The sequence below is a fragment of the Alteromonas sp. KUL150 genome, assembly GCF_009811475.1.
In the GTDB taxonomy this organism is placed as follows: domain Bacteria; phylum Pseudomonadota; class Gammaproteobacteria; order Enterobacterales; family Alteromonadaceae; genus Alteromonas; species Alteromonas gracilis.
Genome location: NZ_BLIJ01000006.1, coordinates 1 through 54,825, shown reverse-complemented (window position 1 = coordinate 54,825; position 54,825 = coordinate 1). Strand labels below are relative to the sequence as shown.

The window sequence follows — 54,825 nt, the reverse complement described above, 5'->3', positions numbered from 1 at the left end:
CCAGAAAATATCTGTTGAAAGCGTTTCGTTTAATGCCTCGCTTCAACGTGGTGCGTATTATACATAGGGACTTACTCAACACAAGTGCTTAGCACCGAAATATTTCATTTTTCTGACTGTTCGCAGCTTAATTGACCAATATGCGCAAAGTTAATACGAAAAAGCGCGTATTCAACCCTACGCCCCCGGTTTTCCCAGCCGACCTATTGAAATTTTTCCATTTTTTCAGCAAGAGAAAAGTCGAGTTCTGTCAATCCATCGGCATCGTGCGTTGTAAGTGTTACCTCAACCCTGTTATAAACATTAAACCATTCTGGATGATGCTTTAACTTCTCGGCCCAAATAGCAATTTGAGACATCCAGCCAAATGCTCTGATAAAACTTTTAAACGTGAATGTTTTTTTGATGCAATCACCACTTCGCTCCCAATGCGTGCCGTCTGTAACTAAATCATTAAGTGCAGCCAATTTAGTGGCAATAGTATCGTCCGCTAGCTTTGTCGGCATTCTAATCTCCCAGTAGGTTTCTATAAGCCTTTTACTTACTTTAAATAATGAGAGTTAGATTAGAAAAGGGATATGCATAAAACTTGAAAAAATGTGTGGAGCTTTTAGTTTACAAAAAGCCGGCTTTGGAAGCCGGCTCTATCTTTCAGCAATTTTCAGCAATAACCTTAAAACTCTATTGCTAGCCTCGCATAAATTTGTCGACCACGAGGATCATGCACCTTTGAATCAAAGCCGCTGTTTGTGAATACCTGCGGTGGTTCTTCGTCAAATAGATTGACTCCACCTATGGTCAATACATAACTTTGATCGGTGTCGAAAACGCTACCTAAGTCAATGTTGTACTGAGCGTCAACCGTTAGCATGCTGTCGATTTCATAAAAACCATTTGCACATCCACCGGTATTACTTGTTCCATCTGCACAGTTTTGATCATCGTCATATGATGATATGTATCGCAAGAACAGGTTTGCTGCATGTACATCATGTTGCCAGTTAAGACCAATATTCATACGTAACTCTGGCGATGACACACCTATGTTATTGAAGTTACGGCGACCAGCACCATCTATATCCCCTGCTTGCGGGTCGTTCAAGTCATACTTGGTAATATAAGTTGCTTGAATAGTCGGTGTAAAGTTCCCGAGCTCCGTCTCCATTTTATAGCTAGAAACGAAGTCTATGCCCGATGTTTCAAGCGAACTTGCGTTAACATAAGTATTGTTAATCTGTAATACTGGCCCCGTTAAAGGGTCTCCAGCACGAACGATCCGCGAAGTATCAGTAGGATCTGCGTTCAATAGCGCTTGCGCATTCTCCTGAATGATCAAATCTTCAAATTCAAAGTTCCAATAATCTAACTCGATTGATAGGTCTCTGAACGGCTCGTAAGAAAAACCTATGTTGTACGCTGTAGATTCCTCAGGTTTCAAATCCTCATTACCCGATGTACGCACTGCGACAAAAGCCTGCGCACCTTGCACTGGGTCGACAACTTGTTGCAGTGACGTAGCTCCCCCTTGCGCTAGGAATACGGTTGGCGCTCTAAATGACGTCGAGATCGAGCCTCGTAGCGAAAATTCGTCTGTCGCGCGCCATGATATAGCCAACTTAGGATCGACTGTGCTACCAATACTACCGCCGTAATCTTCATAACGAACAGCCAACTGCACGTCGAGTTCGTCACTAACCGGTAATGCCAATTCCCCAAATGCTGCCCAAACATCTTGGCTTCCATCTAAGTCAGGGTTACCGATAACAAAGGTGAAACTGTCTTGATTAGATAATTCATCGTAATCCTGTCTCAGGCTGTTTTCACGATACTGAACCCCGAGTGCGAGCGCGGCATAACCGCCACCCATTTCGAAGGTATCAAAAGAAGTAAACGCTTCGAATACTTCTAAATCAGATTTCGAGTCGATGACCTGCTTAGCCGTAAATGAATTAAGTACATAGTCTGAGTTAGGTGCACTTGTGTATGACGTTGCAAATGGATTGAAAAATTCGCAGCTACCCTCACCTGGTGTTCCCAAGACTGGATTACAGTTTGAGCCACCGAAACCTAACAGCGCGAGTTGAAATTCAGTGTTCAATACATCGGGTACTGAAAATACAAAATCATTCACCGCTCTTGTATAACTTATTTCCCAGAAACCACTATCAGTTACGCCTTGTAAATTTGTGCTAAAGCGGAATGTATCTGACTCGGTATTTGCAGCATCACCTGGCTGCCCGTTGCCTTCAGCACGGCCAAAAAACGACACCGCACGCCCAAATGGGTTTTGTGGGTGATAGTCTGGAACCACTGGTGCAGTCAAAATAGGAAAGCTTGGCGCACCACCGCGCTCGGCTCGGTTCCGTGCCATGCCAATTTCAGTCGTCCATGTAATATCGTCTGTAAATTCGTACTCGGCGCGAGTATATGCATTGATGCGGCTTTCATCCGGCACATAAGAATAAAACGGCCCGAAATCGAAACCACAAAGGCCAACATCAAGCCCAGGAACGGTACCTTCCGGTGCTAGTATCTGTGGAAAACCGCCAAATTCTTCACATCCAAACGGATCAATAACTGGAACACCAGGCGCAATGAAGAAGCTAGCTGGATTCCCTAAGGCACTGGTATCGTCCTGCGGACGACTCAAGCGTCTATCGTTTATAAAAAGCGGAGAACGATTTGTATAACTAATTGCCGCAATAACATTACCTTTATCGCCTGTCGCTCCCCATAGGCCCTGAAGGACATATTCCTTATTATCGCCATGTGCACCGTCTTGATAATCGACGCTCACCATCGCACCATCGTAATTACGCTTTGTAATAAAGTTCACTACGCCCGCTACAGCATCAGAACCGTATAAAGCAGATGCACCGTCCTTTACTACTTCCATGCGATCGATGGCAATCATGGGAACTAATGAACTTGTATCTACGAAGTTCAACCCTTCATTTGTAGGCTGAGCGGTTACAACTTGTCGCTTGTTATTAAGGAGTACTAGGGTTGAGGCAACACCAAGACCGCGAAGGTTTATGTTAGATGTGCCTGCGGTTGCGTTTTGAGTAAACGCATCAGGGTTATTTTCAGCGCCGGTATTAATAGTAAGGGTCTGAGTAATATCTGCAATATTTTTCGCGCCAATCGCGTCAATAGCGACGCTATCGACGACAGCGAGGGGTGAAGGAGATTCAAAGTTTTCACTTCGACGAACGAAACTTCCGGTAACTAGAATGAGTTCGACATCTTTTTTAGCTTCTTGCTCATTCTCTACTTCAGCTTCTTGGGCTGATGCAAGGTAAGGAGAACAAAATAAAGCAGTGCCTACCACGGCGGCAACCGCTGTCTTACGCGTTTTAAATTTCATAGTGTGATTCCAAATCTGGGCTTATCACTACCGGCACTACTACCCACACTTTCCGCTAGCAACAGGCTGTTCGATTTTGTGTTGTTATTGTGATAGGCCATCCACAAATTGTGACCTACCGTTTTGATACTATGCGCGATTTCTAACTTTGTAAATTTATTGTGAATAATATGTTTACATTAATTTTACACATGGTCTGACCAGGTAGACTTTAGACTAATATGGGATGCCCATCTCACAATTTCTTGAACCTACTTTATGTGAATATGTTTCACTCAATCGGTAATTCATACACACCAGCTACTATTTGGCTCTTAACCTTCGGCCACCCACCTTTATAAACCGCATAAATTTCATAAACATACCCCATCTATATACTAGGAATGAATCTTGAAACTCTCTAAATAAAATATGTGAAGGTAATGAGGATTATGGAGTTTCCAAAAGTTGATGAGGTCTACAAGCTTTTAAGTGAAAAGCTTGAGAGTTGGATAGAAGGAGGTATCACCCTTCTCCCCAATATCGTTGTTGCGTTTCTTATCGCTATTTTGTTTGGAATTATTGCGAAAGTCGTCGGCAACGTAGTTGGAAAACTCATGCGACGTAATTTCGAGTCTCGTCAAATAGCTGGTCTTCTTACTTCTATTATTAAATCTATTATCCTCGTGGCGGGTATCTTCATTGCGTTAGACTTTGTTGGGCTCAAAGGTACAGTCACATCTCTTTTGGCCGGGGCCGGAATTGTAGGTTTAGCCATAGGCTTTGCCTTCCAAGACATGACTGAAAACTTTATCGCTGGTGTAGCGATGGGTATTAGAAAACCCTTTGAAATCGGTGATGTTATTGAGGCAGAGGGCGTTTTTGGGAATGTTAAGGAAATCAACCTTCGAAATACGCTGGTCGAAACCTTTTACGGGCAGTTAGAGGTAATTCCAAACAAAATACTATTTCGCAACATACTGACTAACTATTCAACGTTGGGTTATCGACGAATAGAGGTGCCGGTAGGCATATCATATGCAGATGATATTGAGCAAGCTGCAAAAGTCATCACAGATGCAATGAACGATAAAGACTATGTCATTAAGAAAGACGAAACCGCCGTTTATGCAGAGTCTTTCGGCGATTCCAGTATTAACCTTCTTTTATGGTTTTGGATTCGATATCCAGGAGAGCCTGGGTTTATGGTAGTGCGCCACGATGCCATAAATACGGTCAAAACAGTATTAGAGGATAACGATATTCTTATTCCGTTTCCTATCAGGACATTGGACTTTAACGCCAAAGGCGGCGATAAGCTTAATGCAATGATTAACCAAAAAGAGGAACGCGGAACAAGCAAGGCAGATTCAACTTCGACACAAACAACGTCGGATAAAAAAGCAGGTAACGATTCAGATCAACCTGATGAAGAGTAAATCCAAAGGAGAGACAAATGGAAATGTTAAATTCAAATACACGTAAACACGCATTTTTGGCCCTTATACTTGCAGCAAGCATTGGTAGCCTAGGTGGCTGTGCAACCATTGAAGGCGCAGGCAAAGATATTCAAAGTGCAGGCGAAGCGGTAGAAGAAGGCGCAGAAGAAGCATCGAACTAGTACGTTCACAATGTCGCTTCTAACGCTCATTGTTCTTTAGAAATTTAAAAAGCCTGAAGATAAGCGAAAGCATCGTTCAGGCTTTTTTATTTCTAGTATTTCAGTGATGAGTTTTATATGGAAAAGCTAAAACGTTGGGAAAATTCTAAACGTGCACGTGCGCAGGCCTACGGCTTTAACACGGCTAGCATAAGGAAGCTACCGACAAGCGCTGGATTCCCGCTCGATTTGAGTAAACATGATGCTTCTACTTTAAACAGTTTGCCCTGTGGCTTTTCAGTAACCTCAACGAGAGTAAAATGATACTTCAGCGAGTCGTTACTTTTAACTGGTTCTAGAAAGCGCAATTTATCTATGCCGTAATTTATCATAGACGCAATTTTATCACTGGGAGATATGACTTCCGCGAAAGCCTTTGGCATTAGACTTGCGCTTAAAAAACCGTGAGCAATGGTTGATTTAAAGGGGCTTTCCATCTCGCAACGCGCTACATCTAAGTGTATCCATTGGTGATCTCCCGTCGCATCTGCAAACTGATTAATCATGTCCTGAGTTATTGGCAGCCATTCAGACTGCTCAAGTGAATCTCCTACCGATAAATCCAAAAGTGTTTTCATGTTCGCGTCTCTTTCCTGTTGAATATTGTTAAAACTACTATTATTCACTTGAATGTTTCAATTAACTTTTAATAATAGGTATTTATAAACATTCTTGTTACACTAACGTAAATTATTCGTAGATGCTATGTAGCGGCACGAGAAGTTGTTGCAATTGTTTTCGCTGAGTCGCACTCAGTGCTTTTTCATCTATTGGCTTTTTTTCAGGGCATTCGCTCTTAAAGGATTAGTTATGAATCTCAATAGAATAGATTTGAACCTTTTTGCTGTATTCGACGCCATTTATACCGCCGGAAGTTTGACCAAGGCAGCAGATGTTTTGTGTATCACACAACCTGCTGTGAGTAATTCATTAGCTAGATTAAGAGAAATGCTAAATGACCCGCTTTTTGTGAGAACGGGCCACAGCATGACACCAACACCCGTTGCGCAAAACATTATTGTACCTGCCCGCCAAGCCTTGGCGTTACTTCGCAAAAGTGTGCAAGAAAGCCATACCTTCGACCCGCTAACAGCGGAGAAGTCGTTTAACTTTGCGAGCCGAGATTTGCTTGAAGCTAGTATCATGCCTCGCTTAGTTGCAAGACTTCAAAACCTGGCACCAAATATAGGTCTAACTAACTATGAGATACCGCGAAGCCAAGTGGTATCGGCAATGGCGGCAGGTACACTAGACTTTTTTGCCGATGCATCTACCTTTACCGACCCTCACTTGTGCAAAGAAAAGATAGCGCAGGACAGATTCGTCGTATTGGCTCGAAAAAATCACCCTGCCCTCAAAAATGGACTGGATCTCGAGACTTTTCTTCGACTTGGGCATATCAATGTTTCCCAGCGGAAATCAGGGGCAGGTCCTATTGATGTCGCATTAGACAAGATGGGGAAAAGAAGAAAAGAAGTCATGCGCGGTCAACACTTTCTTACTGTACCAAGCACAATTGTGAAAACTGATTTGATAGCGTGTTTACCATTTCATTTAGCAAAACATTACGACCTTGCTATATATGAGATGCCGTTTGACCTTCCCCCTGTAGAATACTATTTATATTGGCATGTAAGCGCAGACCATGACTATGCTCACATGTGGATGCGTGAGCAGATTATGGAAGTGGCAAGTAACTTCAAACCGCACTAAAAACACTCAATAAAAGCGCTTAAATTTAAGCGCTTTTTTCAGTATCCAGTCTTAGTTATAACCCTGCATACCGGTGTATTGTTAATAACATTTCCATACTCCTCGCTTTATCTTTTAATTATCTCGAGCGAACAAACAAATCTAAATTTACTCGAGGAATTAACCATGTTGAAAATAGTTAAAACTTCTCTTGTTATTGCTGCATCATTTGGTATGTCGGGTATCGCACATGCCGATGTTAGCGAAGCACTAGCAAATATTTGCACTATCGTACAAGCAGACGATAAAGGCGAACTTAGAAAAAAAATGCGTTCAGTTGAATCTGACTATCGCATGAAATTGAAAGACTACTATTCCGGTATCAGCTGCGGTGGTAACAGTCTTATTCGTACCGCACTTCTAAGCAACGCCGTTGAAGCTGGCGAGCTGCTTGTTAAAAAAATGCCTAAGAGCGATTTGGAAGCACCAGAAGCTGACGGAAAAACGCTTCAAGCTTGGGTGGCTGAAAACGGTCTGCAGGATAATCCCATTGCAGCGGTAATTAACGACCGTCTGTAATACCTTTTCACACCATGTGAACCATTTCAACATGGTTGCAGAGAAATCTGCACTTTAAAAAGCGACCTTCGGGTCGCTTTTTTCTTTTCATCTTAAAAAGATAAAAGGAGAGTTATTGTTAACTCTCCTTTTATCTAATTATGAGTAACTAATACCTAACTGGCCTGAGTCACCGCTCGCTTTTCTCCGGAAACTCCTTCGCTTATCGAAAGTACAGGCTCATTTTTGTAAACACGCTCTAGAAACGCTTTGTACACATCAGCAAATTTTTCTTGCTGAGCAAACTCACCAAACACTTTTTCTATCATCAAAAAGCGTAAGGTACCTGTTTCGTTTTGCTGAGCAGCGCGATGAAATATCTCGGACAATACATCGTTTTATTTCTAATGACTTTCCATCTTGATAGATAATATATCGTCTCTTAATAACGTCGATTTTATTGATGATGCGCTAAGCAAACTCGCTGGTTCGAGTATGCATAGCGAGAACAGCAAACGCAAAAAACAGCATGAACGCTGTTTTTTTACACTTTATTTGATCATTTCCCATCCACCAGTTCTGGTATGCGTTAACCTCGCAAGCCCTTTAATACTAAAGGCTATAACGAAGCTCACGCTATCTACGCCTTTAGTATAAGGTATTAAGTGACATACATGGTTATTTGAGTGAATGTTTTTTAATCATCTCGATTGTCTTTTAATAAAACCCGAACAAACAATCTCTCTGAATAATTAAATATACGAAGGAAATTTAACCATGTTGAAAATCGTTAAAACTTCTCTAATCATCGCTACATCAACACTTGCTTTTTCAAACACAGCGCAAGCGAATGACATAAACGAAGCACTTGCAAACATTTGTACTATCGTTCAGGCAGACGATAAGGGCGAGCTCCGCAAAAAGATGCGTAGCGTTCAGTCAGACTTTAAATTAAAGCTTCGCGATTACTACTCAGGCATTTCATGCGGCGGGCAAAGCTTAATCCGCACCGCGCTTAGCAGTAATGCAGTTGAAGTAGGTACGCTACTTGTTAAGAAAATGCCGAGTAAAGATCTAGCTGAACCAGAATCAGACGGCAAAACATTACAAGCTTGGATTGCTGAGCAAGGACTGCAGAGCTCTCCAATTTCAGCTGAGCTTAACGACAGAATTTAGGTATCATATCACATCACCATGTGAATCAATTCAACATGGTTGCAGCGAATGCTGCACTCGAAGGCCCCACTGCTACGGGGCCTTTTTTATTGGCGCGCTGCCTTCGCTAAGACTGACTACCGCTTAAAGTATGCTTTCGTATACCCTGTTATTTTACAGCATGTTTTTCAATTAGTTAGATTAGGGTTTAATACATCTCAACGAACAAACATTAACTAAACAACAACCGAAGGAATTTAACCATGTTGAAAATCGTTAAAACTTCTCTAGTAATTGCGGCATCTACTTTAGCTTTTTCTAACGCAGCACAGGCGAATGATATCAACGAAGCGCTAGCAAATATCTGCACAATCGTTCAAGCAGACGATAAAGGTGAACTTCGTAAAAAAATGCGTAGCGTACAGTCAGACTACAAGTTAAAACTTCGCGACTACTACTCAGGTATTTCTTGCAACGGCCAAAGCCTCATTCGAACGGCTATTACTAGCAACGCAGTTGAAGTGGGTACGCTACTCGTTAAGCAGATGCCTAGCAAAGACTTGGCTGAGCCTGAGTCAGATGGCAAGACATTGCAAGCTTGGATTGCTGAACAAGGTCTTCAAAGCTCACCAATTTCAGCTGAACTTAACGGCAGAATCTAATATAAAAATTTAGTCACACCATGTGATGTAACGCTTCAACATGGTAGCGGCGGGACGCCGCACTAGAGGCCCCTTCTTGGGGCCTCACCCTTTTCTAAGCCTCAAAATATTCTGCTATTTTTTCTCACATCTCAAAAGCTATGGTTTTTGAAAGTTGAGTAATGATTGCTCACTTAAATATACGTCAATTGTTGTAAAACCAGTTCGCATAGATAATTGCCCACACAGTTCGAAAGCATCAATCTACTTTCCCATAACGTTAAAATCAGAGAGTAAATAAAGATAAACAGGTATGCACTTGATGATCTTCTTCGTGTTCAAGGAGACTAAACAAATTCTAGCTTTAGTGATATCAGGAAGGAGAGTCAGGCCCAATTACATAACTATGAGAAAGTTATCAATCATGGAGCCATTTATCGTAGCAGCTCTGTCAGGCAACCTGTGGTGCAAATTAATAGAGAAGTTTCAGCCATTCTCCTCTAACTGAGGTATACAGCAAGTCCGCCGTCTATATTAGAATAGTGTAGCAACTATCACGTTGCACGCTTGATTTAAGTTTTAAAAACAAAAAGACCGAACTAAATGGGGTATCCAACTATAAATTGGTTACCCCATTCGCTCGGCCTTAGATGCGCATCTTTAGCTACGCGCGTATTTTAGAGCTCGTTTAACTACTCTGCCATTACTCGACAGCAAACATACTCTCTGGCATAGACATCAAGTTATCTGCACCTGATTGCATCGCAGAAACCAGCGAGCGAGTACGCGTTAACAGACGGTCAAAGTAGAAGCCTGTCGTTAAGATCTTGCTCTTGTAGAACTCGGTTTCTGTACTACCTGCATCAAGCTGCTCTTGCGCTTTTACTGCCATTTTGAGCCAGAAATAAGCCACCGATACATAGCCTGAATACATTAAGTAATCGACTGACGCAGCACCAATTTCATCTGGATTAGACGCGGCTGCTTTACCAATATCCATAGTAATTTGCTGCCACTCGTCAAGGTGTGAGCTAAGCGCGTTAGTCCAAGCACTGAACTGTGCGTTGTCACGTAGAGAGTTGCAGTAGTCGCGCACTTCTTGAACAAATACGTTAAGCAGCTCACCATTAGAACCCATCACTTTACGGCCTAATAGATCAACCGCTTGGATACCTGTAGTACCTTCATACATGGTACAAATACGTGTATCACGGGCTAGCTGTTCCATGCCCCATTCTTTAATGAAGCCATGACCACCATAAACCTGCATGCCGTAGCTAGTTGCTTCTTGGGCTGTTTCAGTTAGAAACGCTTTCACGATAGGTGTTAAGAAGGCCAGTTTAGCTTCGGCTACTTGTTTTTCTGCAGCGTCATCACCGTATAGCGTAACGTCTACTAGTTGCATGCAGTAGGCAGCAAGCGCGCGATTACCTTCCGCGAAGGCTTTTTGCGTCAACAACATACGGCGTACATCTGGGTGCACGATAATAGGATCAGCCGGGCCATCTGGGTTCTTGCGCCCCGTCAATGAACGGAACTGGATACGGTCTTTTGCGTAGCGTAATGCCCCCTGGAAGGCTGCTTCAGACGCGGCTAAGCCTTCAAGCCCCGTACCTATCCGTGCAGTATTCATGAAGGTGAACATGCAGTTAAGACCGCGGTTTGGTGGGCCAATCAAGAAGCCTTTAGCACCGTCAAAGTTAATCACACAGGTAGCGCTGGCTTTGATACCCATCTTATGTTCAATGCTGCCACAGCTCACTGCGTTTCTATCTTGCTTTTCCCCGTCTTCAGAGACGTTGAATTTAGGCACAACAAATAGCGAGATACCCTTAGTGCCTTCTGGTGCATCTGGTAAACGAGCCAACACAATGTGAACGATATTTTCCGACATATCGTGCTCGCCAGCAGAGATAAAGATTTTTGTCCCCGTTAAGCTGTAGCTACCGTCTTCCTGAGGTTCCGCACGGCATTTAAGCATGCCGAGGTCTGAACCGCAGTGTGCTTCAGTTAGGCACATCGTTCCTGTCCACTCGCCACTGATGAGTTTCTCAAGGAACATCTTTTGCTGTATTTCAGTGCCATGAGCTTTTAACGTTTCCATACAGCCTTGGCTGAGACCTGGATACATTGCCCACGAATGATTCGCACCTGAGAACCACTCAGCAATGATAGAAGACAGTGAGTACGGCAGCGCCTGCCCGCCAAACTCTTCCGGGTGAGACATACTTGGCCAGCCGCCTTCTACGTAGGTTTGGTAGGCTTCTTTGAAGCCTTTCGGCGTCGTTACTTCACCATCAACCCACTTACAGCCTTCCTCGTCACCCGACGCGTTGATAGGCGCCAGCGTGTTTTCAGAGAACTTTGCGGCTTCAGCGAAAATTGCCGACACCAAGTCTTCTGAAGCTTCTTCGAAACCTAACTTCTGATAGTGATTTTGATAATCTAATAGCTCATGTGTTACAAACATGGCGTCACGTTGTGGAGCTTTATAACCTTCCATACCCAATACCTATAGAACTTCAAATAAACCAGCAGCGCCCATGCCGCCACCGATACACATGGTACAAACTACATACTTTGCACCGCGTCGTTTACCTTCGATGAGTGCGTGACCCACCATGCGAGCACCGCTCATGCCGTACGGGTGACCAATAGAAATGGCACCGCCGTTTACATTTAATAATTCGTCTGGAATGCCCAACTTATCGCGACAATACAGAACCTGTACTGCGAACGCTTCGTTAAGCTCCCATAGACCAATATCGTCCATGGTTAATCCATGCTGCTTTAATAGCTTAGGAATGGCGAATACTGGGCCAATTCCCATTTCATCTGGCTCACAGCCTGCTACTGCAATACCGCGATAGATACCAAGTGGCTGAGCACTCCCCTTCGCCGCTGACTGCTCATCCATAATAACGGTCGCGCTAGCGCCGTCAGAGAGCTGACTTGCGTTACCTGCGGTAATGCAGCCACCTTCGATAACAGGGTTAAGTGCCTTTAGGCCCTCTAACGTGGTCTCTGGACGATTACCTTCATCTTTTGACAAGGTGACTTCACGCTCTGATGTTTCACCTGTTTCTTTGTTAAATATCGCTTGGACTGCGGTAATTGGCACAATTTCATCATCAAACTTACCCGCTTCCTGCGCCGCTGCGGTTCGCATTTGACTTTGATAACCGTATTCGTCTTGAACGTCGCGGCTAATATTGTAGCGCTTGCCCACAACTTCAGCAGTTTGAAGCATTGGCATGTAGATATCTTTGTGCTTAGCGACAAGCGCAGGGTCTACCGCACGAAACATGTTCATATTCTTGTTTTGCACTAAAGAAATCGAATCTAAGCCACCTGCTACCATAATATTGGTATCGCCAGTGCGGATTGAGTTTGCTGCGGTGGCAATTGCATACATGCCAGAACTGCATTGGCGGTCAAGCGTCATACCCGCCACTGTCACCGGTAAACCACCAGCCAAACCAGCCAAACGACCAATATTCATGCCGCCACTGCCTTGTGTCAGTGCTGCGCCCATCACCACGTCATCGACACTGGCAGGGTCGATGCCCGCACGTGCTACTGCGTTTTGAATAGCGTGCCCACCTAATGACGGTGCGGGTAAGTTGTTTAGGGCACCTTTATAAGCCCGCCCAATTGGCGTTCGTGCTGTACTTACGATAACTGCATCACGCATATTTATATTCCTTTCATTTAGGCTGAGAGTTCAGCCAGAATTTAGCTAGGCTTGTGTACTTTTCACTGGCTGCCTAGCTTTCCCAAGTCTTTATATCTAGTGACGAAAACTTTTACCCGCTCTCGTCGCTAATTTCTTGCTACATCAAGTTACGACTACTTCGCTTGATAGCTTTTAAACGTGCCGCCGTTTTGCGCTAATTTCACTAGCAGATCACTTGGCTCAAGCCACATTTTTCCGTACTCACCCAATTGATCACGATAAGTAGTCAGCTTTTCTAAAATAGTGCCAACCCCTACTTCATCGGCATATTGCATAGGGCCGCCGCGATACACTGGGAAACCATAACCGTAAACGTAAATCACATCGATATCGCTTGATTTAGCCGCAATGCCCTCTTCTAAGATGGCAGCACCCTCGTTTATTAATGAGTACATAACGCGAACGAGAATTTCCTCATCGCTGATGTCTGAGCGCTGCTCAACCCCAAGACGTTCTGCCTCTTGTTTTGCAATTTCTAGTACCTCAGGGTCGGGGATTGGCACTCGACTGCCTGGCTCATAGTTGTAGGTCCCACGTCCGGTTTTAAGACCGTTGCGCCCCTTTTCTACCAAACGATCGGCTACTGCGCCATAAGCAGGATCGTGTGAGATATATTCTTGGCGAGATTGACGCACGTAGTAACCAATATCTAAGCCTGCCATGTCGCCCATGGTGAACGGCCCCATCGGCATGCCAAACTCGGTTAGGACGCGATCAACCTGTTCAGGCGTCGCTCCCTCAAGAAGCAATCTGTTGGCTTCACGACCGTAAGGCTCAATCATGCGGTTACCCACAAAACCGAAGCAAACGCCAACCAACACCGCTACTTTTTTAATGCGTTTAGCCATTTTCATACAAGTCTTAATGACTTCTGCAGATGTCTTCTCTGCTTTTACGACTTCAAGCAGCTTCATTACATTAGCCGGCGAGAAGAAGTGAAGACCAATAACATCTTCTGGGCGCGATGTGGCAGTCGCAATTTCGTCAATATCTAATGTTGACGTATTAGACGCTAAGATGGCGCCGGGCTTACACACTTTGTCAAGCGTCGAAAACACCGTTTTCTTCACTTCCATCTTCTCGAACACGGCTTCAATAACAAGATCAACATCAGCTAAGTCGTCATACGAAGTCGTACCAGACAGGAGCGCCATACGGCTTTCCACTTGTTCTTGAGTTAACTTGCCTTTTTTCGCTGAATTTTCGTAATTCTTTCGAATTAGCGCCAACCCTTTTTCCAGCGCCTCTTCTTTTAATTCAAGCATCGTGACCGGAATGCCAGCATTGGCAAAGTTCATGGCAATACCGCCACCCATGGTACCTGCGCCAATGATGGCGACTTTCTCAATACTGCGTTCAGGGGTGTTTTTATCGAAATCACTTACGTGACCCGCCGCGCGTTCGGCAAAGAAAAAATGCTGCTGAGCACGAGCCTGTGGCGTATTCATGCATTCCATGAAGAGTTTGCCTTCGTTTTTAAGGCCGTCTTCAAACGAAAGTGTGTAGGCACCGCGCACAGCTTCAATACATTTAAGCGGTGCGAAGAATCCTCGCGTTGCTTTTTTAGTTTGTGCAGTAACTGCATCGAAAACCGCCTGCGTTTCGTCAGACATGGTTAACGCAATGTCACTGGTACGCTTTATCGCTTTTTCTGGCGTTAGCGATTGTAGGTAATTTTTTGTATCTTCAAGCAAATGCTCTGGCTTGTCAGAAATTTTATCGAACACACCAGGAAGCTTAACCACCGACGTTGGTTTACCAGTTACAATCATTTCTAAGGATGTTTGAGCGTCAGCTAAGCGTGGAAGTCTCTGCGTACCGCCTGCGCCAGGCAAAATGCCGAGATTAACTTCAGGTAAACCGACTTTGTTGTCGGCAAAGGTGATGCGATGATGACAGGCTAATGCTACCTCTAAACCGCCACCAAATGCAGGCCCAGGGAGGACAGCAACAACCGGCTTAGACGCATTTTCTATCTTGTCTAAAACTTCAGGCAGCATGGGCGATAAATCGCCGCCAGAGAATTCGCTAATATCGGCACCGCCGGAGAAAATAGGTAGTGAAGAAGTAATGACAATAGCGTTTACACTATCATCGCGTAATGCGTTGTCTATACCGCCTATCAACCCTACTCGAAGCGCGCGTGACAGCGCATTCACCGGCGCGCTCTGCATTGTCAGCGTAGCAACACCATGTTGTACTGCATATTCTACGGCTTTATTTTCCATCTCAGTCATAACCATGTCCTGTTTATCACGTTAATTGGATGTTATTGCAGTGTTGTTAATCATCCAAGTTTATTGGTGTTATAGACATTTATCATAATTTTTAATAATCACCGCTAGCCCCTTTGCTGTTTCATTTCTTGATGTAGAGCTTGTCCTACCTTGCTTAAGGTTTATTTGACAGAAAATAAAACCAGTGTTTTTGTTAATTGAGCAACACTTGTTATTACATTTTATTTACAAAAGGATAATTGGCTATGCAAGTGCTTAAAACACCGGAAAGCGCCTTCAACAAAATTACAGACTTTCCCTACTCTCCATGCTTCACTGAAATAACAGACACAGTCAGCAGTGAAATGACAATGGCCCATTATCAATGCGGACCAGAAGATGGACACACAGTCCTTTTAATGCACGGTGAACCTACATGGGCATATTTATACCGTAAAATGATGCCTGTATTGGCCGAAGCGGGATTCAACGTCATAGCACCGGATCTCATTGGTTTTGGGCGTTCAGATAAACCTGTTAGAAAAGAAGATTATTCCTACGCTCGACATCTTATATGGATAAAGGATTGGTTTACGCAGGTTGTGAAAGGGCCTACCACGTTGTTCTGCCAAGACTGGGGAGGATTGTTAGGGCTGCGACTCGTCGCTGACATGCCAGATTACTTTTCGGGTGTAATGGTTTCGAATACCGGATTACCAACCGGTGACCATTCGCCAAGCGAGGCGTTTATTAAATGGCGCCGCTTTTCACAAGATGTGCCGATATTTCCCACTTCAACAGTTATCCAAAATGGGACGACAACAGAATTAGATGAAGCGACACTTGCTGCTTACGACGCTCCCTTCCCTGACGAGCAATACAAAGCAGGGGCGCGGATGTTTCCCCTTCTTGTCCCTACAAGCCCAGACAGTGCAGAAGCACAGGCTAATAAGCAAGCATGGGATAAATTAAAGCAATTCAAAAAACCATTTATAACGGCTTTCGGCGATAGCGACCCCATAACGAAAGGCGGCGATAAATTATTTCAAAAACTTATCCCCGGCTGTAAAGGGATGGCCCATAGGTTAGTAGAAAACGGTGGTCACTTTATTCAGGAAGACCAGGGGGAACTGCTAGCTAACTTGCTTATTCAGTTTATTAAGAAAACCCAACTTAAGTAAGCAGGTTTTCAACAGACACTAAACCATTAACCATTAGGAGATAACCATGGATGCTCTACTCGATTTTTCAGGGCAAGTTGTATTAATTACAGGCGCTGGAAGCGGTTTTGGCCGCTTGTTATCACTCGGCCTTGCCAACCGCGGCGCAAAACTTGTTCTGTCAGATATTAATGAGACTGCACTAGAGGAGACGAAAAAGGACGTAAAAGCCCTCACTGATGTGGTGGTACTAGCGGGTAATATTGCCAGTGAATCACTTAATAAAGACTTAGTTGATAAAGCCATGGAAACCTTTGGCAGGCTGGATATCGCCGTGAATAACGCCGGTATTGCCCATAATCCAGCGCCTATTCACCAAATGACTGAGGAAATCATGGACTCCCAGTTTGCAGTGAATGTTAAGGGCGTTATGTTTGGAATGAAGTATCAAATTCCGGTAATGCTCGCACAAAAACAAGGGCACGTTTTAAATGTGAGTTCACTAGCAGGGTTAGGTGGAGCACCTAAAGGTGGCGCATATGCAGCCGCTAAACATGCGGTATCGGGTATAACGCGAACCGCCGCAGTAGAATACGGCCGCAAAAACGTACGCATTAATGCAATTTGCCCATTCTATAGTCCAACCAACATCCTGAACGTGGATGGTTATAATACCCCTGAGGCACGGGAACAGCTTGGCATGGGCAGCCCAATGAAACGTTTGGGCGAGCCGCAAGAAATCGTAAACACCATGATGCTAATGTTGTCACCAGGCAATAGCTATATGAACGGGCAAACAATAGCCGTAGACGGTGGTGTAACTGCGTGGTGATGCACTTCAAATATCCACAAAAGGCTTATTTAGCTAAATAAAGGTATAATAATGAATACCCTGGTATAACACGTAACGTTTCGATTTCATTCTACTTTAGGTGTAATGACTTTGAACAAACAAAGCCGACGAATGAGGTGGGTGCAACCGCCTCTTACGTCGAACCAGTCTTAGACAAGATGTAAGCCACGCTAATTGATTTTTAAGAGAAACGTGTTATGAAAACGCTGAGTAAATACATGCTTTTATCAATCGCGCTTAGTTCAATTGCATCCTCACCCTCTTTTGCCCTAGAGAATGAGGCATCATTTTCGATGATTCAAGCAAAGGAAATCTCGTCTAACCAAAACGTTAAAAAGCAACGCCTGAATAAGTCATTGGCGCTTAATGCTGTTAAACGCAGTATTTTTCCAGTGCCTCAAAGTAAAAAGCAGCCAAGCGGCCTTTTCTTAATTCATAGCGTTTTGCCCAACAACAGTTCAAAAGCTAACTAGCAACTATTCGACATTTAGCTGGGCTGACCGAGCTATCGCTTGATAAATTCAATGCTTAGTGGATAAACCCACAATTCACCTTTGTTAGCTTTTACCGCCGCCACGATGGCGAAGTTCAAATTTGTTTTACAAAAGCCACGTAGCGTTACACAATGCTTTCGCATGTCTATGTGAACGTTGATTCACGTTAAAAATAAAACAATTAAAGGACAAAGTATGCTCAATCATAAACGCACTCTGATAGCGGCTGTGGTCAGTCTATCACTTATAGGATGTGGCGAAAGTACTACACAGACAGAAATCAACCCCGAACTCACCGCACAAGATGCAAAACAGTTCTTGCAACAAGCACAAGACGATGTTGCAAAAATGCAGGTTCCGGCTGCGCACGCAGAGTGGAGCTATGCCACTAATATCAACTTCGATACTGCTGCAGTCAGCGCCTACTTTAATGAAGTGCTTTCAACGAAAGTCGCTAAGTTAGCTAAAGAGGCGGCGAAGTTTAATGATGTAGACGTTGATGCTGATACCCGCAGGCAGCTTGAACTGCTAAAAAACAGCTTAACTATGCCGCCGCCAGCCGATACAAAAAAAGCAGAACGTTTAGCAAAAATAGGCTCTGAACTTAGTGCCATGTATGGTTCGGGCGAATATTGTAGCAATGACGGTTCTTGCAAAAGCTTAGTAGAAATGAGCAGTGAAATGGCGACCCTGCGCGACGCCGATAAACTATTAGAGTATTGGGCGGGCTGGCGTGAGGTATCAAAACCAATGGCGCCACTTTATGCCGAACAAGTGTCGCTTGCTAACGAAGGTGCAGCAGAACTAGGATTTGAAAACGTAAGTGCGTTGTGGCGTGGCAAATACGATATGCCTGCTGATGAATTTCCAAAAGAATTAGATCGTTTATGGACCCAAGTTGAACCTTTCTACGAGTCACTTCATTGTCATGTTCGAGCGAAGCTTGGTGAACATTATGGTGAAGACCTTGTGCCGCAAGACAAGCCTATTCCGGCGCATTTATTGGGAAATATGTGGGCGCAGAGCTGGGGCAATATTTACGATATCGTTAAACCTCAACAAGAAATGCAAGTGCCAGATGTTACCGGTGCTTTGGCTGCACAAGGCTATGACGAAATTGCTATGGTGAAACAGGCTGAGTCGTTTTTCTCGTCCCTTGGTTTTGAAGAACTGCCAGATACGTTCTGGGAACGTTCTATGTTTCAAAAGCCCGAAGGCCGTGACGTACAATGCCATGCTTCAGCTTGGGACCTAGATGACAAAGACGATCTTCGTATTAAGATGTGTATCCAGAAGACTGGCGAAGAGTTCAACGTTATTCATCACGAACTGGGACACAACTATTACCAGCGTGCTTATAAGGATCAACCTTTACTCTATCGCGGTTCGGCGAACGACGGCTTCCACGAAGCCATCGGTGACACTATCGCCCTGTCTATTACGCCTAAATATCTTAAGCAAATCGACTTAATTGACGAGATTCCAGACGCGTCTAACGATATCGGTATGCTAATGCAGGTTGCACTAGACAAGATAGCCTTTATTCCTTTTGGTTTGATGGTTGACCAATGGCGCTGGAAAGTCATGTCTGGTGAGGTGACCCCAGAGCAATACAATCAGCTATGGTGGGAACTAAGAGAAAAGTATCAAGGCGTAATGGCTCCTAATGAGCGCAGCGCCGATGCGTTTGACCCTGGTGCAAAGTATCACGTTCCTGCCAATGTTCCTTACACACGCTACTTTTTAGCGCATATCCTTCAATTCCAATTCCACAAGGCGTTGTGTGATATCGCAGGTGACGAAGGCCCGCTAAATCGCTGCTCTATTTACGGCAGTAAAGAGGCCGGTAAAGCACTGAACGAGATGTTGGAAATGGGCATGAGCCAGCCTTGGCAAAATGCATTAGAGACATTGACAGGCTCACCGCAAATGGATGCCAGCACCATTGCAGACTATTTTGCACCACTAAAGGCATGGCTTGATGAGCAAAACGCCTCTCGCCAATGTGGCTGGTAAATGATCCGCTAAAAAGAGCAAGATAAAACGCTCAATGTAAGTGATAAAGCCTCGACTATTCGAGGCTTTTTTGTTCAAATTAAACTTTTGTCCCATTGTAAGTTTGCGGTAAAAGCGTACCGTTTACGCCACTATAGCGTTAAATTTATTTAAGTATGAAAGGCCTATTTACTCACTTGCTTATTACTATCAGTATTTTTCTTAGCCTTGCACTTAATGCTCAAGCTAAAATTGATGCGCCCGCCTTTCAATCTTTCAATAAAGAGAGTGGGATTGCTCACGTCTCCATTGCTGACATTGCAGAAGACAAATACGGCTTTCTTTGGCTCGCATCACAGTCTGGCATTGATAAGTTCGACGGCTATACTTTTTCTAATTTTGGTATGTGGGGTGAAGACAAAGCCTCAGGTTTACAGACTCTCCTAGCACTACAGATAGAAGCGAGTAAGGATGGCCAATATATGTGGATCGGCACATTTAGTGGTTTAAGCCGCCTTAATGTAGATACCGAAATGTTTGAACACTATACGCTTCCAACGTCGTCTTCACTTACTAAACACGTTATTAACCGTATCAAAAGAACTGAAGATGGAAAACTCTGGATTATTTCAGAACGTGACCTTTATACATACAATGAAGAAACGGACAGTGTAGAACTTGTAAGCTATCTAGCAGATACGACTAGCACGCTTACTGATGTTGCACTTTTAGGTAAAACCCTTTACGTAGCATCTACCGCTGGCCTTTTCAAATTTGACCCTATTAAGAAGAAATTAGAGTCAGCCGCGACGGATAAAATCAACATAACAAGGTTGGCCGTAGCCGAGCGCTCAACGCTGTTTTTGGGCACAGCCACTCGTGGCGTCTGTCTTTATAACCCAAGTCGTAAAAGCGAGAAGATTACGGCTCAGTGTACTTCGGAAGTGCATGGGTTGTCTGACAATTATGTGACAGACATTATGCTTAGCGCTAAGGGCGACGTTTGGGTTGGCACTGAAAGTGGACTCAATCTATTGACCTCTTTTAGCACCTACACGGTAGTGGAAATTCCAATGTCAGAAAAAGAGGCTGGCAATGAGCGAGTCTCAAGTATTTTTCAAGGTCGAACAGGCCTAGTTGTCGTGGGAACCAAAGACGATGGTTTTGCCATCGGTAATCCGGGGTTAAGCCACTTTCAGTCAACAGAAGTAGGTGACGGACGAATCATCGGGTCCATGACAAGTTATAAGGACAATAAAGTCTGGATTACCAATGAGAAGGGGCTGTGGCTTTTCGACACCGTTGAAAACAGCTATGAAGGCCCCTTCACATCAAGCGATGCTAGAGAAAATGACGATATATCGAGCGATAAGCTCCTGGGTCTCGTTTATGATGATAAGAGAGACGACCTTTGGGTCGCTACCCGCTCTGGGCTTGCAAAACTTAATAAGCAAACCAATCAGTTAGATATTGTAGCTATGCAAGGTAAAGCTGGATACAGTGTTAACGTAGATGCAGAGGGTGATATTTGGTTCGGCGGCTACAGTGATGGTGTATTCGTTTTTCGGCCATCCGAAAGAAGAATAATAAAGCAGTGGCCCTTGTCATTAACCACCCGAATTTTGATGGAAGATAAAGAAAGCGCATGGCTCAGTACGGTTTCTGGACTGCACCTTGCCAACAAACTTACCGGGGAAATAGCCAGCGTTAGCCAATATACTGACAAAATTACTGATAAAACCGTTGTTACTTGGATCTCTCGCTCGAAACGCGGTGGCTACTGGGTAGGCACTCAGGCGGCAGGCTTATTTTTCATCACCAAAGACGGCAATGATTTATCCTCCATCAAGGTCACACAATTGAAGCGAGAGAGCAGGTTAAGCAATATTTCGATCGGCGCAATAATAGAAGACGATGAGTATGGGTTATGGATATCAACGATCGAGGGCATAACTTATATCGCGCCAAACCTTTCTTCCCTCTCCTACTATGGCGCTGAGCATGGCGTATTGACAACGGGTTATTACATTGGCTCAGTGGCTCTGACACGAAATAACACCATTCTTTTTGGCGGCGCAGAGGGGCTTACACTTTTTAATCCATTAAATGTGGTAAGTACAAAATGGGATCCAAGTATCCATCTTACAAAAATAGAGGTAGTAAGTAAGGAGCAAGAGAGCGGTAAGACGTTTCAGCAAAAAGTAAGCTTAGGTAGTACTGTGAGTCTTAACCACAATGACATTGCACTATCTATTGAATTTGCAGCGTTGAATTACATCAATGCGAATGAACTCCGCTATGCTTACAAACTAGCCGACTTTGAAAACAGTTGGCGCTTTACCGACGCCAAAAATCGCGCAGCGACTTATACAAATCTAGATCCGGGTCGATACCGATTTACGGTAAAAGCCATTAATAAAGAGAATGAATGGAGCAGTAACGAAGCGCAAATTGAGGTTATTGTTGTACCGCCGTGGTGGGATAAACCGATATGGCGAACGGTATTCCTGCTCACCATTATTTTACTCTTGTCCTCTGCCGTCTGGTTCAGAATTAGGACATTAAAAAAACGCTCGGCCGAACTCGCGCTAAAGGTGGAAGAAAAAACAAAAGACTTAGAGGCAGCGGTTGAAAAGCTTACCCTACTCTCTACTCAGGATACGCTGACCGGCCTGAAAAATCGCCGTTACTTTTCGCAGCGCGCAAGTGCTCAATGGCATGAATACAAACGACACAACCGCACGTTCTCTCTACTCATTATTGATATCGACCATTTCAAGCGCATCAACGATAACTACGGTCATCAAGCTGGAGATATCGTACTAACGAAGGTGGCGCGAATTCTCGAAGATAACCTTCGTGAGAGCGATGTAATCTCTAGATGGGGCGGTGAAGAGTTTCTGATATTACTTCCCTCTTTAAGTCTAAAGGAAGCCTACTGGGTTGCTGAAAAATTACGTAAATGTATAGCCGAGACAAGTATTGCTATTTCTGATAATAAAATCAACGTGTCTATTACGTGCGGCGTCGCTGATATTACCGACTACGAAAGTATTGAAGCCTGTATTTACGCGGTTGATAAAAAACTATACCGAGGTAAAGAATCTGGACGAAATGCTGTAATCAAATAAGCGCTAACGTCAACTAGCACTCTACCGCGGGCAAAACACAGCCCTCCTATTTTCATTTTTCTATGGCAAGGCTGATGTCGTCAATCTCTTCATCATGCATTTAACCGCTCTTTTTGATCGCTTTACGCATGTGACCACTATCCATCTTTGAATTCATATTTAATAACGATTCGCTTATAGAATTTAAAGGAGTATCAAATAATGGCTAATGTATTAGTAATCGGCGCATCAGGACAAATAGGTAAACAGGCAACCGTAAAATTATTAGATGCGGGGCATAAAGTACTAGCCCCAGTAAGAAGCCCTGATAAATTATCAGATATAGAAAATGATAGTCTCACTGTTGTTGAGCAAAATTTGGAAGACGATTTTTCAGCGCATTTTGACGGTGCCGACGTTGTTGTATTTACCGCTGGGTCTGGCGGAAACACGGGCGCAGAGAAGACTATCATGATAGACCTGTGGGCGGCACGTAACGCAGTTAACTATGCCAAGGATGCAGGTACACCTAAATTTGTAATGATAAGTTCAATTGGTGCGGGTGATCCAGATGCGGTTTCTTCGGAAATTAAGCCCTATTTAGTCGCTAAACACATGGCAGACGAGCACTTAATTAATAGCGGTTTGCATCACGTTATTTTACGTCCTGGCACGCTATTGAATGAACCTGGAACACACCTGGTTCGCACCGATATGCCTGATAATAAAGACGATGCCGTTATTCCAAGGGAGGACGTTGCTACCGCCATTGTAGAAAGTGTTGCAAGAGAGAGTAGTGATAACATCATCACCTATTTATTTAAAGGTGATACGCCCATTTCTCAGGTTTTCTAGGCTAGCGAAAGTAACTCGCTTGGCTAAAGCTTATTAAGCGTTAGGATGAGCGGCCTTCTTGTATTATCTAAAGACAAATATAAGAGGGTCGCTTTTTTTGTTTATTCTATCTGTTTTAATACGAGGTTTGATCGCAAATAATTAAGTGTGTTAGCCCATTGAAACATTATGGTATCAGCGATTGGCTAACCCAATTTCCATTCTCGTCTTTTTCATGCCACTCACGATTTTGTGGGTTTCCTCGCAAGTTTAAATAATCTACATTTTGTATAGCGAGCAATATGGTACAGAAATGTGAAGGAACCTGCTTAAAGTCCCCTTCAATATGAAGCGCAGAACCATCATTTCGAGGGGTACCCGGCTCTCCCCAAAAGAACTGTTTTTTTCCCGCATCAGATAGCTTGTCCCACTGCTGTTTTACCAAATCATAATTATCATCAGCGGTCATCACTGTCGCATTACATGAAAAACGATACTGCTCTCTGGTCTTCGAAAAATACCAGCACACTTGAGCGTTAGCGTTTTGAGAAAGCTGGTCAAATTTCTCGGAACGAGTATCTGAGATAACAACTAATTGGTCATCGTTTGTTATCCCTCGAAACACCACGGTTCGACAAAAAGGCGCACCGCTTTCCCCCACGGTAGCCAATTGAAAATATCGACTTTCGGGCATACTTCGGGTTTGGTGCAAACTTTTCGTTAATCCTTGTCGCCACTGGGGCATGATTACCTCCGATTGCTTGTCGTTAACCGTATGCGTTAGGCCACTTTTTGTTTGCTGGCAAGAGAAAACAAAGTATAAAAATTACGCGTAGTTATCTTTGCTAATTCTTCCACCGATACGCCTTTAAGTTCTGCAATAAACTCAGCAACTTCTACTACGTAACCCGGCTGGTTTTGCTTGCCTCTATAAGGGACAGGAGCGAGCCAAGGAGAGTCAGTTTCAATCAATAACCGCTCTAAAGGGATCGCGCTTACTACGTCTCGTAATTCAGCAGCAGAATTGAAGGTCACAATACCAGAGATAGAAATATAAAAATCCATGTCGATGGCTGCTTGTGCCATTTCCAGCGACTCTGTAAAGCAATGTAATACGCCTCTCGTATGTGGCGCCTTATGCTCTTTCAGCAAATTAATGGTATCTTCCCGCGCATCTCGGGTATGGATAATTAGCGGCTTATTGGTTTCATTCGCCACTTTGATATGATCCACAAATGATGTCAGCTGTACATCTTTGCTTTCTGGGCTGTAAAAATAATCCAACCCGGTTTCACCTATAGCGACAACCTCTTTACGTTTTGCTTTTTCCAAAAGCACTTCATAAGTGCATGCCTCGTCTTGGTGTAATGGATGAACACCACAAGACACAGAAACATCATCAAAACCACTTACCGCTTCCAACATGCTGTCATAATCGCCTACCGACACACAGACGCACAAGAAGTGCTCAACACCACGGGCTCTCGCAAAGTTAAGCGTTTCTGCCAGTTCTTGCGGGCTTTGCTTTAATCGGTCTAAATGACAATGAGAATCTACGAACAAACTACACCTATATTTTTGTAGTTAATACCCACAACATAAGATGGTTTCTTATATTGTGTTATTAACGTTGAAATTGTTTGAGTAACCCAAAAAGCACCATGGACTTGTTGACACCTGCATGCTGAAGCGTTTTGACGGCCTCAACACAGGTTTTGTAACGATTAAAGTCAACAACTTGCTGGCGCTGCATATAGTCATCATGAGCCATTTGCTGACACCACAATGCAACTTGTTGAGCATTGTCCTGCCACTTACTCGCCAGCGTTTGTGCCTGCAAGTTGGCATCACCGGCTAGCAGCGCCTGGATACCATCGCTGAAATTGCGGTAGCTAAAATCATTATCGCCTGATAATGCTTCTTCCACGCGCAACGGGGCATAGCCATAGGCGGCAAGTAATGCTTCGCTTGCATCTTTTACGCCTTTGGCTTGCAAGTAGTTCAAACTCTCTGATACTGACGGCAGTGGCAATAATTGCCTCTCACAACGGCTTAGTATTGTAGGCATAAGCTTGTTAATATTGTCAGTTATCAAGAGCAAGAATGTGTTATTTGTGGGCTCTTCCAAAGTTTTCAACAGCGCATTAGCTGCCGCCTCAGTCATAGAGCCAGCGCTCGGGATAAGCAACACCTTGTTGCCTCCCATTTGCGCCGTTCCTGAGAGCTTGGCAATACCTTCGCGAATTTTATCCACGCCGAGTTGCTTCTCACTTTCAAGGATGTGGAAGTCAGGATGATTGCCAGCTTGTCTTAGCTGACAGCTCTGGCACTGCTCACACGGGCCGTCTGCACCTGGGCGCTTGCACAGCAGTGCGTTGGCAAGCCCAATAGCAAGACGGTGCTTACCGATGCCCTCTGGCCCAGTTAAAAGCAATCCATGATGCAGCTTTTTAGCCAGATATCGAGAGAGTAAGGTGGCATAGGTTGCAGTGAACCAAGGCAACATCTGCATTAACCGTCTCCTAACACAGATGTATTTCGCTGGCTGACATCGCCGCTGCATTCGCTAGTTATATAGTGATGAATAACTGCAATAACGTCTTGATGAACCTTGTCCATAGACTGCATAGCACTCACTACTACTATACTTTCATCTTGGTCTGCTAATTCGAGATATTTAGCGCGGGTACGCTCAAAGAACGCTAAACCAGCTTGCTCTATACGGTCTAGCTCGCCACGCCCACGAGCACGTTCTAGGCCCACTGCAGGGTCAACGTCTAGGTACAAAGTCAGGTCTGGCTTGAAACCTTTTAACGCGATGTCGCTTATCGCCGTCATCGTTTTTTCGCTAACACCACGACCGCCGCCCTGATAAGCTTGAGACGATAAATCGTGCCTATCTCCCACTACCCACGCCCCCGTATCGAGGGACGGCAAAATTTTATTCGTAAGCAGTTGAACCCGGGCAGCGTACATTAAAAGCAGCTCCGTCTCTTCACTTACCGTTTCATGCCAATCATGCTTCACACATTCGCGAATGGCTTCGGCCATTGGTGTACCGCCAGGCTCTCGAGTTTGTTCCACGCGCTTTCCGGCTTTTTTTAACGCCTCAACAATCAACCCGATTACAGAGCTTTTACCTGCCCCTTCAAGGCCCTCTACTACAATAAACTTTCCGCGCATGACGTTTTAAACTCTATTTATTTTTCAGTGTTTCGCGATAGATAATGAACGCATTGGTCAATTTCACTGCGTTATCTTTTAAGCTGATATTTTCGCACAGCAGCGTTGTGTTCTTCTAGTGTTGTGGAAAATTGATGACTTCCATCTCCTTTTGCCACAAAGTACAGCGCATCAGTTGATAAGGGATGCAGCGCAGCATGAATAGCAGCTTTTCCGGCCATGGCAATCGGCGTTGGCGGTAACCCTTTAATAACATAGGTATTATAGGGTGTAGCGGCACGCAGGTGCTTGCGCGTAATATTTCCGTCGAACGTAGGTCCAATACCGTAAATTACGGTGGGATCTGTTTGCAGACGCATATTTCTATTAAGCCTGTTAATAAATACGCCTGCTATCATATCCCGCTCTGACGGCACTGCAGTCTCTTTTTCAATAATACTCGCCAAAATGAGCGCTTCATATGGGGATTGCAACGGCAAATCAACAGCGCGCTGTTCCCATTCGCTAGTCACATAATCGACCAGTGCACCATGAGCCCGCTTCAAAATTTGGCTAGCCTTGATACCTTTCGTGAAAAAGTAGGTATCGGCTAAATAAACGCCTTCAGTGTGTTCAACGTTTTCACAACACCACTTTACGTCATTATCATTGGTTATCTCTCGTAACGTAGCATCAGTAATATCAAATTCTAGCTGATTGTTTTGTCTCAACGTATCAAGCCACTGGGAGAGCGTTAGGCCCTCAACTAAACTTACTGCAAACAAATGCTCATCACCCTCGGTAAAAAGGGTAAAGGCATCAACGAGGGATTGACCGGGCCGCAACATATAAGAGCCTGATTTAACCAACGTGTTACCTGCAAAAAGCTTTAGCCAAACCTTAGCCACAAACGGGGATACCTCACTCAAACCTTCATTACGCAACAGCTTTACCGTTCGATAGGCATTGCTTCCGCGCTCAATAGTAATGAGGGTTTCTTTTTGCAGCTTTAAGGGCGTAGTCACCTTCGAAGATACAAACATAACGCCCGATACAGCCCCGATGACAACCAGTAAGCCAAGGGTTAAAAGGAGAATTACTAAGCGCTTCATTCTTACCGCTCTCCTAAATTCACAGGTTTTAATTCCATTTTAAGCTCTCGCTTTTTATGCTTATCATTATTTTGAGTTTGTCGGCGTACCCTGCGCGAGTGCTTTGGGTTAGCGCTTTCCATCATTCAGTCGCTGCTGTAATGCTTCAATTGCCTTGTTCTTCACGTCAAAACTAACCATTGAAAAATCGGGCATTCGAAGTTCCTTCACGGGTATTACACCCATTAAAGCATTCGTCATCACGACAGCGCTGGCGCTTTGTAAATGAGAAAGCTGATACTCTCCCACATGTAATTCATTATTATCATTTAGCAATGAATCGATAAGATATTGCCTCACCACGCCATTAACTCCACTCCCTTTCAGTGAAGGGGTGTACCAGGCATTGTTATAGAAAAAAAACAGATTGCCCGCGCTTGCTTCAATCACATTGTCTTGAGTGTCACATACGATAGCGTCGTCTGCGCCTGCCTCATTCACTTCATGTTTAATCAGGACCTGTTCTAATCTATTCATATGCTTCACGCCCGCGAGCAGCGGTTGAATGGCTAACCGAGTTTGAGCACATATAACAGATAAACCTTTCCGAGACATATTGTCATAATAACTGGGAAAAGGATGCTGACTAAATCTGACCTGAACCACACTGTCTTCGCTTCGCGCATACCCTCTGCCCGTCTGTCCACCTGAAATGTGCACTTTTAAGACGTATTTAGATTCCAAATCGTTACGTGACGATGTGGCGATATGATCTATATGCTCAGAAATAGCGACGTCCAGGGCTTTGATATCAATATCAAGTTTAATTGCTGCGGCGTCGTGCTTTAACCTGGATAAATGATAAGGCTTTAGCTGTGCTTTATTGCGATGGACCAACAATGTGGTAAACACACCGTCTCCGTAATTAAATGCCCGGTCACTGGGTGAAATAGGCGTAGCATTTGGAATAATTATCAATGCTTGGTCTTACTTGCTGATTTACTGATTAGAAGGAGTATACCAAGTTGCGTTGGTCAAACAACTCATAGCGCTACTCAGCATAGGCTAATCATTGCATTTCAACACCTGGTAATCCTTTAACCCATTTGACTAGATTAATAATCAAACAACTAGGAGGGTTTAGGGAGCCTTGTGATTGTCCATCGCTAATACCAGTCCGCATAGATAATTTCACTTCGCTTACAGCGAATTTTTGCTGCTGGGGTTTATTGATGTGCGAAATCAGTTAACGAGAATGTAAGAAAAAGGCAGCGGTTCGCTGCCTTTTGAAAATAACATCTATGCTTTTGCTAGATCTAGATTCGTTTGAAAACCAACGAACCATTGGTACCGCCAAAGCCGAATGAATTACATAGCGCGTAATCTTCATTGAAGGCTTTCGCTTTGTTTGCGACAAAATCTAAGTCGCACCCTTCGCCTGGTTCATCTAGATTGATCGTTGGCGGCGCCATTTTGTCACGCAATGCTAAGATAGTAAAAATTGCTTCTACAGAGCCAGCAGCACCTAGTAGGTGGCCTGTCATTGATTTAGTAGAACTTACCAGTAGCTTGTAAGCATGATCATTGAAAACGCGCTTAACCGCCGCAACTTCAGCAATATCGCCGGCTGGCGTTGATGTACCGTGAGCGTTCACGTAACCAATGAGGTTCGCATCTACGTTCGCGTCATTGATAGCATTTTGCATTGATGCTGCTGCCCCCTCACCATCTTCTGGTGGTGATGTCATGTGATATGCGTCGCCGCTCATACCGAAACCAACAAGCTCAGCGTAAATATGCGCGCCACGGGCTTTCGCTGCCTCGTACTCTTCCAGCATGATGACACCAGCGCCCTCGCCCATAACAAAACCATCGCGGTCTTTATCCCATGGACGACTTGCAGCCTGTGGATTGTCATTGCGAGAAGACAACGCGCGCGCTGCTGCAAAGCCTGCCATTCCTAACGGTGTGATAGAGGCTTCAGCACCGCCAGCTAACATAGCATCTGCATCGCCGTAAGCAATAGTTCTTGCGGCAATACCAATATTGTGAACGCCTGTAGTACATGCAGTCACAACGTTTAAATTCGGTCCTTTCAACCCTTCCATGATAGACAAAAAGCCTGAGATCATGTTGGTAATGGTTGAAGGTACAAAAAATGGCGATACGCGCTTAGGACCGCTATTTGTCAGCTTTAAATGGTTTTGTTCAATTTGTTCTAAACCACCTATACCTGAGCCAATAGCAACACCAACACGGTGAGCATTATCTTTAGAAACACTGAAACCAGAATCGACCAGCGCTTGCTTGCCAGCTGCAATACCCAACTGGATGAAGCGGTCCATTTTTTTGGTTTCTTTCTTTTCAATGTATTGCTGCGGATCAAAATCATTGATTTGACCTGCGAAACGGGTTGAATAGTTACTACAATCGAAATGGGTGATTTCACCGATGCCGCTCTCGCCCGCGAGCAATTTGCGCCATGTGTCTTCGCTATTAAGACCTAATGGTGAAAGCATTCCAAGACCAGTAACCACTACGCGACGTTTTGTCACAAAAAGCCCTCGCTTTGGAACTAAGGTAGGAGATACAAAAACGGCTCTTAATAAGAGCCGTTTTGTCGCTACTTAAGACTTAAGCGTCTTTGTTAGCGTTGATGTAGTCAATTGCTGATTGAACTGTAGTAATTTTCTCTGCTTCTTCGTCAGGAATTTCAGTATCGAATTCTTCTTCCAAAGCCATTACTAGCTCAACAGTGTCAAGTGAATCAGCGCCTAAATCGTCAACGAATGAAGCTTCTGCTTTTACTTCTTCTTCTTTAACGCCAAGTTGTTCAACGATGATTTTCTTAACGCGTTCTTCAATGTTACTCATAATTCTAGGTTTCCCTTAAAACGTCACTAGATAATAAAAGTGCCGCTAGTTTATTTTGCAAGGTGCATCCTTGCAAGCACCAGTTTAAACAAATTTTCTGGTCAAACCAGCGACATTCGAAATTCGTAAAATACTATTTTTACATCCAAGTTCGGGTAAATACCACCCCAAACTAGGGAAAATTCGCAAAAATTGCGAATTTACCCCATATACATACCACCATTAACATGGATGGTTTCGCCTGTAATATAGGCTGCACCATCGCTCACCAAAAAGGCAACAGTGGCTGCAATTTCATCAGGCTCGCCTAATCGGTTAGCCGGAATATCTTTAAAAATGGCTGCTTTTTGATCATCACTTAGCGCCTTTGTCATATCTGTATCGATAAAACCAGGGGCAACAACGTTGATTGTTATACCACGAGAAGCCACTTCTCTCGCCATAGATTTAGAAAAACCAATGACGCCGGCTTTCGCAGCAGCATAGTTGGCTTGACCAGCATTACCTGCGCTGCCTACCACAGAACCAATATTTACTATGCGCCCAAAGCGTTTCTTCATCATACCGCGAAGTACAGCTTTTGACAGCGTAAATATTGAAGTAAGGTTAGTATCTATAATATCTTGCCACTCGTCATCTTTCATGCGCATCAAAAGATTATCGCGCGTAATGCCTGCATTGTTGACCAAAATATCAATCCCACCGTGAGCGTCGTTAATCGCTTTCAAGGTGGTATCAACACTTTCCTTGTCGGTAACATTCAGTGCAAACCCTTGACCACCGAACTCAGAAAGATAGTCACTAATTGCTTGTGCGCCATTTTCGCTCGTGGCCGTGCCAATAACCGTTGCGCCTTGTTGCGCTAGCTGTGTGGCAATCGCTTTGCCTATTCCTCGGCTCGCTCCGGTTACCAGCGCAATTTTACCGTCTAATTGACTCATTGCGATTCCTTATTATTTTAGTGCTTCTACACCGTCAGGTGTATTTACTGCAAGAGACGCTAAGCTCTTATCAATGCGTTTATTAAGACCTGTCAGCACTTTACCCGGGCCAACTTCAATAACGCGCTCTACACCTGCTGCAGCTAAGTATTCCACGGTACGTGTCCACTGTACTGGGCAGTAAAGTTGTCTCACTAGCGCGTTTTTGATTGCATCACCCTGTGTTTCAATGGTGACATCAACATTATTAACAATATTGATTGCAGGCTCGTGAACATTTAAAGAAGAAAGCGCTTCTTCGAGTTTATCCGCGGCCGGTCGCATTAGCTCACAGTGAGAGGGCACACTTACCGCAAGTGGAAGTGCGCGTTTAGCGCCCGCTTCTTTACAGGCGTTAGCAGCTTGCTCGGCGGCGTTCTTTTCCCCTGCAATAACCACTTGGCCTGGAGAGTTAAAGTTAACTGGTGCAACTACATCGCCTGTAGCAATAGCAGTTTGCTGACAAATATCTGCAATTTCAGCATCATCCAAACCGATAATGGCATACATAGCGCCTGCGCCTGCCGGCACAGCTTCCTGCATATACTTACCGCGTGCTTCTACGAGTTTAATGGCGTCAGAAAAGTCCATCGCCCCACCGCACACTAGCGCTGAATACTCTCCAAGGCTGTGCCCTGCAAGATAGTCTACGTCTAAACCTTGCTCACGAATTACACGCCAAATTGCAACACTTGCAGCAAGCAACGCTGGCTGAGTAATATGGGTTTCGTTAAGTTTACCGTCTGTATCGTTCTGGACTAAGTCCCACAGGTCATAACCAAGTGCGTCAGAGGCTTCTTTAAAGGTTGCTTCGATAATCGGAGACGTCTCAGCAAGCTCTTTTAGCATGCCTACGCTTTGAGAGCCTTGCCCCGGAAATACACAAGCTGTCTTTGTCATGTCGATTCCTTGTTATTGTTTTACTAGAAACGAGAATACATCAAAAATTTCTGAAGCGATTGCCGAGCTTAATAGCGAACCAGCGCCGATGCCCAGGCAAATCCGCCACCAAATGCTTCTAGTAATAAATGCTGTCCGCGCTGAATACGCCCGTCTCTGATAGCGGTATCTAATGCTGTTGGTACAGTGGCCGCAGATGTATTACCGTACTGCTCCAAGGTAAGCACAACCTGGTCAAGAGACATATTCAGCTTTTTCGCTGTGGCTTTTATAATTCTAAAGTTTGCTTGGTGTGGCACTAACCAGTCAAGATCAGTTTTTTCCATACCGTTAGCAGCAAGGGTTTGCTCCACTACTTCTGAAAGCTTAGTTACCGCAACTTTGAAGACCTCGTTGCCGCGCATTACCCCCCAGTTTTCGTGCACTGATTGCTCATCACCACGGGTTGGGTTTCCAACGTACAACAAATCCCCGTGAGAACCAGATGCGTTAATGTGGGTCGAGAGAATACCAGGCTCATCGCTTGCTTCTATTATCGTTGCCCCTGCGGCATCACCAAATAGAATAACCATGGTTCTGTCTTCGGGGTTAATCAAACGACTTAAACAGTCAGTACCGACGACAAGAATGCGTTTTGCCATGCCTGACTTTATGTACTGATCGGCTACACTCAGAGCGTAGCAATACCCTGCGCATGCTGCAGCAACATCAAATGCGGGAATACCGTCTAAATCAAGAATGCGTTGAATTTCGCATGCTGTGCTTGGAAGCGCATAGCGACCACTTGTGGTAGCGCACACAATCATGTCGATAGATTTTGGGTCGATACCGGCCATTTCGATGGCCTTTTTACTGGCTTCTGCCCCCATGGTAGCAGCGGTTTCATCTGCTCCAATAATGCGTCGCTCTTTAATCCCAGTACGGTCAGTGATCCATTCATCACTGGTGTCTACCATTAATTCTAGGTCAGCGTTCGTACGCACGTCGCTGGGATAATAGCTACCTGTTCCTATAAAGCGTGAATATTTGCTCAAAGCTGCTCCAACAATACCGTTTCTATCTTTGTCTTTATCTTTTCAGGTAAATGCATCTTTGCTTCTTTCATTGCTTGCACGATGGCGTAATAAAAGGCGTCTTTTTGTGCATTTCCGTGACTCTTGATAACAATGCCGCGCAATCCTATCAGACTCGCACCGTTATACTGGTCGGGGTTCACACTGTTATAGATAGATTTCAGTAATGGGAAAGCAATTTTGGCTAATAATCGGGTATATAAATTCTTTTGTGTTTGACGTTTCACCTCGTTAATCACTAACTTAGCTAACCCTTCGCTAGATTTTAGTGCTACGTTTCCAGTGAAGCCATCGGTAACTACCACGTCCGCATGGTCGGTAAAAATATCATCGCCCTCAACATAACCAATATAGTTAATGCCAGGTGCGTCTTTGAAAAGCTGGTCGGCAGATTTTACCTGCGCATTACCTTTAATATCTTCTTCACCCACATTGAGCAAAGCAACGCGGGGGGACGCAATGCCAGCAACTTCTTGTGCCAGTACGGATCCCATGACGCCATATTGAAATAGTATTTCAGGCGTGCAATTTACATTGGCGCCTAAATCGAGGAGAAATACGTTGTGATGTCCTGTGGTAGGCATCATGTTAATAAGCGCGGGTCTATCAATACCAGACAGTGTTTTAAGCAGGTAAAAAGATAGAGTGAGTAGCGCTCCAGTATTGCCTGCACTTACGCACGCATCAGCTTCGCCACTTTCGACAAGCTCAATAACACGGCGCATAGAAGAGTCTTTTTTATTTCTGAGCGCTGATGTCGGCGCTTCGCCCATTTCAACAACTTGCGAGCAGTGTTTTACGGAAACACGACGTCGCTCTGTATCAGAAAGAGGTTGAAGACCTGAATGGATAATTTCTTCGTCACCGCACAATGTAAAGTGAACATCGGGGTGAAGTTGGATAGCCTTGACGGCTGCAGAAAGGATAACAGGGGGACCATGATCGCCCCCCATGATATCTAACGCGATGGTTAGTGTAGACAAAATGTAGTCGCCGTATTACGCGCCGATTACTTTCTTGCCTTTATAATAACCGTCAGCAGTCACGTGGTGACGACGGTGAGTCTCGCCTGACGTTGAATCGACAGACAAAGTCGCGCCTGTCAATGCATCGTGTGAGCGACGCATACCGCGCTTAGAACGCGTTTTACGATTTTGTTGTACTGCCATAACTTACTCCTGGTCTCGCTTAAGTTCTTTCAAAACCGCGAAAGGGTTTTGTCGCTCTTGTTCCGGTTCAATCTTTCCAAACGACATGTCGTCTCGCTTTACCGTACACTCCGACTCTGCATGAAGGGGTACAATTGGCAAAGATAACAGTAGCTCGTCTTCAAAAATTTGAAGCAGACTAACTTCTCCGTGGTCGTTGACCTCTACCGGTTCGTAAGCCTCGGGAATGATGTCGTCGCTTTCCTGCTCTTCTCCCTGCACTGGAGTAAAACAGAATTCCGCTTCCACGGGATAATCAAGTTCACCATTACACCTTTGACAGATAAGTGTTACCTGCGTGGCTAGGCGGCCGTGAAAAACAGTAAGACCCTGCGCGTCTTTTTCGAACTGCACTTCTGCGTCCACATAGTCGTTGCATCGGACAACTGCTTCACTCAATCGTTCCATATCTTTAGACGCAATCACGCCCCGGTAATCGGAACGTTTCATGGCGCTTTTAGTCGGTTCAACCGAATGAGGGAGTTTCACTTTCTGCATAGGGCGCGCATGATAAAGGGTCAACCCCTTCCTGTCAAAGCATAATTGCGTTTTAACTTACAATAAAAGGCTGTATATATCGAGCAATGATAATGTACCATCGCAGAATAAAGCGTCGGTAAAAACACCGAATAACACATGTTCTGCAACATATTGATTTCAGCACAAGGAGTTTTTGTGGCTCATCTGGTTCTAGCTTCCTCTTCTCAATACCGAAAAATGCTGCTTGCCAATATTGGTATTCAGGTAGATACATATGCTCCGGATATTGATGAAACGCCCTTATGCAATGAAAGCCCCACTGCATTGAGTTTGCGTCTTGCAGAGGCGAAAGCGCGCAAGGTAGCGGCTGAATACAATTCTTCAGATAGCGATGTCATCGTTATCGGTAGTGATCAAGTCGCGCTCGTACAAACAGACATTGGCCCCCAGTTGCTAGGGAAACCAGGTAGCTCAGATAAGGCTGTGGAGCAGCTTATGTCGTGCCAAGGTAAGCAAGTTTCATTTTATACTGCCCTTTGTTTGCATCAGCCCGAAACGAATAAAACGATTACACAGGTGGATGAAACACGAGTATTTTTCCGACACAATAGTGAAGAAGCCATTCGCGCTTACATAGAAAAAGAACAACCTTTAGATTGCGCGGGCAGCTTCAAAAGCGAAGGGTTAGGTATTTTACTGTTTGAGAAAATTGAAAGCCGAGACCCTAACAGTTTAATAGGGCTTCCTATTATGCTGTTAAATGAATTACTCGGCGCACACTTCAACGTTGACTTGCTAGAGATAGCTGCGCGTTAAAAAGCGCTAATTAAAAAGTGCGGCTTCCAACTCACTTACAGAATGAACTAACGCAACGGGTGACAACGCTTCTAAGTGCACCTGCGCATGCACGCCGTATGACACCCCTATTCTGTCCATACCAATGGTTTTAGCCATTTGCATGTCGTAGGTGGTATCGCCAATCATAACTGCATCGCTTATTTCAAATTCAAGCTCATCTAAAAGCTGCAACAGCATATCAGGCGAAGGCTTTGACTCGGCCTCGTCGGCGGTTCTTGATGCACTAAAGAAGCTGCCTGTATTGGTTTGCGCCCAAGCTCGGTCAAGGCCGCGGCGTGCTTTTCCTGTAGCAACTGCCAACGTACAACCAGCTTCCTTTAAACTGGCCAATAGTGGATTAACACCATCGAACAACGGACAAGGCGTGGTATCACGGGTCACAAACGCATCTTTATAAGCATCAACTAGCTGCTCCGCTAATTTGTCATCTTCAATGTTGAACAGCTTTTTGATAGCCGGTTTTAGGCTTATACCAATAATATGCCCAACTTCGTCATAGGTTGGAATTGGCATACCGCACTGCGTTGCGGCAATTTGCATACAGCTTACTATTTTTGCAGCCGAGTCCATTAAAGTCCCATCCCAATCAAAAATAACTAACTTATATCGGGGCTGCTTTTCGTTTAACGAGGTAGAGGACCGCACAGCGGCTTCGTGAGCTTTTAATTCCATAACGACTAAAGGGCTTTAAGTGTGTTTACAAGAGTATCGTCTAACGGTGCAGTAAACGTAACGCGTTCTTCGGTTGCCGGGTGCAACAAAGAAATACTGCGAGCGTGAAGAAATAGTCTATTCAAACCTTTTCGACGCATGACTGCATCAAAATCCGCGTCACCGTATTTTGGATCACCCGCAATTGGATGCCCTGCATGCAGACAATGCACACGTATCTGATGGGTCCTGCCGGTAATTGGCGATGCCTCAACAAGGGTGGCACCCGCATATTTTTCCAATATCCGGTAGCGAGTTTCAGACGGCTTACCATCGTCACTCACACTGACCATGCGCTCACCTGATTGCAGCACGTTTTTGCGAAGGGGCGCTTTAACTTTAAATCTGCTATCTGGCCACTCTCCTGCCACTAGCGCATTGTAGCGCTTGTCCATCTTACCTGTGCGCAGTTGCTCGTGCATATGGCGAAGTGCAGAACGCTTTTTTGCTATTAAGATGCACCCAGAGGTATCTCTATCTAACCGGTGGACCAGCTCCATAAACTTGGCATCCGGACGCAACGCTCTCAATCCCTCAATTAGCCCGAAGCTTAACCCGCTTCCGCCATGAACCGCTGTTCCTGATGGCTTATTGATAACAAGGAGACGATCATCTTCAAACAAGATATGCGACTCTAACGATGCGATTTTATCCAACTTTGGCGAGGGTGCAGGCGGGCCTTCCGACACGCGAACCGGTGGAATTCTGATTAGGTCGTCAGCCTGAAGCTTATATTCTGGCTTCACTCGACCTTTATTTACTCGCACTTCGCCTTTACGCAAAATGCGATAAATCATGCTTTTTGGCACACCTTTTAGCTGCGTGCGCAAAAAATTGTCGATACGTTGCCCAGCCAAGTCGGCCTCAACGGTTACAAAACGTACTTTTTGGAGAGATTCTTCTTTCATTCACTCAGTATACCTCAATGCTATTTCTCTCGGCTAACTGAAAGTCACAAAATATCGAAAATAACCCTTTTCGCTTTAATTTTGAGCAAAGTACTAGTTTCGTGCGCAGACCAGTAAGAGATATAAAAGATATACACAATTTATTCACTTGCTTTCCTTGCTAAAAACGGGGTTTTGGTGCGATACTTACCGGCGTTTTTGGCACGGAATAATTCACACTATAATTTTTGGTAGCAGGCGGTTTCTCCCCCCTACCTCAAAATCGTGAAACTCAGCGTTATAAAAACAACAAACAAGACCGAACCAGCGAAAAATAATGGCGCTGTTCAAACTTGTATACGAAAAAGCATGGCGATCGTGTTGGTGGCATCCGCAATGAAAAAGTACTTTTCATACCAACCTAGCTAGAGAGGCAACGACTACACTGCCGTAATAAAGCAACCGCCATTGCTTGCGAACATAAAATAAGTTTGCCGTTAAAACAGAATTAAATGACACGTGAGCAATAAAAGATTGCTCGCGATAATGAATACAGTAATAAGGGCAAGTCGCTCCCGACATCCTTAAAGCAGTGTGACCATAACGATTCATTCGCTACGTTTTTTTAATACGAAGTACGAATGATATTGAGTAAGCTAAGACGTTAAAAACGACGTCAAAATGGTCAACCACCAAGGATAATGCGGCGTTACAACAAAGTCCCCGTCCAGCCGTGAGGTTGCGCGGTGAGGGTTTGCACATGTCACTTTAATTTTGTGTCTTAACGGCTGTACTAAACCAGAGTTAGATACAATGAAAAGAATGTTAATTAATGCAACTCAGCAAGAAGAGTTGCGCGTAGCCCTTGTCGATGGGCAACGGTTGTACGATTTAGATATAGAAAGCCCGGGGCACGAGCAAAAAAAAGCAAATATTTACAAGGGTAAGATAACCCGCGTTGAACCTAGCTTAGAAGCTGCTTTTGTCGACTACGGCGCTGAACGCCACGGTTTTCTCCCCCTCAAAGAAATAGCCCGCACTTACTTCCCTAAAGGTTACAAATTCGAAGGCCGCCCAAACATCAAAGATGTGATCAAAGAAGGCCAAGAAGTTATTGTTCAAATTGATAAAGAAGAACGCGGTCAAAAAGGCGCTGCCCTCACCACATTTCTTTCACTTGCAGGCAGCTATTTGGTACTTATGCCAAATAATCCTCGTGCTGGTGGCATATCTCGCCGTATTGAAGGCGACGAGCGCACAGAGCTAAAAGAGTCGCTTAGCAAGCTCGAACTTCCAGACGGCATGGGCCTTATTGTTCGTACTGCTGGCGTAGGAAAATCTTACGAAGAATTAGAGTGGGATTTAAAAGTACTTCTGAAACACTGGGAAGCTATTTCAGAGGTTTCTCAAGAGCGTGAAGCACCGTTTCTAATTCACCAAGAGAGTAACGTTATTGTGCGTGCGATCCGTGACTATCTTCGTCGCGATATTGGTGAAATCCTAATTGATAAAACCAGCATATATGAGCAGGCGCTACAGCATATTCAGCTAGTACGACCAGACTTTGCTAGCCGTGTAAAATTGTACCGCGGTGAAGTTCCACTGTTTAGTCACTATCAAATTGAAAGCCAAATCGAGTCTGCATTCCAACGTGAAGTTCGCTTACCTTCTGGTGGCTCAATTGTTATTGACCCAACAGAGGCACTAACTTCCATCGATATTAACTCTGCTCGCGCAACGAAGGGCGGTGATATTGAAGAAACTGCGCTCAACACCAACTTAGAAGCCGCTGACGAAATTGCTCGTCAGCTACGTCTGCGTGACTTAGGTGGCCTTGTGGTTATCGACTTTATCGATATGACCCCTGTGCGCCATCAGCGTGAAGTAGAAAACCGCATGAAAGATGCGGTGAGAAGCGACCGAGCACGGGTTCAGTTAGGGCGTATTTCACGCTTTGGCCTGCTTGAGATGTCTCGTCAACGCTTGCGCCCGTCGCTAGGCGAATCAGCTCACCACGTGTGCCCCCGCTGTTCGGGCCATGGCACTATTCGCGGAACCGAATCTTTAGCGCTTTCTATTCTTCGTATTTTGGAAGAAGAAAGCATCAAAGAAAATACAGGGCAAATTGAAGCGCAACTACCTGTTCCAGTAGCAACCTATCTACTTAACGAAAAGCGTAAGTCAATTCAACTGTTAGAAAAGCGTCATGGTGTTGATTTATTGCTTATTCCAAACGCTAATTTAGATACGCCGCATTACCAAGTATTACGCCGTCGTCCTGATGATGTTCTATCAGATGCTAGCTATGAAGTAGAGTTGATGCCAGCGGTAGAAACAGAAACTGAAGTTTCAACCACTGCCCCAGTTAAGCGAGAAGAGCCAGCACTCAAAGGCTTAGTTGCACCTACGGCAGCGCCAGTAGTTGTGCCTAAAGAAGAGCCGGTTAAGAAAGCTGATGATGTGCCTTCTCTATTTGCACGTATCGGCAAGTGGATAAACGACTTGTTTGGTTCTGAGAGTGAACAAGAAGCAAGTCAAGACAAGAAGCAACAGTCTGACGAAAATAGTAAGCCGCGAAACAACCGCAGTCGTAATAATGACGACCGACGCCGTAAGCCACGAAACAAGAACAACCGCAGAGGCAACCAGGCTCAAAACAGAGACCAAGCTAAAGACCAGAACCGCGAACGCGAGGAGCAAGACAATCGCAAACCTCGCAGTGAGCAGCGTCCAGAGCAAGAGGACAAACGCAGCAGCAAGGGCCGTAAGCCGCGCAAAGCACAGCAGCCTCGTGACGAGCAGCCAAAGCCTAAGCAGGAAAAGCAAGAAGGCGAACAGCAAGAAAACCAAGCGCAGAAAAAGCGTGAAGTAGCTGAACGTAGAAAACGCCGTGACAAGCGTCGTAGTGTTCGCGTTAATAAAGATGAAGTTGCATCTGATACTATTGAGCAGATTGATGCAAAAGCGCCGTCAGCACCAAAAGGTGATGATGCGGTAAAAGCACCTCAACAAGAGAGCAAGGCGCAAAGTAAATCTAAGAGCGATGCTAAGCCTCAAAAAGCAACAAAGTCTGACGATGTAGAAGACAAAGCAGAAAGTGTTGTAGAGCAAGAACAAAAGCCACAGGCTAAGAAACCTGCAAAGAAAGCTACTGATTCTGCTGCAGAGGCAACAACGACACCTGACGTCGAAAAGCCAGAAGAAGGCCAAGCTGAAACGTTAGACTCTACAGATGCTAACGCTGACGAAAATGGACAGAAACGAGAGGGACGCGGACGTTCACGTCGTTCTCCTCGTCACGTCCGTGCAGCCGGTCAGCGTCGCAAGAAAGAGTCGCAGTTAGCGGACGATTCAGAAACACAGGTTAAGCAGCCAGGTGAGCTAGAGTCTCAGGATTCAGAGGCAAAGGTTGAGTCTCCTGTTAAATCTGACGCCCCTGTTGTTGAGGAAACTCAAGCTGAAGAGCCAGGTCAATTAACACCGGCAGACGAGCAGCCTGTATCAACACAAGAGAAGCAACAAACTGCTAAACTTGATGTGGAAGCGGTTCAGGATGAGCTACAATTTGACGCAGAGCCTTTAGCCGAGAAAGTAGAGCCTTCAGCTGAAGGTGAAAAGCCATCAGCTGAAGTTGAAAAGCCCCTAGAAGAAGCTGATGACTCCGTTGAAACAGCGGACTCAACTGAGAAAGAACCAGTGGCTGAACAAACTCGCGCGTCAGAAAATAAAGCACCGGTAGCAGACACCGCTCCTGTTGCTGATAGCTTGGCCCCGAAAGAAGAAGAGAAACCAGAGGCTCCTGCTGCTTCTCAAGAAACAACGGCGTCGCCAGAACAAGCGGAGATTAACTTAGCTGATACATCTGAAACGTTAGGTTCTGAAAAGACGGAAGAGCCAGTGTCAGAAGATGCGACATCAGAAGCAGCAGTTGAAACACCTGTAGTTTCTAAGCAGGTTGATGATAGTGTTGCCTCCTCCACTGAGGTTAGCCTTGCGGCTAGTGGAAAAGGTAAGCGTGGCGCATCACATCCGATGGCCCTACCTGCAACAGTGAACGACACATTCGTTGATGTTGCGCTAACGGCCAAAGCTGATGACGCTCGCCCTGCACTAACAGTATCAGGAAAAACTGCAGCGATGGCTCGCGTAGCGTCTCGTGCTTCGGCACCGACTACGTTACCTAAGTCAGTCGAAACTGCTGATGAGCCTGAAACGGCTGCCGAATAGCATTTTGCTAATCAGGTAAAAAAAGCCGCTTTCGAGCGGCTTTTTCGTTTGTTAAATTGGTACATACCTCTTCCCAAAAGTCGCAGGTGAGTAATGGAAAGTTCAGTCGATAAAGGCTATATAACCTGGCTTAGCGAAGCATGCCGTGCCCGTGTTGTCCATACACAAATGATCCAGCCTCTTTGGAGCGGCTATGGCGCGTGCTTTAGAGCCAAACTTGATTACTCTGCGTCTGTTGGCCAAGAAAAAGAACATAAACTTGAGCAAGAAAGCAATGGCTATGGGGTTGCTACTAATACTAAAAACAGCGCGTTTTATCCCATCGCTCATAGCAAGAGCTTCACACACGTCGTTGTGAAGTGCGCGTCGCCGCCACCTAATTTAGCTCACCCAAGAGGATGGAACGGACAACGAAGTGACGAACGAAAGCGTCGCTCTTTTCGTGTCGAAAACTATTTTTACGATAAAGTGCAGTGGTTAACTACTGACCGATGTAGGACGGCCACTTGCGTATCGCATGCGCAAAGAGGTACTTCAACGCTGCTTGTGATGGAAGATTTAGCACCCAGTGGCTTTACCCATACCTCAATGTCTCTTTCACCGGATAATGCAAAAACGGTTCTTAAATGGCTGGCTCATTTTCACGCCCGCTTTTTAACTAAAGAGGCCGTTGAGAAAAATCGCGATACCAATCTTTGGCACGAAGGCACCTACTGGCACTTATCCACAAGGGAAGATGAGTATCAGGCAATGCCTGAAAGTTTGTTGAAGCAAAATGCCCAAGCTATTTCTAAACGTCTGTCCGGTGCCCGTTATCAAACACTCGTACATGGCGATGCTAAAGTAGCTAATTTTTGTTTTACCGCAGATTTCTCATCCTGTGCTGCTGTTGATTTTCAATATGTCGGCTACGGCGTTGGAGTAAAGGACGTTGCCTATTTTTTGGGAAGCGCACTAACCACGCAAGAGCAGCAGGAACATCGTAAAGCTTTACTCGACACGTATTTTAACGAGTTAGAAATAGCGTTGCTCGCTCGCTTGTCTGAAAAAGAACATCACTGCGACTTTACACACAGCGATGGCTCTTTAAACAACGATACTCTTACGTACAACGACGTAGTGCAAGTAATCAAAGAATGGAAAGACCTTTATAGTTTTGCCTGTGCAGATTTTTATCGTTTTTTAGCGGGCTGGAGCCCAGAGCATTGGAAAATTGACCAAGAACTTCAGCATCAGACAGACATTGCACTGGCCAAGTTAAGTAAAGGCATTTAGCGTTTTGCACACAGCACGCATTTCCGCCCTACGTTGAACCTCAAATAGCGCTAATTTTGCACCGTTACATACAGTTGTGCGTATATACAAGTAAATATATATAACGCACTTATCATGTATAAACGCAAACTTTACCTATTCGGCCTGCTTTCAACGTTTATTTTGCTGATCGCATTAGCAAGCGCGGCAATATCTGCTCATTTGACCCGAACTAATTTGGCACAAGCCCAACTTGCTCAGTCACTATTATCAGAACATCAACAGCTCTCCAGTATTTCTTACCGCTTGTTTAAGCAACTTACCGACGAGCTCATTTTCGGTAAAAATGCTAATCAGGCAAAGGTAAGAAACAAACAGCAACAGATTGAAAATTCACTAAACCGTATTAAATCACTGGAACTCGATCAGCGTGAGGCACTGGGTGTTGAAGCGACTCTCGGTAGTGTAGAAGACACCGATGAACTAGAGACACTTATTCAAAGCATTGTAGAGGAATTCAGGGCAATTGCGCTTAGCAACGACAACACTCCGCTTAATCAACAGGAAAGGTTACAAACCCTGCTTGAGGTAACCATCGACAATCAGTTTAGAGAAGCCATCAACTCTGCGGTAAATCGCCAAACAGGCGTGGTTTCACGTATCAATGCAAGTATTGAAACGCTCAACACCAGCATTGTGTGGTTTACGATTAGCTTAGGGCTCATCACCTGCCCATTCATTTTGCTCGGCTGTTATTGGCTTTTTAACGCACTTTATCAACCGCTTACTGTTATACGCACAGGTACCGATGCCATTGCATCGGGTAATTACCATTATCGGCTGCCGGAAACCTTGGATGGCGAATTCACTGATCTAGTGAAAGCTCTCAACTCAATGATAGTAAGGCTTCAAGAGCACGAAGACCAGGCTGATGCCCACCGAAAACATCTAGAGTTTGAAGTTGAAAGTCGAACACGAGCGCTCAAAGAGGCCAATGACAAATTAACCCAGCTAGACACTAAACGCCGCCAGTTCATGGCTGATGTTAGTCATGAATTACGCACGCCGCTTACTATCATTCGCGGAGAGGCGCAGGTAACGTTACGCCAAGCTGCAGCAACCAATGAAATTTACAAAGAAACCCTAGAGACCATCCTTGAGCAAGCCGTGAACTTGAGTAAGCTTGTCGATGACCTTCTGCTGCTGGCACGTGCTGAAATGCACGAATTCACCGTAGATCTAGTGAAATCAGACTTACACGGCCTGCTTACTCAAAACATGCACTTATGGCAAAAACTCACAAAGCCCAGAACCTTTGATTTGCAGTGGCTTGCCAACATGAACCTTAACGTGCTGATCGATAAAGACCGAATATTGCAGGTGTTGACCATCCTTATCGAAAACGCACACAAATATTCTTATGCTGATGCCCTTATAACACTTAAGGTTGAGAATGTTGGCTCTACTATCATGGTCTCCGTAATCGACACGGGAGATGGCATTTCATCAAGCGATTTACAACATGTCTTCGAGCGTTTTGTTCGACTAAAACGCAAAGGCAATGGTATGGGGCTAGGCCTGTCTATCGCTAGAGCAATAGCAGAGGCCCACAATGGTACCCTTTCAGCTCAATCGACGTTGGGTAAAGGGTCGCAATTTACGCTCACGCTACCTGTATTGGATGACCAAAACACCCCGTCAGCGTAAACCGTCTAGAATAATTTTCGAACCTTTAGGATTATAAAAACCATGAAAATTCTTATTGCTGATGACGAAGCCCCGCTATTGCGCTTTCTGTCCCGAGGTTTGAGCGCCGAAGGTTTCGAGTGTGTCGAGGAATCAGCGCTACATAATTTAGTGACGCGAATTCGTCATGAATCCCCCTCTATCATTGTGCTCGATAGAATGTTCGGTGACGAAGACAGTGTGGAATTGCTACCCGCTATAAAATCATTACCAAACGCCCCTATGGTGTTACTTTTAACTGCTGTAGATGAAGTACGCGAACGGGTAAACGGTTTAAAGCAAGGGGCCGATGACTATCTGTGTAAACCCTTTGACTTTGATGAGTTACTGGCCCGTATAACAGCCCTTGGTCGCAGGGTAACAAATGCACCGGCGTCAAATGAGGGGCTTTCCGTTGGTCCATTATTTATTGATGACGAGTCGAGGATAGCCACCTTGAACGACGTGGAGATATCCCTCACTAAACTGGAATACGATGTGCTCTATTATTTTGCCGAAAATGCAGAAAAGGTGTTGTCTCGAGAGCGTATTTTAAGTCGAGTATGGCGAAGTCATGCCGACCCGCTCACCAATGTTGTCGACGTATACATCAGCCGATTAAGACAAAAACTTCAGGCAAGCAATAGCATTGTAATTGAGACATTACGCGGAAATGGCTATCGCCTTACAATTAAGCACACTGGCAAAGAGTAAATGCGCGAAACTAAATAATAGGTTGCACCTTTCCCAGCACTGGAAACATGCAGCCTCTTACCACGATTACAACCCCATAAATCAGTAAATTCATCACAGGTTCTATTGCTTTCTTTATTGATTAGAACTAACTTGAACACTCGTTCAAATGGCATCTTAATTACTAAGGATAATGATGACTCGATTTCTTTCTAAACAGATCCCCACGTTTCTGTGCGCCACCTCTCTAGTTTTAAGCGTGGTATCCGCTCAATTGTCTGCACAAACCCATGAAAGTCGACATTCTCAGCAAGAACCAAATTCACAGGTGACAAGTAAATTAAAGGCACCAAAAATTATCTTTTTCGATGTCAATGAGACCTTACTCGACCTGACCGCCATGCGCGGCTCGGTAGGTGAAGCCTTAGGCGGTCGAGATGATTTGTTGCCACTGTGGTTCTCTACCATGTTGCATCACTCACTGGTGGATTCAACCACCGGTCGCTTTCATACCTTCGGAGAAGTTGGCGTTGCCTCACTGTTGATGGTCGCAGAAATTGAAGGGATCGAATTGACCAAAGCGCAAGCCAAAACGGCAATCGTCACGCCGCTTAGAAGCCTTCCGCCCCACCCTGACGTGCGCGATGGCTTGCAAGCTCTTAAAGACAAGGGCTATAAACTGGTGAGCCTTACCAACTCATCTAATCAGGGTGTTTATACCCAGTTTAAAAACGCTGATCTTTTGTCTTATTTTGATGAACGACTCAGTGTAGAAGACATTAATCTCTACAAGCCCGATACACGTACGTACGAGTGGGCTATTAAAAAAATGGGGATAGCACCAGAAGACGCTATGTTAGTAGCGGCCCACGGCTGGGATATTGCTGGTGCTAAACAAGCGGGCTGGCAAGCGGCGTTCATTGCACGTCCCGGTAAGGTACTTTACCCGTTAGCAATAGCGCCTGACACTGTTGTAAGCGGGCTAGATGAACTGGTCTCTCAATTACCCGATGCCAAATAATCGTTAGGGTTGATGGTATGTAGGTGCCACATAAAAGCACTGTTTATTGGCTTGCACGGGAGAGCTGGTTAGCTTAATGCTCAGGCTAAACGCCTGAGCCAAAGCTAAAAGTTATGCCAATCGATTTTTCGAGATAGGCACTTAGCTACGACCTCGCCATGCCTGCTCTTTTCATATCAATGTGAGGAATATCGTCTTCCAAATACATCGTCGAGGTGGCTTCAAACCCAAAACTTTCATAAAAACGTTTTAAATATTCTTGCGCGCCAATTTCAATATCACAGCCCGGCCATAGTGCCTCACAATGATTAATAGCTTCACGCATTAGCGCCTTGCCCGCTCCCTTCCCTCTGAACGCCTCGCTGGTAGCAACACGGCCAATACTTACCGATGGATAACTTACGCCTTCGCTAAGTAATCGTGCACACGCTACTAATCGGTTGTCTTGAAACCCCATCAAGTGACGGGTTTGCGGATGGCGGTCTTTTTCATCAAGCTCAGGGTAAGCACAGTTTTGCTCAACAACAAAAACATCCACACGCAGCTTGAGCAAGTCGAAGAGTTGATTATTAGTCAGTTCATTAAATGTGAGTGATTGCCAAGAAACCATGTTGCCTCCATGGATTTTATTATTAACGTTTGAATAGTGCCTTTAACAGATCCTATCAAAGATACTGACTTTATGATGCCAATTTCAGCATGCACATTTAAGAGCTTAGCGACGATAACGATTGGTTTAGTGTAACGCAATCCATTTAACTCAAAATGCCCTTTATATTTATGCTACACGGGTAAACAGCCTGAGCACAACGCTCGTAGACCATGGCATTCTGGATTAATCAAGTCTTGAGGTTTAGATACTCGTTGTTCACCAACCCAGCCTTTACATAGTCGATGAACATTTTGACCTTAGTCAGGTTTTTACGCCCTTCAACACTTACCACCTGTATAGGTAGTTTTTTGTCTTCCACATCCTCTAACAGACTGACCAGTTCACCACTTTTGAGCGCTTCGGCTACTTGGTAGGACATCAGCCGCACCACACCTAGGCCTTGTATCGCAGCATTAATCGCGGCGCGATTTTGATTAGATTGAAAACGAGGCGTGAGCTTAATAGCAATAGGTCTGCCGTTTTGGTGATACGTCCATACTGCTGGCTCGTTAAAGCGCGTAGGATACAGCACGCTGTGCTGTTTTAAGTCTTCTGGCTTTTTTATAGCCGGATTACTTGCCAAGTAACTAGGCGCCGCACAGGTTACACGCCGTACGTAACCTACTGTAACTCCGTAAAGTGAAGAGTCTTTGGGGCTACCTATACGTATTGCTAAATCAATATTGCTATCGATTAAGTTTACCACATCGTCATGAAAATGACCGTTAACCCTTATATCGGGATAGTCCTTAAGGAATTGGGATATAATGGGCGTTACATAACGTTCACCGAACAAAATTGGCGCCGTGACATTAAGCTCACCTCTGGGCACCAAGTCAATTCCAGACACAGCAGCTTCACTTTGCTCAATATCTGCCAGTATACGTGAAACATGAACAAGGTAATGTTCACCAACTTCGCTCAATTTCACTTGCCGCGTTGTGCGATGAAAAAGCCGAGTATTTAACTGTGCCTCCAAATGCGCAATACAGCGAGTAACCGCGGGTGCTGACATCGACATCGTGTCTGCAGCACCTACAAAGCTTCCCGACTTAGCAACCTCTGCAAATACTCGCATGCACAAAAGCTTGTCCATATTATTCCATTTAATGAAATTATAAATTTCAAAAATAACCAATTATTAAAAAAAAGGAAAGTATTAGTATCACTATCAGTTTTTACATATTTCTTTCTGGCTGTCGTTTTAAAAGGCGGCCCAACATTAACAGGAGATAATTATGAGACCGCCCCTTCCACCATTTTCACCTGAAACCGCAGCGCAAAAAGTGCGCCTTGCTGAAGACGCTTGGAACAGTAAAGACCCGGTAAAAGTTGCGGGGGCTTATACCTTTGACTGTAGCTGGCGTAACCGCGCAGAGTTCATTGAAGGACGAGCTCAAATAGTGAGTTTCTTAACGAGAAAGTGGAATAAAGAGCTCAACTATAAATTAGTAAAAGAGCTATGGGCCTTCAACGAAAACCGCATAGCGGTGCGCTTTGCGTACGAATATAAAGATGATTCCGGACAATGGTATAGAGCTTACGGTAATGAAAATTGGCAGTTCAACTCTGAGGGTCTTATGGAAAAACGTATTGCCAGTATTAACGAACACCCTATTGCAGAATGTGACCGAAAGTTCACTTGGGATGGAGAGCAACGTCCTGACGACTTCCCCTCTCTGTCCGAGCTTGAGCTTTAAGCATTGTTAATAACACCAATCACTTAGCCATTTTTACAGTAAGGAAATAGGCGAGCGAACCAATGGTTTTATCCGTAGCTACATGCCAGAGCAACACAGGCAGTTCTTTACTTCCTGTCCGTTCACCGTCTTAGCCTTAGTAGATGACGAAGGCTACCCTATAGCCCTGCCAATTTGGGGAGGGGATGACTTAATTGAAAGCCCCTCTCCGACTCAGTTAAGGTTCCACCTGCCCGATGAAGTCTTAGACATGATACGAAACGCATTAAACTTAGATGTGATGGCAGGAAGCAAAATCGGCATAGTCGGGATTGAATATGCTACAAGGCGCAGAAATCGATTAAACGGTACAATAAGCCACGCAACTGATGGAAACCTAACAATATTGGTAGATCAAAGTTTCGGAAACTGCCCTCAGTATATTCATAAACGAAACACGACAAAAAAGCGACGGCTTGCCATAGACGGACAGTTAGAGAATAGCATGTCTGACAACGTCAATATGACTACTACCACTACACATACAATTAACGCCAGAGTACGCTCAATAATAGAAAGAGCCGAAACCTTTTTTATTGCTTCACGACATAATTCTCTGGGACAAGAGGCAAACGAAGGATTGGATGTTTCTCACAGAGGAGGGAACCCCGGCTTTATTAACGTGAAGGGAAATACAATAACCTTCCCTGACTTCAGCGGTAATAAGTTCTTTAATACTTTGGGCAACATCTTGTTAGATCCTCATGTAGGTATACTATTTTGGGACAATGAAACAGGTGATCTTTTTTTCGTCAAAGCAAAAGCTAAAGTAGAACCGACCGAATCTAAAGTTACTGTGTTTAGAGAGACTGGGGTTAAAGGGGCTGCCTTTAAAGGCGCAGAGCGTTTTGTGTCTTTATCGGTAATATCGGTTACACACATCAAGGGAATATACCCTTACTCCCATAAAATAACGGACATGTCTCCCTATGCTCTTCAGACTGGCGACTGGAAATAAGCGTTTAATTGATGAACCCTATAATTTAGTCGGCGTAATTAATTGGAACACCATTTAAAAATAGTTAAGGTGTTTTGCTACTAGGTCTTATATACATGAGCAAACACCCGCGCGGGCACAGGGGCAAAATATGAGTGATAAGCGCAACATCAAAACTTACGATAAACCCGCTGGCGGATGGGGCGCTTTGAAAAGTGTTACCCAAAGCTGGATCCAAAGCGAAAAGCCGCTTAAAAATTTGCGGGCCATGCTCAAAACCAACCAAGACAAAGGGTTTGACTGTCCTGGCTGTGCGTGGGGTGAATCACCGGAAAGTGGTTTAGTGAAGTTTTGCGAAAATGGCGCTAAAGCAGTGAACTGGGAGTCTACCGGTCGCTATGTTGACCCTGCGTTTTTCTCAGACCACTCAGTAAATTCGCTAAAGAAACACACTGACTATTGGCTGGAGTCACAAGGCAGACTCACCCACCCTATGCGCTTCAATGCTAAGACTGATCATTATGAACCCGTATCATGGGACGATGCCTTTGCGCTCATCGCTAAACACCTAAATGATTTACCCTCCCCTCATCAGGCCGAGTTTTACACCTCTGGACGAGCGAGTAACGAAGCTGCCTACCTGTACCAGCTATTTGTACGCGCATATGGCACCAACAATTTTCCCGATTGTTCAAATATGTGCCATGAAGCATCAGGCCAAGGCATGAAACCAACTATAGGTGTAGGTAAAGGCACGGTCACCTTCAATGATTTTGAAAAGGCCGATACCCTATTCGTAATAGGTCAAAACCCAGGAACTAACCACCCTCGCATGCTAGAGCCACTGCGTGACGCTGTTCGCCGAGGTGCTCAAGTTGTTTGCTTTAACCCGCTTAAAGAGAGGGGTTTAGAGCGCTTTCAACACCCTCAACATCCTATCGAAATGATCACCAATGGTTCTACGCCGACAAATACAGCTTACTTCAGACCGTCACTTGGTGGCGATATGGCAGTGATGCGCGGCATCGCTAAGTGGCTAATAACGTGGGATGACGAAGCAAAAGCGAACGGCGAGCCATTGGTATTAGACCATGACTTTATCCAAACTCACACAAGTGGGTTAGACGATTACTTAACTGCGGTTAAGGCTACCAGTTGGGAGCAGATTGAAGCGCAATCAGGTCTTTCAAAAGACGAGATACAACATGCTGCTATGATGTACAAGCGCGGTGAACGGGTCATCATGTGCTGGGCCATGGGGATCACACAGCACAAACACTCTGTCGCGACGGTACAGGAAATAGTAAACGTGCAGTTATTACGAGGCAACGTAGGTAAGCCTGGTGCAGGGCTTTCTCCCGTTCGCGGTCACAGCAATGTACAGGGCGATAGAACCGTAGGTATTAACGAGGCGCCGCCAGAAGCATTGCTCGACGCGCTGGAAAACAGATTTAATTTTAAGGTACCGAGAGAAAGAGGTCACAACACTATTCAAGCCATTCAGGCTATGGAAAGTGGTGAATCAAAGGTATTCATTGGTTTAGGCGGTAATTTTGCCCAAGCCACACCGGATACCCTCCGAACTCATGCTGCTTTGTCGAAGTGCAATTTGACTGTACATATTGCGACAAAGCTTAATCGCTCTCACCTCACAACGGGAAAAGATGCCCTAATTCTGCCCTGCTTAGGCAGAACGGAAATTGATATGCAGGCAAATGGACAGCAAGGTGTAACAGTAGAGGACACCTTTTCAATGGTCCATCTCTCTTATGGTCAACTCCCCCCTAGTTCAGAAATGTTGCGTTCAGAGCCAGCCATTATTGCGGGTATAGCGAAAGCCACGCTTGGCAATACTCCCGTAGACTGGGACTTCTTAGTTAGCGACTACGGCAATATTCGCGAGCTTATTGCTGATACTATTGACGGCTTTGAAGACTTTAATAAAAAAGTGTCTCAGCCTGGTGGCTTTCATCTAGGTAATACAGCAAGTGAGAGACGTTGGTTAACACCTTCGGGTAAGGCAGAATTTGCCACAAATACATTGCCAGCGTCTTTGTTGAACTCCGAAATAATAGCAAGAGGCGAAAAGCCTGACCTCATACTGCAAACGCTACGCTCCCACGACCAATACAACACCACCATTTACGGCATGGACGATAGGTACAGAAATGTGTTTGGTGCGAGAGACGTGCTGTTTGTAAATGAAAGTGATATAAAAAAGCTTGGCTTTAAAGACGGGGAGAAAGTGGATATTACGTCGTTGTGGAACGATGGTCGAACCCGTCAAATAAAACAGTTTATGCTGGTGGCTTATGATATTCCTGAGGGGCAAGCTGCTGCATATTATCCTGAAACAAATCCCCTTGTACCCCTTGATAGTTACGGAGACGGCACCTTTACCCCGACGTCAAAGTTTATTGCTATCAAACTGACTAAATCTAAATCTGATGGGCGTATTCCGATTTCTTCAACGTAAACTAAGGCGCGCCTGGCACGAATGCTCGGGGAGCATCGTACTTGGGCACATGGATAAGGGTTACACCATGTCGGTTCGCCCATTTTACTGAAAGAGCCGTTGGTGCAGACAGTGTTACTAACAACGCAAGCCTTGCTCTAATTGCTTTTTGAACAAGCTCAAGGCTGCAACGGCTAGTTAAAACCGCAATGTTCTCGGTATTGTAATAACCCTTCGATGCAATAGCCCCAATAAGCTTATCAAAGGCATTATGCCGCCCTATGTCTTCTCTACATGCTATGACATTTCGATCTTTATCAAAATATAAAGCCGCATGAACAGCGCCACTTTTTTGGGCGAGGCGCTGAGATTTTTCTATAGCAATTCGCAAGCCTTCAAACCAGTTAGCAGGAGGCAATGCTACGATGTCCACAGGTACCAGTGCCGGTAGTGCATTTTCGAGCGCTTCAATACCGCATAAACCACAGCCTGACGCACCAGTTAGCTGACGCTTCTTTTCTTTTAATTTCCAAAACGCCTTATTTGCTATTTCGACTTCAGCGTTAATATGCTCTTGATGATAAGACACTTCGATATTATAAATCTGCCTGGTGTGCTCAATAATGTCATTGGACAAGCTAAAGCCAATAATAAAATCCTCGATATCGTAAGGAGTCACTAACATTACCGCGTAATTTATGCCGTTATAGCTAATACTAAGCGCAACTTCTTCAGCAAGTATAAACCCTTCGCTATCTGCGCTATCTTGAATAATCACGGCTTGCGTTTTTTCAGCGCGTTCTCCTTTGTTTTCATTCTTATTTTCGTTTTTTACGGCCATAGATGCCCTGACATGTTGAGCTAAAATTTTTTTTGTTGAGGATTTTCTTGTTGACACTTTTCGCTCACAAAGAAGGATGTGGTTTGTTTGTAGGCCAATCGTTTGGTGTATTAACATTAAGCCATTGCGCTTCATTTTCAACACTTGATGAAGAAAGCGCTAACGCATTTACGTGCTCTAGAAAACCAATAACTCGTCTTTTACCTTGGTTAACAAGATAATCATTTAACGCCTCTTGTGTGTTGCTGCTAATCGGTAAATAAAAAGGGAGAAAGCGGTTTTCGACGAAACAAGCCCGTTCATTTTGCCTTCCTAGTGAAACTAATTGATTAAGTAACTGTGATGTCATTTTAGGCATATCGACTGGCAAAACCAAAAGTTCGCGCTTAAGCGCTTCCTCTTCCCCATTTTTCATGGTTTTGCATGGCGCGCTTTTTAATATTTCACAAACAGCGGCGTGCACACCTCCAAGTGGCCCAGCGTTTTCAATTTTATCAATGACGTACCCCGCTTCATTACGACTTACTAGTACGCTTTTACACCCCGCGGCCTCAAGCAAATGCGAAGCGTGTGTTATCAAAGTACGCCCTTGAAATTGCATCAGCGCTTTGTCCTTCCCCATGCGTCGAGATGCACCACCTGCTAGCACAACCCCATATAACATACCTATCTCCATTTTCTTGGGTTATAAAGAATTTCGTCTTTGAAATAAATTATAGGGCGCGCTTAATGCAAATTAAACGTAGTTGAAAAAGCGCCGCTGCCTTCCTGAGTTACTCCTCATAGCCACTAACCCCACAGAAAAGAGAAATATCCAAACCGTCGCGGCCTCACTTACAGCATGAGTTACTGTGGTGTAATAACCAATATCAGCAAACGACGCCACTGTGGTGTCACTTAAGGTAATTGGATACGGCCCCAAATATCCGGTCATTAAGTCCGATGAACCACCAGGCCAAGGTTCGTCCCAATGACTGTTGGCAGTGCCCGCTCCGCCACCAAGTTCGACTGGGATAAATTCAGCGTTTTCAACAAACTCACGGCGATAAATTTCTAAAGCATATTCTCCAGTATAGCGCCCAGACCCATTTACATAGTTCGACTGACTACCCGCGATAAAAAAGTCTGTCGTCCAGAGCGTTCCAAACCCTATCACATGGGCCATTTCGTGAACGATAACGTCAAAAAGCCGGCCACGATTTTCGAGGCTACTCAAATCAGCGCTATCAAACCGCATCCGTCCTCTATTTGCATAAACGAAAGGACTATCGCCTAATTGTGTTATTGCAGTAGGTCCAGCTTGACCAAGGATCCCCCCCGTCCCATCAATGGATACGCCGCTCGCGTCAATAAGAATACTATGATCAAATGTGCTTTGAACCCCTGTAAGATATGATTCCCAATATTCTATAGCATCATTAAAAATACTTGATTGTGATGGTGTTAATCCGCCCAGGTTATTGATTGAAATACTAAATAAACCTGCTTTTGCAGAAGTAGAAAAGAATAGAGCAAAAGTAATAGCTAACACTAATTTAGCTGCGCCGCCCATAGTATGACTCCTGAATCAGCAAACGTGAAGATGTACAATACCAATCCGCATAGAA

50 protein-coding genes are annotated in these 54,825 nt (G+C 44.7%); 21 read left to right on the top strand and 29 right to left on the bottom strand.

From position 1 onward, the window contains the following. Window positions 1-203 precede the first annotated feature (203 nt). Together GVO62_RS01185 and GVO62_RS01180 are read right to left on the bottom strand one after the other, a co-directional pair. On the bottom strand, window positions 204-506 hold the full coding sequence (locus tag GVO62_RS01185; RefSeq protein WP_105931075.1) for a 4a-hydroxytetrahydrobiopterin dehydratase: 303 nt from the start codon (window positions 504-506) through the stop codon (window positions 204-206). Window positions 507-673: 167 nt separating this feature from the next. Then, complete coding sequence (locus tag GVO62_RS01180; protein ID WP_159117388.1) at window positions 674-3,367, bottom strand: TonB-dependent receptor plug domain-containing protein; 2,694 nt, start codon at window positions 3,365-3,367, stop codon at window positions 674-676. Between the two features lie 431 nt (window positions 3,368-3,798). Here GVO62_RS01180 and GVO62_RS01175 point away from each other — a divergent pair, with 431 nt between their 5' ends. Together GVO62_RS01175 and GVO62_RS01170 are read left to right on the top strand one after the other, a co-directional pair. Next, complete coding sequence (locus tag GVO62_RS01175) at window positions 3,799-4,785, top strand: mechanosensitive ion channel family protein (protein WP_159117387.1); 987 nt, start codon at window positions 3,799-3,801, stop codon at window positions 4,783-4,785. Window positions 4,786-4,802: 17 nt separating this feature from the next. Then, the gene (locus tag GVO62_RS01170; protein ID WP_105931072.1) at window positions 4,803-4,967 is read left to right on the top strand and encodes an entericidin A/B family lipoprotein; all 165 of its coding nucleotides are present in this window, start codon (window positions 4,803-4,805) and stop codon (window positions 4,965-4,967) included. A gap of 167 nt (window positions 4,968-5,134) precedes the next feature. On the opposite strand, the gene GVO62_RS01165 is transcribed toward GVO62_RS01170, so the two are convergent. After that, window positions 5,135-5,584: a MaoC family dehydratase gene (locus GVO62_RS01165; protein ID WP_159117386.1), complete on the bottom strand. Its 450-nt coding sequence runs from the start codon at window positions 5,582-5,584 to the stop codon at window positions 5,135-5,137. Between the two features lie 232 nt (window positions 5,585-5,816). Between GVO62_RS01165 and GVO62_RS01160 the strand changes: the two genes are divergently transcribed. Next, window positions 5,817-6,719: a LysR family transcriptional regulator gene (locus tag GVO62_RS01160; protein ID WP_105931070.1), complete on the top strand. Its 903-nt coding sequence runs from the start codon at window positions 5,817-5,819 to the stop codon at window positions 6,717-6,719. A 165-nt stretch (window positions 6,720-6,884) separates the two neighbouring features. Next, complete coding sequence (locus GVO62_RS01155) at window positions 6,885-7,277, top strand: DUF3718 domain-containing protein (RefSeq protein WP_105931069.1); 393 nt, start codon at window positions 6,885-6,887, stop codon at window positions 7,275-7,277. A 155-nt stretch (window positions 7,278-7,432) separates the two neighbouring features. Here the strand turns inward: GVO62_RS01155 and GVO62_RS01150 are convergent, their stop codons facing one another. Continuing rightward, on the bottom strand, window positions 7,433-7,645 hold the full coding sequence (locus GVO62_RS01150; RefSeq protein ID WP_236547032.1) for a hypothetical protein: 213 nt from the start codon (window positions 7,643-7,645) through the stop codon (window positions 7,433-7,435). 388 nt (window positions 7,646-8,033) lie between these two features. On the opposite strand from GVO62_RS01150, the gene GVO62_RS01145 reads away from it, so the two are divergent. After that, window positions 8,034-8,432: a DUF3718 domain-containing protein gene (locus GVO62_RS01145; protein WP_120959637.1), complete on the top strand. Its 399-nt coding sequence runs from the start codon at window positions 8,034-8,036 to the stop codon at window positions 8,430-8,432. Window positions 8,433-8,674: 242 nt separating this feature from the next. Continuing rightward, window positions 8,675-9,073 (top strand): DUF3718 domain-containing protein, encoded by a 399-nt coding sequence (locus tag GVO62_RS01140; RefSeq protein WP_105931066.1) that lies wholly within the window; start codon window positions 8,675-8,677, stop codon window positions 9,071-9,073. 682 nt (window positions 9,074-9,755) lie between these two features. Here the strand turns inward: GVO62_RS01140 and GVO62_RS01135 are convergent. The 3 genes from GVO62_RS01135 to GVO62_RS01125 form a co-directional block, all read right to left on the bottom strand. Continuing rightward, complete coding sequence (locus tag GVO62_RS01135) at window positions 9,756-11,555, bottom strand: acyl-CoA dehydrogenase C-terminal domain-containing protein (RefSeq protein WP_159117385.1); 1,800 nt, start codon at window positions 11,553-11,555, stop codon at window positions 9,756-9,758. 9 nt (window positions 11,556-11,564) lie between these two features. Continuing rightward, a complete protein-coding gene (locus GVO62_RS01130; protein ID WP_159117384.1) occupies window positions 11,565-12,746 on the bottom strand; it encodes an acetyl-CoA C-acyltransferase in 1,182 nt (393 codons plus the stop codon). Between the two features lie 155 nt (window positions 12,747-12,901). Next, window positions 12,902-15,025: a 3-hydroxyacyl-CoA dehydrogenase NAD-binding domain-containing protein gene (locus GVO62_RS01125; protein WP_159117383.1), complete on the bottom strand. Its 2,124-nt coding sequence runs from the start codon at window positions 15,023-15,025 to the stop codon at window positions 12,902-12,904. Between the two features lie 245 nt (window positions 15,026-15,270). On the opposite strand from GVO62_RS01125, the gene GVO62_RS01120 reads away from it, so the two are divergent. The 3 genes from GVO62_RS01120 (at window position 15,271) to GVO62_RS01110 (ending at window position 17,490) form a co-directional block, all read left to right on the top strand. Next, a complete protein-coding gene (locus tag GVO62_RS01120) occupies window positions 15,271-16,185 on the top strand; it encodes a haloalkane dehalogenase (RefSeq protein ID WP_159117382.1) in 915 nt (304 codons plus the stop codon). A 46-nt stretch (window positions 16,186-16,231) separates the two neighbouring features. Next, on the top strand, window positions 16,232-16,996 hold the full coding sequence (locus tag GVO62_RS01115; protein WP_159117381.1) for an SDR family NAD(P)-dependent oxidoreductase: 765 nt from the start codon (window positions 16,232-16,234) through the stop codon (window positions 16,994-16,996). A gap of 218 nt (window positions 16,997-17,214) precedes the next feature. Continuing rightward, complete coding sequence (locus GVO62_RS01110; RefSeq protein WP_159117380.1) at window positions 17,215-17,490, top strand: hypothetical protein; 276 nt, start codon at window positions 17,215-17,217, stop codon at window positions 17,488-17,490. A 32-nt stretch (window positions 17,491-17,522) separates the two neighbouring features. Here GVO62_RS01110 and GVO62_RS01105 read toward each other — a convergent pair whose 3' ends face one another. Continuing rightward, on the bottom strand, window positions 17,523-17,654 hold the full coding sequence (locus tag GVO62_RS01105; RefSeq protein WP_236547031.1) for a DUF4870 domain-containing protein: 132 nt from the start codon (window positions 17,652-17,654) through the stop codon (window positions 17,523-17,525). 52 nt (window positions 17,655-17,706) lie between these two features. On the opposite strand from GVO62_RS01105, the gene GVO62_RS01100 reads away from it, so the two are divergent. The 3 genes from GVO62_RS01100 (at window position 17,707) to GVO62_RS01090 (ending at window position 23,471) form a co-directional block, all read left to right on the top strand. Further along, entirely contained in the window at window positions 17,707-19,527 is a 1,821-nt protein-coding gene (locus tag GVO62_RS01100) for a M2 family metallopeptidase (RefSeq protein WP_159117379.1), read from the top strand. Window positions 19,528-19,682: 155 nt separating this feature from the next. Further along, window positions 19,683-22,637, top strand: coding sequence for a ligand-binding sensor domain-containing diguanylate cyclase (locus GVO62_RS01095; protein WP_159117378.1), 2,955 nt, complete (start codon window positions 19,683-19,685; stop codon window positions 22,635-22,637). A 201-nt stretch (window positions 22,638-22,838) separates the two neighbouring features. Then, on the top strand, window positions 22,839-23,471 hold the full coding sequence (locus tag GVO62_RS01090; protein ID WP_159117377.1) for an SDR family oxidoreductase: 633 nt from the start codon (window positions 22,839-22,841) through the stop codon (window positions 23,469-23,471). 166 nt (window positions 23,472-23,637) lie between these two features. Here GVO62_RS01090 and GVO62_RS01085 read toward each other — a convergent pair whose 3' ends face one another. From GVO62_RS01085 to yceD, 14 genes are all read right to left on the bottom strand, one after another. Then, window positions 23,638-24,195 (bottom strand): pyridoxamine 5'-phosphate oxidase family protein, encoded by a 558-nt coding sequence (locus GVO62_RS01085; RefSeq protein WP_159117376.1) that lies wholly within the window; start codon window positions 24,193-24,195, stop codon window positions 23,638-23,640. Window positions 24,196-24,230: 35 nt separating this feature from the next. After that, on the bottom strand, window positions 24,231-25,013 hold the full coding sequence (locus tag GVO62_RS01080) for a TatD family hydrolase (RefSeq protein WP_159117375.1): 783 nt from the start codon (window positions 25,011-25,013) through the stop codon (window positions 24,231-24,233). A gap of 61 nt (window positions 25,014-25,074) precedes the next feature. Beyond that, window positions 25,075-25,962, bottom strand: coding sequence for a DNA polymerase III subunit delta' (holB, locus tag GVO62_RS01075; protein ID WP_159117374.1), 888 nt, complete (start codon window positions 25,960-25,962; stop codon window positions 25,075-25,077). Continuing rightward, a complete protein-coding gene (gene tmk, locus GVO62_RS01070) occupies window positions 25,962-26,633 on the bottom strand; it encodes a dTMP kinase (protein ID WP_159117373.1) in 672 nt (223 codons plus the stop codon). Before tmk ends, holB begins: the two co-directional genes overlap by 1 nt. A gap of 71 nt (window positions 26,634-26,704) precedes the next feature. Continuing rightward, window positions 26,705-27,724, bottom strand: coding sequence for an endolytic transglycosylase MltG (gene mltG / locus GVO62_RS01065; RefSeq protein WP_159117372.1), 1,020 nt, complete (start codon window positions 27,722-27,724; stop codon window positions 26,705-26,707). 108 nt (window positions 27,725-27,832) lie between these two features. Beyond that, the gene (gene pabC / locus GVO62_RS01060; protein ID WP_159117371.1) at window positions 27,833-28,681 is read right to left on the bottom strand and encodes an aminodeoxychorismate lyase; all 849 of its coding nucleotides are present in this window, start codon (window positions 28,679-28,681) and stop codon (window positions 27,833-27,835) included. Between the two features lie 338 nt (window positions 28,682-29,019). After that, window positions 29,020-30,258 carry a beta-ketoacyl-ACP synthase II gene (gene fabF, locus GVO62_RS01055; RefSeq protein ID WP_159117370.1) on the bottom strand — a complete coding sequence of 413 codons (1,239 nt, stop codon included), beginning with the start codon at window positions 30,256-30,258 and terminating at the stop codon, window positions 29,020-29,022. A gap of 79 nt (window positions 30,259-30,337) precedes the next feature. Further along, entirely contained in the window at window positions 30,338-30,577 is a 240-nt protein-coding gene (gene acpP, locus GVO62_RS01050) for an acyl carrier protein (RefSeq protein WP_012518211.1), read from the bottom strand. A 200-nt stretch (window positions 30,578-30,777) separates the two neighbouring features. Then, entirely contained in the window at window positions 30,778-31,518 is a 741-nt protein-coding gene (gene fabG / locus GVO62_RS01045) for a 3-oxoacyl-ACP reductase FabG (RefSeq protein ID WP_105931048.1), read from the bottom strand. A 12-nt stretch (window positions 31,519-31,530) separates the two neighbouring features. Then, the gene (fabD, locus tag GVO62_RS01040) at window positions 31,531-32,457 is read right to left on the bottom strand and encodes an ACP S-malonyltransferase (RefSeq protein ID WP_105931047.1); all 927 of its coding nucleotides are present in this window, start codon (window positions 32,455-32,457) and stop codon (window positions 31,531-31,533) included. Between the two features lie 68 nt (window positions 32,458-32,525). Continuing rightward, a complete protein-coding gene (locus GVO62_RS01035) occupies window positions 32,526-33,491 on the bottom strand; it encodes a beta-ketoacyl-ACP synthase III (RefSeq protein ID WP_105931046.1) in 966 nt (321 codons plus the stop codon). Next, window positions 33,488-34,513 (bottom strand): phosphate acyltransferase PlsX, encoded by a 1,026-nt coding sequence (gene plsX / locus GVO62_RS01030; protein WP_105931045.1) that lies wholly within the window; start codon window positions 34,511-34,513, stop codon window positions 33,488-33,490. Before plsX ends, GVO62_RS01035 begins: the two co-directional genes overlap by 4 nt. Before the next feature lie 15 nt (window positions 34,514-34,528). Beyond that, a complete protein-coding gene (gene rpmF, locus GVO62_RS01025) occupies window positions 34,529-34,699 on the bottom strand; it encodes a 50S ribosomal protein L32 (protein ID WP_012518206.1) in 171 nt (56 codons plus the stop codon). 3 nt (window positions 34,700-34,702) lie between these two features. After that, window positions 34,703-35,236 carry a 23S rRNA accumulation protein YceD gene (yceD, locus tag GVO62_RS01020; RefSeq protein WP_105931044.1) on the bottom strand — a complete coding sequence of 178 codons (534 nt, stop codon included), beginning with the start codon at window positions 35,234-35,236 and terminating at the stop codon, window positions 34,703-34,705. Between the two features lie 177 nt (window positions 35,237-35,413). On the opposite strand from yceD, the gene GVO62_RS01015 reads away from it, so the two are divergent. Next, window positions 35,414-36,034, top strand: coding sequence for a Maf family protein (locus GVO62_RS01015; RefSeq protein WP_159117369.1), 621 nt, complete (start codon window positions 35,414-35,416; stop codon window positions 36,032-36,034). A gap of 6 nt (window positions 36,035-36,040) precedes the next feature. On the opposite strand, the gene GVO62_RS01010 is transcribed toward GVO62_RS01015, so the two are convergent. Both GVO62_RS01010 and rluC read right to left on the bottom strand, forming a co-directional pair. After that, window positions 36,041-36,748 carry an HAD-IA family hydrolase gene (locus GVO62_RS01010; protein ID WP_159117368.1) on the bottom strand — a complete coding sequence of 236 codons (708 nt, stop codon included), beginning with the start codon at window positions 36,746-36,748 and terminating at the stop codon, window positions 36,041-36,043. Between the two features lie 5 nt (window positions 36,749-36,753). Continuing rightward, window positions 36,754-37,695 (bottom strand): 23S rRNA pseudouridine(955/2504/2580) synthase RluC, encoded by a 942-nt coding sequence (gene rluC, locus GVO62_RS01005; protein WP_159117367.1) that lies wholly within the window; start codon window positions 37,693-37,695, stop codon window positions 36,754-36,756. 792 nt (window positions 37,696-38,487) lie between these two features. Between rluC and rne the strand changes: the two genes are divergently transcribed. The 5 genes from rne (at window position 38,488) to GVO62_RS00980 (ending at window position 46,594) form a co-directional block, all read left to right on the top strand. Continuing rightward, window positions 38,488-41,901: a ribonuclease E gene (gene rne, locus GVO62_RS01000; RefSeq protein ID WP_159117366.1), complete on the top strand. Its 3,414-nt coding sequence runs from the start codon at window positions 38,488-38,490 to the stop codon at window positions 41,899-41,901. A gap of 93 nt (window positions 41,902-41,994) precedes the next feature. Continuing rightward, complete coding sequence (locus tag GVO62_RS00995; RefSeq protein ID WP_159117365.1) at window positions 41,995-43,176, top strand: oxidoreductase family protein; 1,182 nt, start codon at window positions 41,995-41,997, stop codon at window positions 43,174-43,176. A 114-nt stretch (window positions 43,177-43,290) separates the two neighbouring features. Beyond that, window positions 43,291-44,862, top strand: coding sequence for a sensor histidine kinase (locus GVO62_RS00990; protein WP_159117364.1), 1,572 nt, complete (start codon window positions 43,291-43,293; stop codon window positions 44,860-44,862). A gap of 42 nt (window positions 44,863-44,904) precedes the next feature. Then, window positions 44,905-45,594, top strand: coding sequence for a response regulator transcription factor (locus GVO62_RS00985; RefSeq protein WP_159117363.1), 690 nt, complete (start codon window positions 44,905-44,907; stop codon window positions 45,592-45,594). A 175-nt stretch (window positions 45,595-45,769) separates the two neighbouring features. Next, window positions 45,770-46,594 carry a haloacid dehalogenase type II gene (locus GVO62_RS00980; RefSeq protein ID WP_159117362.1) on the top strand — a complete coding sequence of 275 codons (825 nt, stop codon included), beginning with the start codon at window positions 45,770-45,772 and terminating at the stop codon, window positions 46,592-46,594. A 145-nt stretch (window positions 46,595-46,739) separates the two neighbouring features. Here the strand turns inward: GVO62_RS00980 and GVO62_RS00975 are convergent, their stop codons facing one another. Beyond that, complete coding sequence (locus GVO62_RS00975; RefSeq protein WP_105931035.1) at window positions 46,740-47,204, bottom strand: GNAT family N-acetyltransferase; 465 nt, start codon at window positions 47,202-47,204, stop codon at window positions 46,740-46,742. A gap of 229 nt (window positions 47,205-47,433) precedes the next feature. Then, the gene (locus tag GVO62_RS00970; RefSeq protein WP_236547030.1) at window positions 47,434-48,342 is read right to left on the bottom strand and encodes a LysR family transcriptional regulator; all 909 of its coding nucleotides are present in this window, start codon (window positions 48,340-48,342) and stop codon (window positions 47,434-47,436) included. Between the two features lie 142 nt (window positions 48,343-48,484). On the opposite strand from GVO62_RS00970, the gene GVO62_RS00965 reads away from it, so the two are divergent. The 3 genes from GVO62_RS00965 to GVO62_RS00955 all read left to right on the top strand — a co-directional run bounded on the left by GVO62_RS00965 (window position 48,485) and on the right by GVO62_RS00955 (window position 52,398). Then, window positions 48,485-48,946, top strand: coding sequence for a nuclear transport factor 2 family protein (locus GVO62_RS00965; RefSeq protein WP_159117361.1), 462 nt, complete (start codon window positions 48,485-48,487; stop codon window positions 48,944-48,946). An 82-nt stretch (window positions 48,947-49,028) separates the two neighbouring features. Further along, complete coding sequence (locus tag GVO62_RS00960; RefSeq protein WP_159117360.1) at window positions 49,029-49,943, top strand: pyridoxamine 5'-phosphate oxidase family protein; 915 nt, start codon at window positions 49,029-49,031, stop codon at window positions 49,941-49,943. A 130-nt stretch (window positions 49,944-50,073) separates the two neighbouring features. After that, a complete protein-coding gene (locus tag GVO62_RS00955; protein WP_159117359.1) occupies window positions 50,074-52,398 on the top strand; it encodes an FdhF/YdeP family oxidoreductase in 2,325 nt (774 codons plus the stop codon). A gap of 1 nt (window position 52,399) precedes the next feature. Here the strand turns inward: GVO62_RS00955 and fdhD are convergent, their stop codons facing one another. The 3 genes from fdhD to GVO62_RS00940 form a co-directional block, all read right to left on the bottom strand. After that, a complete protein-coding gene (gene fdhD, locus GVO62_RS00950; protein ID WP_159117358.1) occupies window positions 52,400-53,218 on the bottom strand; it encodes a formate dehydrogenase accessory sulfurtransferase FdhD in 819 nt (272 codons plus the stop codon). Between the two features lie 64 nt (window positions 53,219-53,282). Continuing rightward, the gene (mobA, locus tag GVO62_RS00945; protein ID WP_236547029.1) at window positions 53,283-53,882 is read right to left on the bottom strand and encodes a molybdenum cofactor guanylyltransferase; all 600 of its coding nucleotides are present in this window, start codon (window positions 53,880-53,882) and stop codon (window positions 53,283-53,285) included. A gap of 72 nt (window positions 53,883-53,954) precedes the next feature. Continuing rightward, window positions 53,955-54,770, bottom strand: a complete 816-nt coding sequence (locus GVO62_RS00940; RefSeq protein ID WP_159117356.1) for a leishmanolysin-related zinc metalloendopeptidase — start codon at window positions 54,768-54,770, stop codon at window positions 53,955-53,957. Window positions 54,771-54,825: the final 55 nt, after the last annotated feature.

Excerpts from the sequence above, each read along its gene's own strand:
- GVO62_RS01185 (WP_105931075.1), bottom strand. The coding sequence starts at position 506 with ATGCCGACAAAGCTAGCGGACGATACTATTGCCACTAAATTGGCTGCA.
- GVO62_RS01180 (WP_159117388.1), bottom strand. The coding sequence starts at position 3,367 with ATGAAATTTAAAACGCGTAAGACAGCGGTTGCCGCCGTGGTAGGCACT.
- GVO62_RS01175 (WP_159117387.1), top strand. The coding sequence starts at position 3,799 with ATGGAGTTTCCAAAAGTTGATGAGGTCTACAAGCTTTTAAGTGAAAAG.
- GVO62_RS01170 (WP_105931072.1), top strand. The coding sequence starts at position 4,803 with ATGGAAATGTTAAATTCAAATACACGTAAACACGCATTTTTGGCCCTT.
- GVO62_RS01165 (WP_159117386.1), bottom strand. The coding sequence starts at position 5,584 with ATGAAAACACTTTTGGATTTATCGGTAGGAGATTCACTTGAGCAGTCT.
- GVO62_RS01160 (WP_105931070.1), top strand. The coding sequence starts at position 5,817 with ATGAATCTCAATAGAATAGATTTGAACCTTTTTGCTGTATTCGACGCC.
- GVO62_RS01155 (WP_105931069.1), top strand. The coding sequence starts at position 6,885 with ATGTTGAAAATAGTTAAAACTTCTCTTGTTATTGCTGCATCATTTGGT.
- GVO62_RS01145 (WP_120959637.1), top strand. The coding sequence starts at position 8,034 with ATGTTGAAAATCGTTAAAACTTCTCTAATCATCGCTACATCAACACTT.
- GVO62_RS01140 (WP_105931066.1), top strand. The coding sequence starts at position 8,675 with ATGTTGAAAATCGTTAAAACTTCTCTAGTAATTGCGGCATCTACTTTA.
- GVO62_RS01135 (WP_159117385.1), bottom strand. The coding sequence starts at position 11,555 with ATGGAAGGTTATAAAGCTCCACAACGTGACGCCATGTTTGTAACACAT.
- GVO62_RS01130 (WP_159117384.1), bottom strand. The coding sequence starts at position 12,746 with ATGCGTGATGCAGTTATCGTAAGTACAGCACGAACGCCAATTGGGCGG.
- GVO62_RS01125 (WP_159117383.1), bottom strand. The coding sequence starts at position 15,025 with ATGACTGAGATGGAAAATAAAGCCGTAGAATATGCAGTACAACATGGT.
- GVO62_RS01120 (WP_159117382.1), top strand. The coding sequence starts at position 15,271 with ATGCAAGTGCTTAAAACACCGGAAAGCGCCTTCAACAAAATTACAGAC.
- GVO62_RS01115 (WP_159117381.1), top strand. The coding sequence starts at position 16,232 with ATGGATGCTCTACTCGATTTTTCAGGGCAAGTTGTATTAATTACAGGC.
- GVO62_RS01110 (WP_159117380.1), top strand. The coding sequence starts at position 17,215 with ATGAAAACGCTGAGTAAATACATGCTTTTATCAATCGCGCTTAGTTCA.
- GVO62_RS01105 (WP_236547031.1), bottom strand. The coding sequence starts at position 17,654 with ATGCGAAAGCATTGTGTAACGCTACGTGGCTTTTGTAAAACAAATTTG.
- GVO62_RS01100 (WP_159117379.1), top strand. The coding sequence starts at position 17,707 with ATGCTCAATCATAAACGCACTCTGATAGCGGCTGTGGTCAGTCTATCA.
- GVO62_RS01095 (WP_159117378.1), top strand. The coding sequence starts at position 19,683 with ATGAAAGGCCTATTTACTCACTTGCTTATTACTATCAGTATTTTTCTT.
- GVO62_RS01090 (WP_159117377.1), top strand. The coding sequence starts at position 22,839 with ATGGCTAATGTATTAGTAATCGGCGCATCAGGACAAATAGGTAAACAG.
- GVO62_RS01085 (WP_159117376.1), bottom strand. The coding sequence starts at position 24,195 with ATGCCCCAGTGGCGACAAGGATTAACGAAAAGTTTGCACCAAACCCGA.
- holB (WP_159117374.1), bottom strand. The coding sequence starts at position 25,962 with ATGCAGATGTTGCCTTGGTTCACTGCAACCTATGCCACCTTACTCTCT.
- tmk (WP_159117373.1), bottom strand. The coding sequence starts at position 26,633 with ATGCGCGGAAAGTTTATTGTAGTAGAGGGCCTTGAAGGGGCAGGTAAA.
- mltG (WP_159117372.1), bottom strand. The coding sequence starts at position 27,724 with ATGAAGCGCTTAGTAATTCTCCTTTTAACCCTTGGCTTACTGGTTGTC.
- acpP (WP_012518211.1), bottom strand. The coding sequence starts at position 30,577 with ATGAGTAACATTGAAGAACGCGTTAAGAAAATCATCGTTGAACAACTT.
- fabG (WP_105931048.1), bottom strand. The coding sequence starts at position 31,518 with ATGAGTCAATTAGACGGTAAAATTGCGCTGGTAACCGGAGCGAGCCGA.
- fabD (WP_105931047.1), bottom strand. The coding sequence starts at position 32,457 with ATGACAAAGACAGCTTGTGTATTTCCGGGGCAAGGCTCTCAAAGCGTA.
- rpmF (WP_012518206.1), bottom strand. The coding sequence starts at position 34,699 with ATGGCAGTACAACAAAATCGTAAAACGCGTTCTAAGCGCGGTATGCGT.
- yceD (WP_105931044.1), bottom strand. The coding sequence starts at position 35,236 with ATGCAGAAAGTGAAACTCCCTCATTCGGTTGAACCGACTAAAAGCGCC.
- GVO62_RS01010 (WP_159117368.1), bottom strand. The coding sequence starts at position 36,748 with ATGGAATTAAAAGCTCACGAAGCCGCTGTGCGGTCCTCTACCTCGTTA.
- rluC (WP_159117367.1), bottom strand. The coding sequence starts at position 37,695 with ATGAAAGAAGAATCTCTCCAAAAAGTACGTTTTGTAACCGTTGAGGCC.
- rne (WP_159117366.1), top strand. The coding sequence starts at position 38,488 with ATGAAAAGAATGTTAATTAATGCAACTCAGCAAGAAGAGTTGCGCGTA.
- GVO62_RS00995 (WP_159117365.1), top strand. The coding sequence starts at position 41,995 with ATGGAAAGTTCAGTCGATAAAGGCTATATAACCTGGCTTAGCGAAGCA.
- GVO62_RS00990 (WP_159117364.1), top strand. The coding sequence starts at position 43,291 with ATGTATAAACGCAAACTTTACCTATTCGGCCTGCTTTCAACGTTTATT.
- GVO62_RS00985 (WP_159117363.1), top strand. The coding sequence starts at position 44,905 with ATGAAAATTCTTATTGCTGATGACGAAGCCCCGCTATTGCGCTTTCTG.
- GVO62_RS00980 (WP_159117362.1), top strand. The coding sequence starts at position 45,770 with ATGACTCGATTTCTTTCTAAACAGATCCCCACGTTTCTGTGCGCCACC.
- GVO62_RS00975 (WP_105931035.1), bottom strand. The coding sequence starts at position 47,204 with ATGGTTTCTTGGCAATCACTCACATTTAATGAACTGACTAATAATCAA.
- GVO62_RS00970 (WP_236547030.1), bottom strand. The coding sequence starts at position 48,342 with ATGGACAAGCTTTTGTGCATGCGAGTATTTGCAGAGGTTGCTAAGTCG.
- GVO62_RS00965 (WP_159117361.1), top strand. The coding sequence starts at position 48,485 with ATGAGACCGCCCCTTCCACCATTTTCACCTGAAACCGCAGCGCAAAAA.
- GVO62_RS00960 (WP_159117360.1), top strand. The coding sequence starts at position 49,029 with ATGCCAGAGCAACACAGGCAGTTCTTTACTTCCTGTCCGTTCACCGTC.
- GVO62_RS00955 (WP_159117359.1), top strand. The coding sequence starts at position 50,074 with ATGAGTGATAAGCGCAACATCAAAACTTACGATAAACCCGCTGGCGGA.
- fdhD (WP_159117358.1), bottom strand. The coding sequence starts at position 53,218 with ATGGCCGTAAAAAACGAAAATAAGAATGAAAACAAAGGAGAACGCGCT.
- mobA (WP_236547029.1), bottom strand. The coding sequence starts at position 53,882 with ATGTTATATGGGGTTGTGCTAGCAGGTGGTGCATCTCGACGCATGGGG.
- GVO62_RS00940 (WP_159117356.1), bottom strand. The coding sequence starts at position 54,770 with ATGGGCGGCGCAGCTAAATTAGTGTTAGCTATTACTTTTGCTCTATTC.